Origin of the sequence: Allobosea sp. MMO-172, from assembly GCF_037147855.1 — a bacterium.
Classification (GTDB): Bacteria; Pseudomonadota; Alphaproteobacteria; order Rhizobiales; family Beijerinckiaceae; genus Allobosea.
The window spans coordinates 53,821-109,494 of sequence record NZ_JBBCUM010000008.1; the positions used below are offsets into that span (position 1 = coordinate 53,821).

Here is a 55,674-nt window from a genome sequence, read left to right on the forward strand (position 1 = left end):
AACGGCCCAGAACTCGAGTTCGAGATCGGGCCAGTCACCGGAAAAATGCATGCCGATCGAACTCGCCGTCGAGAATTCCGGCCAGAGCGGCGAGGTGCGGTCGAGATAGAAGTATACATGATCCGTGAGCGCGCGGATCTGGGGCGGCGGCGTCGGCAGGTGGACGAGATTGATGCCCGGCAGATGGGCATGCACGATCTCGTTCATCTTGGTGTTGGGGCCGACCTTGAAGAGCTGGGGGAACTGCGCCTGGATCTCGGTCAATGGCCGGCGCGCCGCCACTTCCAGCACCAGCGTGGCGTTGCGCACGAGGCTGCGGTCGCGGATCGTCGACATGAAGGCGTTCTGCGCCCGCTCGACGATCTCCAGCCGGATCGCCCGGCGGCCGAGATTGGCCGAGAGGAAGTCCTGGATGTCGCGCACGACCGGTGCGAAGCAGTTCTCCAGGTCGTCATGGTCATAGGCCGGATAGTCGCGGGCGCGGCGCTCGGCCGTGGTGAAGGTCGCCAGCTCGCCGGCGAGCGCGACGAAGGTCGAGAACAGCCGCTCGGGATGAACGAAGCGCGACCGGCGCATGTGCTTGAGCACAGGGATGTTGCGGTTGAGGAGCTGGAGCACGAAATAATCGGCGCTCTGCAGGCCGCCGCCCGCCGTCGGATCGGCGGCATAGCGGGCGAGTTCCTCCAGCTTGTTGTCGATCCAGCCGATGACGCGGTCGAGCCAGCCCTCGATCACCGGATAGGCCGAGCAGACCAGCACCGGCGGGGCGAATTTCTCGTCGAAGAGGATGGCGCGGTCGCGCACTTCGAGGATGCGACCGAGAGCGAGCCCGACATAGCCGGCCTTCGAGGTCTTGCGCAGCTCCAGCGTCAGGCGCGGATGGGCGACGTCGATCTCTTCTTCCGTCCGCAGCGAGGCGGTGGAATCGATCAGCATCTCGGTCGCCGGGACATAGCGGCTGGCCGAGCCGTTCAGCGTGTCCTCGACCTCCCGCGTATTGGCGGCGGCGAGCGGCAGCGAGAGCCAGACGATCTGGCCGGCAGCGTTCTCCGGCACCTCGATCGCGGCGGGTAATGGACTGTTATCGGGCAGCGCGAAGGGCGTGCCGTCCGGCATCACGCCGGCGGCGCGGCGCAGGCCGATGCGGCTCTGCTGGGCGAGGTCGCGGTCGATCTCCAGCACCGAGAAGCCCCATGGATAGGGCGTGACGTTCCTGACGCGGCTTTCCAGCAGGTTTTCGAGGTAGCGGTCGCTCTGCTGGAAGTGGTGCGGCCTGAGAAACAGTCCTTCCGACCAGACGACCTTGCTGTACCACGACATTCCGGTCTCGCTCACTCGAAGGCAGGCTCGGCGAGCTTATACGGGTCCTGCCCAAGCGTCACCAAACGAATGCTAGCGCGTCGTTCGGGCACCGCCGTCATTGACTTGAAGGATGCGGGGGCGCGAATTTCGCGGCAGTCCTCGGAAGAACGAATCCGTTCGAGCAGGAGGCCTGCATGCCCAAGGGACCGGCCGCACGCATCATGGATCAGGTGCTGCACCCGCTGCCGGGCATGCTCATGCCCGGACCAGGCAGTATGAACGTGATCATCGGCGGGAAGCCCGCCTGGCGCGGCGTGCCGGCTGCAGCCGCCGCGGCGCTCCAGGCGGCGAAGCAGGTCTCCGACGCGGCCTTGCAGGTGGCGGCAGGGGCTACGCTGGCCGCGGCCGGAACGCCCGGCGCGCCTGCTGCCAAGGCGGCGGAGGAAGCAGCCAAGACGGCGGCGCTCTCGGCCATGAGCTCCGCGATCACCAGCGGAGCGGGGGGCGCCGACATCCATAACTGCCTGACGCTGATGCCGCCGCAGCCGCATGGGCCGGGCGTGGTCATCGACGGCTCGCAGACCGTGCTGATCAACAACCTGCCGGCCTGCCGGGTGGGCGATACGATCCTGGAGGCGCTCGGCCCGCCCAACAAGATCATGATGGGCCTGCCAGCCGTGATCATCGGCGGCTGATGTCAGATTGATTCAAGGCAGCGGTGGAAGCCGTTGAAACGGAATCGTTTTCTCGCTGCGAGGTGCGATGGCGAAGAGCAGGCGGACGGTCCCGGACCGGGCGGAGGCGAAGCTGGAACGCTTCCGCCACAAGACGGTGCAGCGCCTGTCCTCGGACCAGCGCCGGGCGAAGAACCATGGGCTCGCGCGCAACGGGCGCGTCGCCGAGACGCTCTGCTTCATGGCGCTGATCCGCGATCCCGCGCGACGCAAGCGCCCGATCTTGCCGGTGCCGAACGTGAGCTGCACCGCGGCGGTGCGCCAGTTCTTCCGAGCCGACGATGGCGAGCAGGCGGCGCATCTCCTGCCCGGCCAGATCTCGATCGACGGCGCCTTTCCCTGGCTGTTTCTGGCAGGACCGGCGGCGCGGCAGCTGGAAAACCTCTTCGCCTATGTCGAGCCGCTGCGGGCCGACTACAACAAGGCCGATTCCGCTGCCGAGGCGAATGGCCTGACCGATGCCTTTGCCGATGCCTGCCGGCAGGTTCTTACGGCCAAGGGCGACGCTGCCGCCGATATCGTCGCGGCTTATGAGCAGGTCTGGATTCCGGGCGCGCTTGCCGCCTTTGCTGCGGCCGAGGCGCAGAAGCGCAGCAAGCCGACCCCGCCGCCGATCGAGCGCGGTGTCGGCCTGGAATACGGCATGATCCTGAATTTCGAGGAGCGCATGGCCGCCTTCGAGGACGACTCGATCTGGGCGACCTACGAGCAGCTCAGCATCCTCGGCTACTACAAGGCGGCGATGGACGAGCCGCCGCGCCAGCTCAAGCTGCAGGCGATCCGCGAGATCCTGGCGCTGCCGCCGGCTTGACCGGGCGCGGTTGGCGGGCGAAGCGGGCTCGTTCCCTTTTCCCGCGACAGGACGCAAGACCATGACCATCGAACGTATCGGCCTCGCCGCCCGCTACTGCGACGCTGCCATCTTCAACGGCATCATCTTCCTCGCCGGCCATGTCGCCGAGAAGACCGAAGGCGCTTCGCTGACCGAGCAGACCGAGGAAGTGCTCGCGCTGCTTGAGGATACGCTGGCGCAGGCCGGCAGCCGCAAGGAGCGCATCCTCAGCGTCCAGATATTCCTCACCGATATCAGCAAGATCGGAGAGATGAACGCGGTCTGGGACAAGTGGGTGGCGAAAGGTCATTCGCCTGCCCGCGCGACCGTCGAGGCGAAGCTGGCCTCACCCGGCTACGCCATCGAGATCACTGCGGTCGCGGCGAAGGGTTGAGCCCAGCCCGCCCGACGCTGATCCAGCGATGTCATCCCGGGCGAAGCGAAGCGCAGACCCGGGATCCATTCCGGAACGGTTCAGGCACGGATCCCGGATCGGCGCGGCTTTGCCGCTTGTCCGGGATGACATCCGGGGAGGAGAGAGCGGCTACTTCCCGCCGCGGTCGTAGCACTCGGCGAAATAGATCATGAAGGCGTCGACGAGACCGTTCTCGTAAGGCGCGGTCTTGGCGTCCCAGCGGGCGACATAGGCCTCCCACATCTTGGCCTTGCGCGACCCGATCAGGCCGCCGAGGCCGCCATCCTGCGCGGTGGCCTCGTTGATCGCCTGCGGATCGAGGTCCTCGACCAGCATCTTGAGCGCGTGCTGCATGGCCGAATAGGTCTTGATCTGGTGGGCCTTGAGATCGCGGAAGCTCTCGTCGAAGGCGCGCTTGGCGTCGAGATAGCCGCTGCGCGGCTGGCCGAAGATCAGTTGCAGGGCGTCATCGACCGTCGGCGAGAATTTCAGCGGGTTGTTGTCCTGCGCCTGGATCATCGTCTGGCTGGTGCTGCGGGCGATACGCTTCGTCTCGGCGCGGGCGGCGAGCAGCCCTTTCAGCTCCTCGGCGATCAAACGCATCAGGCCGCCAAGCTGTTCGGCGAAGGCACCGGGGTCCTGCGTCGACATCGCTTGCGGGGAGACGCCGGCCCCCTTGGCGAAGCGCTGCATGAACTCGCCCATCGAGATCGGCACGGCTGCGCCCGGCGGCGGCGAGGGCTCGGCCAGGAAAGGCGGTGGTGCAGGAGGCGGCGTGAAGGCCGGTTCGGGAGGCTGCTCAGCCGCCGTCTCGGGCAGAGGCGCGTCTTCGGCCGGCTCGTCCCACGGATTGGCGCCGGCCGGGGCGCTCGCCGGCGGGCGGCGCGGCGTCGGGATCGGCGCGACCGGCTCCTCCGACGGAAGGGGCTGCGGCTGGAGCGGCGCCCAGGCGAATTCGTCGTTGCGTGCGGCCGGCGGCGACCAGTCCCGCGCGGGCGGCGGGGCCGGTTCCGCGCTCGGGGCCGGGATATCGGCGGCCCAATCGATGAAGCCGGCATGGACCGGCCTGGCATGGTTCGGCGGCATCAGGTCGCGGCGGGCGATCGGCGGGGCCGCGTCCTCGCTCGGCGCCCACAGCGATTCCGGCTGGGCCGCGTAGGATGGCGGTGGAGCGGCTGCGCCGGAGGCCTGTCCGGCCTCGTCGTCGATGGCGACGGCGATGATGTAGTGGCCGATCTCCAGCCGGTCGCCGTTCTGGAGCCGGTAGGGCGACTGCACGCGATGCTCGCCGCCATTCACGAAGGTGCCGTTGGTCGAGATGTCGCGCAGCCACCAGCCGCCGTCGCGGAAGCGGATCTCGCAATGGCGGCCGGAGACGGCGCGCGAGGGATCGGGCAAGGCCCAGTCGAGATGCTGGTCGCGGCCGATATCGAGCCCGCGCCCGCCGCTGGTGGTTACGCTGAGCGGGCCGCCATCCGGCAGCGAGGTCTCGTTCTCGATCGTCAGTGTCAGCGCCATCGCGGACGTCCTGTTCCGGCTCGTGCAGAAAGGTCAGCGCTTGCCGGCATCGTCTTCAGCCAAACGAATGCATGCTTCGACGCAGGCGCGCAATGCGCTGTCGCGCTCGCGCGCCGGCAGGCGGTTGATCGCATTGAGCACCGCGATCCGGGCCATCTTGGCGGTGAGGTCCGGCGGCGTCGGGATGGGATGGGTCTCCGACATGCTGCCGCCGGAATAGCCGGCCGCCCAGGCGACGAAGGTGCCAGGCCGCGCGCTGTCGCCGGTCTGCGCCTGACGCAGCGCCTCGAAGCGGGTCTTGTCGCCGGGCTCGCGCACCCAGGCCTCGGCTGCCGTCAGGCCGGGGTCCTGCGATCCGGGCGGCTGCATCGCGCGGACCGCCTGCAGCGCCCACCAGACCGTCTCGCGCCGCGGCAGCAGGAAGGCGCAGAAGCTCGCCGCCTCCGTCGGAGCGGGGCCCCTGACCAGCCGGCCGAGGAAAGCCAGCGGCGGCTCGTTGGTCGGCGCCATCGTGACGGCCTGACGGGCCGCTGGATAGGTCTCGAACACTTCGCGGGCAGTGCTGAAGCGCAGGCGTGACATGGAGGCTCCGGCCGTTCTCGTCTCTGGTTTGTCTCGGCTCAGTTGATGTTGACCATCGGGGCGTTGACGGTGAGGATGCCATCGCTTTTCACCTCCGTCAGCGCCTGGCTATGGATCGTGATCTTCGGCGACCTGATCTCGATGCTGCCGGGCGTCATCTTGATCGTGCTCTCGCCGACCTTGAGGTTGATCTCCCTGAGCGCCTCGACGTCGAGCTTGCCGTCCTGGATGTCGAGCTTGTCGTCGCCCTTCTTCAGCGTGGTCTCGCGCGAATAGCCGCCATCCTGATAGCGTTCGCCGATCTCGCGGGTCTCGATGTTGTTGACCGTGATCTTGTGGTCCTTCTCGGTCCGGATCTCCAGGACCTCCCGATCCTTGCGGTCCTCGAACTTGATCTCGTTATAGGTGTCGGAGAAGCCGGCGCCGTCCGTCGATTCCGACTTGAGGCCGGACTGGGTCTTGTTGGCCGGCAGGTCGTAGGGCGGCTTGTGCTGGTCGTTGACGACGGCGCCGACGACCAGCGGCAGGTCCGGATTGCCCTCGATATATTCGACGATCACCTCCTGGCCGATGCGGGGGATGATCTGGCCGCCCCAGCCCTTGCCGGCCCACATCTGCGCGACGCGGGTGCGGCAGGAGGTCGAGCCGTCCTCGCGGTCCCAGTGGAAGCGCAGCCAGATGCGGCCGTATTCGTCGACGTCGATATCGCCTTCCTCGCCCTGGTTCTTCTCGCCGACGACCTTGGCGGTATGCGGCCCGTAGACCGTCGGGCGCGGCGTCACGATCGGCGCGCGGAAGCGCTTGTCGCTCTTCTGGAGCTCGTAGGAGCCGTGATAGAGCGCCTCGTCCCGGCGTCCCGACGAGCGGTAGCTCTGGATGCCGTAGGCATGGGTCGCGCGGACGACGATGTACTCGCTGTTCTCGGCGCCGGTCGGGTGCTCGATCAGCTTCATCAATGCGCCGGGATAGAGGCTTGCGGCATCGCCGCCGGCATAGCGGCGGTCGTCCTGCGCCTGCTCGGCCTGCGCCATCACGCGGGCGAAATGCTCGCCCTGGTCGCGCTTGGTATAGGCGGCCGGGTAGTCGTAGGCCTCGTAGGACTTGGCCTTGGGGAAGCCTTCCTCGGCGCGGGCGGTGAGGTCGGACTCGGATTTCTCGAAATCATAGTCCTTGAGCTCGAACTTGCCGGTACGCAGGCGGCGGATCGTCGACCAGTGCGTGAGATGCTCGACCATGCTGCGCGGAAAGCGGTTGCCTTGCGGCACGAAGGCATAGGCCGAGGCGTCGCCCTGGAAGCTCGGCTCGGCCGCGGCCGTGACCTGATCATGGGCGGAGCGCGAGTCGCAGAGCACGAGCTTGTGGTCGCCCTCGCTGTGCTTGAAATAATAGTAGATGCCGTACTGCTCCATCAGGCGCAGCACGAAGTCGAGATCGGTCTCGCGATACTGGACGCAATAGTCGATCGGCTGGAGCGTCTCGCTGGTGCGGTCGTCGAAGCTCGCCGAGCCCTCCTTCTTGAAGATCTCCTTGATGATGTCGAGCGCGGTCTTGTTCTTGAAGATCCGGCAATCGGCCCGCTGCGACAGCAGCCAGAGCCAGGGCTTGAGCGTGAACCGGTAGATATAGAGATCGTCCTGCTTCCCGAGCCATTGCGCATCGACCAGCGTGCCGTTGAAAACGCGCTCGCTCTTGTTCTTGAGCGTGAATTTGATCGCGCATTTCTCGCTCATGATGCTTTGCAGATCGGCGTTCTCAGTCTTGCTGATCGTCTCGATATTATAAGTGAATAATTCGCTCAAAGATTCGCTGGCTTCGAACTTGATAAGTGTAAATTCGTCTTTTCCCGCAGGTGTCGAGAAAGACGCAGTGCTGTGTTCTTGTCCAAGAGCGGAGGACATCAACTGAACCTTTCGATTCGCGGATCTATTTTTATCTTGACGTAGGTGATTTCTGGGTTCATCCTTCCATCCCTAAGTCATCAACTGCCAGACGGCGAAACCCAGCGGGAGTGTTCCCATGCGCAAGCAGCCCGGCTTCACTGCCTTTGTCGCTCTGACCGGCGCCTTGGTTCTCTTCACGGCCAACGGTGCGGGGGCGCAGACCTACAAGGCCGACGACATCGTCAAGCATTTCGGGGCGGCGCCGGCGCCGAAACCCGCCGTGACGCGCGGGCTCTGCGTCGGCACCGAGGCCGAATGCGCCAGGGCCGGCCAGGTGGTCGAGCCGGCCAAGCCGGTCAGCGCCTTCGATCTCGTCGTGAAGTTCAAATACAATTCCGACGAGCTGGAGCCCGAGGCCAAGCTCAATCTCGACGAGTTCGCCAAGGCGCTGAAGACCCCGCAGCTCGCGAAGCAGACCTTCATGGTCGAGGGGCACACCGACGCTGCCGGCAACGCCAACTACAACCTCAACCTGTCGCAGCGTCGGGCCCAGGCCGTGGTGCGCTATCTCGGCGGGCATGGCGTCAACGCTTCCAAACTGGTTGCCAAGGGTTATGGGCAGAGCAAGCCGATCGCGGCCGATCCGCTCTCCGGTGACAATCGCCGGGTCGAGACCCGCCTGCGCACCGAGTGAGGCAAGACGAGATGCGGCCGCGGCGAACCCGGCCGTGGCCGGGCCGCCGCTCCTGTGAGCGGGGAGAGCGATGGCGGGCCTGAATTTCGCCGAACTGACGAAGCCGATCTCGGCTGACGAGCCCTGCGGGCCGGATCTCGAAGACGATCTCGATTTCATGAATGCCACGGCGCGGCTCGAGGTCGCGCTGCCGGCCTCGTATTTCCGCCGCGACGACGATGGCCGGCAGGTCGCCTTCGACCGGACCAGCATCGAGTTTCCGGCCGCCTTCGCCGATCTCGGCAAGCTGCTGGAGCGTTCGCGCGATCTCCGGCTCTTCGTGCTCGCGGCGAAGCTGACGATCCTCAACCGCGACGTGCCGGGCTTCGCTGCCAGCCTCTCAGCCATGGCCGATCTCCTCGGCCTGTATTGGGAGGAGGCGCATCCGCGCGCGATGGACGGCGATTTCGTGATGCGCGAGGTCGCGCTGCAGGGGCTCGACGAACTGGCGACGGTGGTGCTGCCGCTGCAGCACGCGCCGCTTTTCGTCAGCCGCCGGATCGGGCCGTTCATGTTCCGCAGCCAGCTCGTGGCGAGCGGCGAGACCAAGCTGGTCGATGGCGAGCAGCATCCCGATGCCGGGGCGATCCAGGCGGCGCTGGGAGAGGTCGATGCCGACGATCTGGTCGCGGTCCTCGGCCATGTCGGCGCGGCGCGCGACGCGCTCGCGCGCCTGCGCTCGACCTGGCTGGAGAAGGCCGGTGTCGATCATCCCCTCGGCTTTCCGCGCCTGGCGGCGCTGCTGGACCAGATCGCCGCCTTCCTCGATGCGGCGGTCGCGCGGCGCGTCCCGGGCCATCAGGCGGCGGGGCCGGAGCCGGCGGCGACCGGTCCGCAGGGGTCGGCAGCAAACGCGGCAACCTTCAGTCCCGGCAGCCTTTCGAGCATCCTCCATGTGAAGGATACGCTCTCTGCCTGCCTCGGCTACTTTCGCAAAACCGAGCCTTCGAGCCCGGCCGTCCTGCTGATCGGGCAGGCGCAGCAGCTGATCGGAAAGTCGTTGATCGAGGTCATCCAGATCATGTTCCCCGACCAGGTGGACAAGGCGGTCTTCGAGATCGGCGACCAGCGCCGGTTCCGTCTGCCGCTCGAACGACTGCCCGCGCCCGACGGTTACGAAGCCGAGAGCGATGCGGACGAGAGCTACGGCGACAGTTCGGACGAGGCCGAGGATGGCTACGACGGGGATGCCGAAGCTTCCGAAGAGGGGAGCGAGGAGGAGGTTGCCGTCGAGGCGGCCGAGGCCGCTCCGGCCCCCGATACCGCGTCGTCCGCGATTGTGATCGGCAGCCGCGCGGATGCTGTCAGCGCGATGAGGGCGGTCGCCGCCTTCTATCGCCAGGTCGAGCCCTCGCACCCGACGCCGCTCCTCATGGACAAGGCCTGTGCGCTGGCGCAGCATGATTTCATGTCGCTTCTCGGCAACATCCTGCCAGATGTCGTGCCGTTGCCGGAGGCCGACAGCTAGGGAAGTTTTTCGTCATCGCCATGAACCTTCCGTCACGGTCGCGAGACTATATCGATGACGGGTGAAACCGGATAGGATGTCACGTTACGTCGGCGTGGCACGAATGCAGAGGGGCACGTCACATGGCCGGAGATTCTGGACAGAAGTTCATCCGCCGCAACAGGCCGCCTCGGGTCCACATCACCTATGAGGATCCGTACAATGCCGAGCAGAAGATCGAGCTGCCCTTTGTCATGGGCGTGATGGCCGATCTCTCGGGCAATGCCTCGGCGATCGACAAGCCCGACATCTCGCAGCGCAAGTTCCTCGACTTCGACATGGACAATTTCGATCAGCGCATGGCCGCGATCGAGCCGGCCGTGTCCTTCAACGTGCCCAACAAGCTGGGTGACGACAGCAACGAGAAGCTCTCGGTGGCGCTGAAGTTCTCCAAGTTCGAGGATTTCAATCCGGCCGCCATCGCCCGCCAGATCCCGGCGACGGCGAAGCTGCTGGAGGCGCGCGAGCAGCTCGCCAACCTGCTGCGCTACATGGACGGCAAGATGGCTGCCAGCGACCAGATCAAGGCGCTCCTGGCTGATCCGCAGCTGATGGCGGCGCTGAAGGACAGGCTCGGCAAGGGCGAGCCTTCCGAAGACAAGACGGCGAACTGAGGCAGGGCGCGGGCCCGGCCCCGGAGCGCCCCGCGCGAAACCGGTCACCGGCTTTCGCGGGAGCAGTGCTCCGGACGATCCGAAGCGATCCCGCCCGACGAGGCGGGGCAGGGCCTGCAGGCGGTTAAGCGAGCGAGGCGGCAATGGCAGCGGAAGCACAGACCCAACAGCCCGGCGGGGCAGCAGTCGAGACGCGCGAGATCGACGATTTCTCGGCGATCCTGAAGCAGAGTTTCAAGCCCAAGACGGAACGCGCGGCGACAGAGGTCGAGAACGCGGTCGCGACCCTGGTCAACCAGGCGCTGGCGGACCAGACCCTGATCAAGGGCGACGTCATCGACACGATCGAGGAGATGATCGCAAGGCTCGATGCGAAGCTGACCGAGCAGATGAACGAGGTGCTGCACGCACCCGAATACCAGAAGATCGAAAGCGCCTGGCGCGGTCTCAACTACCTCGTCTTCAATTCGGAGACGGATGCGCAGTTGAAGATCAAGGTGATGAACGTTTCGAAGAACGAGCTCTACCGCAATCTCAAGACGTTCCCCGGCGCGCGCTGGGACCAGAGCCCGCTGTTCAAGCAGGTCTACGAGCAGGAATTCGGCCAGCTCGGCGGCCAGCCCTTCGGCTGCCTCGTCGGCGACTATCATTTCAGCCATGTCCCGACCGACGTCCAGCTCCTGCGGGACCTGTCGAAGGTTGCGGCGGCGGCGCATGCCCCCTTCTTCGCTGGCGCCGACCCGACCCTGATGGGCATGGATGCCTGGACGGAACTGTCGAACCCGCGCGATCTCGGCAAGGTCTTCGACACGCCGGACTATGCGGCCTGGAAGGGCCTGCGCGACGCGGCCGATTCCCGCTATGTCGGCCTGTGCCTGCCGCGGGTGCTGTCGCGGGTGCCCTATGGCGCCAAGTCCGAGCCGGTCGAGGAATTCGCCTTCGAGGAGGATACCGACGGGCACAAGGGCGAGAAATACGCCTGGATGAACGCGGCCTATGCGATGGCGGTCAATATCAACCGCGCCTTCAAGGAATATGGCTGGTGCACGCGCATCCGCGGCGTCCAGTCGGGCGGTGAGGTGCTCAATCTGCCGACGCATACATTCCCGACGGATGATGGCGGCGTCGACCTGAAATGCCCGACCGAGATCGCGATCAGCGACCGGCGCGAGGCGGAACTGGCGAAATCCGGCCTGATCCCGCTGATCCATCGCAAGAACACCGACAAGGCCGCCTTCATCGGCGCCCAGTCGCTCTACAAGCCCAAGGCCTTCTCGGGGCCGGACGGCGTGGCGGCCACCGCATCGGACAATCTGTCGTCGCGGCTGCCCTACATGTTCGCGGTCTCGCGCTTCGCGCACTACCTGAAGTGCATGGTTCGCGACAAGATCGGCTCCTACAAGGAAAAGGAGCCTCTGCGCCGCTGGCTGCAGGAGTGGATCACCGACTATGTCGACGGCGATCCGGTCAATTCCAGCGAAGAGACGAAGGCGCGACGCCCGCTCTCCGATGCGCGCATCGACGTCTTCGAGGACGAGGAGAACCCTGGCTACTACTCAGCCAAGTTCTATCTGCGGCCGCACTTCCAGCTCGAAGGCATGGATATCGGCCTGAGCCTGGTCTCGCGACTGCCAGCTCCCAAGCAGTGACCGTCACCTGAACGGGTGACGGCGACAACGAGGATCTTCGGCGTGCCGGCCGGTCGAGGCCGGCGCGACAGGAGAAGTGCGTCCACAGCGGGCCCGCATCCGCGCGCCCAAGGCAATTCCTACCCTGGAGGTAACAATGGCTAGCGACTTCCTGCTCGAGATCGAAGGCATCAAGGGCGAAAGCAAGGACAAGGTCCACAAGGATACGATCGAGGTCGATTCCTTCTCCTGGGGCATCAGCAATGCGGGCTCGCATGCGTCCAATACGGGCGGCGGCGCCGGCAAGGCGAGCTTCCAGGACATCCATTTCACGGCCTCGGTCGGCAAGGCCTCGGCCAACCTGGCCCTGTCCTGCGCCAGCGGCAAGCACATCAAGAAGGCGGTGCTCTTCGTGCGCAAGCAGGGCGAGACGCAGCAGGACTACTATGTGGTCACGCTGGAGGACCTGCTGGTGTCGAGCTACCAGTCCGGCGACGCCGCCGGCGGGTCGAGCATCCCGACCGATCAGTTCTCGCTGAACTACGCCAAGATCAAATACGAGTACAAGCCGCAGAAGCAGGATGGCTCGCTCGATGCGCCGATCACCATGACCTGGGACATCAAGGCCAAGGCCAAGTGATCTGAAGCGCGCCGGCCCCGGCATCCTGCCGGGGCCGGCGCCTTGCCTTGCTGCCGGTGTCTCAGCCCATGGTCGATCCCGTCTCGAAGAAGCGGCTGCGGCCGCCCCTGATGTTCGCTTTCCGGGAGGCGCATCTGGAAAAGGATGCGAGGACCGCGCTCGACCTGCGGGACGAGGGCGGTGAGCGTGTGATCGCGCCGCGCCGCGCCGCGCCCAGGGCGGCCATTACGGAGCAGAAGCTGCGCCGCGAGATCGCCGTCGATCTCGACGCCCTCGTCAACACCATCAATCTCGGCTCCTGCGTCGATCTCTCCGGGCTGGAGCATGTGCGCCGCTCGGTCCTCAACCACGGCTTTCCCGACATGACGCGGCTGTCGATCGACGAGCATCGCGTCGATGCGATCCGAGAGGACCTCGCCAATGTGCTGGTCGGCTACGAGCCGCGCCTGATCCGCAAATCGGTCGCCGTCGAGCGCGACGACGGCCTCGATCCGGCCGAGCTGAAGATCCGCTTCCTCGTTCGCGCCGATCTGAATTGCGAACCGCTCAATATTCCCGTCCAATTCGTCGCCGATCTCGAACTCGATACCGGCAAGATCGCGATCAAGGGGCGGTGACGCGATGAACCAGGAGTTTCTCGACCTCTACAACCAGGAACTCCGGCTCTTCATGGAGCACAGCAAGGAGTTCGCGGAGGAGTATCCGGGCATTGCCGAGAGGCTCGGCGGGCTCGCGGGCGAGCGCATGGACCCGATGGTCGGCGGCCTGCTGGAGGGCGCGGCCTTTCTCGCCGCCCGCGTCCAGCTCAAGCTCCGGCACGAATTCCCCGAGTTCACCAACAACCTGATCGAGCAGTTGCTGCCGAACTACCTGGCGCCGACGCCCTCGGCGCTGCTGGCCGGGGTGATGCCGACCTATTCCGATCCGGCCCTGCGCGAGGGCATGCGGATTCCGCGCGGTTCCTATATCGACGCGACCTATCTGGAGCGCGAGCGCCGGGTGGCCTGCCGCTATCGCCTCGGCGGCGATGTCACGCTCTGGCCCTTCGAGATCACCGCTGCCGAATATATCCCGGCGCCGGGCCCGTTGCAGGCGCTGGGCCTGCGCACCGGTGCGCGGGCGCTGTCGGGCCTGCGCATTTCGCTGACGCATCGGATGATGGCCGATCGCGAGCAGGAGCCCTCGGCCGCGCAGGCGCTGAAGAACCCGGCGAGCTGGTTCGCGGGCTGCCGGACCCGCGAACTGCCGTTCCATCTGCTCGGCAGCGAGGGCGACGCGGTCGCGCTCTACGAGCAGCTCTTCTCGAACTGCATCGGCATCCATTTCCGCCATCTCGACGAGTTCGGCGATCCCGTGGTGACGCCGGGCGACGGCTGCCGGATCGAGCAGATCGGCTTCGACGAGGACGAGGCGCTGCTGCCGGCCGATACGCGCGTCTTCCGCGGCTTCGATCTGTTGCGGGAGCTGTTCTGGTTCCCGCGCAAGTTCCTCGGCTTCCGGCTGGAAGGGCTTGCCGGCATCATGCCGACGCTCAAGGCCAAGGCGGTCGACATCATCTTCGTGTTCGACGAGGTCAACACGCGCTTGCCCGGCGCTGTGCGCAAGGAGATGTTCGCGCTTTACGCGTCGCCGGCGATCAATCTGTTCGAGAAGACGGCGGACCGCATCCCGGTCAGGACGAACCAGCACGAATTCCATGTCGTGCCGGACCGCAGCCGCGCGCTCGACTACGAGCCGCACAGCATCCTCTCGGTCCACGCGCATTATGTCGGCGGACGCGAGAAGCAGCCGGTCCATCCGCTCTATTCCTCGCCGGAGGGAGCCTCGCCGACGCAGGGGCTGCATTATACCCAGCGTCGCCTGCCGCGCCGCCGTTCTTCGGCCGAGCGCCGACAGGGCCGGGTTTCCGACTACACGGGCACGGAGATGTTCATCTCGCTGGTCGAGCCGGCCGGCGTTTCCGACACGGCCTCCGTCGCCGAACTCAGTGTCCGCGCGCTCTGCTCCAACCGGCATCTGACCGAGCATCTGCCGACGGGGCAGGGCGGCGCCGATTTCCGCCTGATCGACAATGTCTCGCTCGACATCGCCTGCCTGGCCGGGCCGACGCCGCCGCGCGAGCCGGTGGTGTCCCAGCTCAAGCTGCGCTCGGAGACCGCGAGCACCGGCGTCGTGACCTGGCGGCTGGTCAACCTGATCAGCCTCAACCATCTCGGCCTCGTCCAGCGCGGTGCGGGCGAGAATGGCGAGGCGCTGCGCGAACTGCTCTCGCTCTTCGCCGATCTCGCCGACAGCGCCACCGAGCGGCGCATCCGCGGCATCAAGAGCGTCGACAGCCGCGCCGTCGTGCGCCGCTTCCCGCAGCGGGCGGGGACCGGCGCGGCGCGCGGGCTCGAAATCACCGTCCTGCTCGACGAGAAGGCTTTCGAGGGCTCCGGCGTCTTCCTGCTCGGCGCGGTGCTCGATCGCTTCTTTGCCGAATATGCCGCGATGAACCATTTCACCCAGACGGTGATCCGGACCGTCGAGCGCGGCGAAGTCATGCGCTTTCCGCCGCGTGCCGGTGCGAGGCGCATCCTGTGAGCGAGGACGCCGCCACCCCGCTGGAAAAGGCGCCGAACTATCAGGCGCAGCTCGAGGCCGAGCCCTGGCGCTTCGATTTCTACGCGGTGATGCGCCGGCTGGAGCGCAGCTTCCCGGATCGCCCAAGGGTGGGCGATGTCGTCTCGCGGCGCGATGAATATGTCGCGCTGGGCGAGCAGCCCTATCTCGACTTCCCGGCATCGAGCCTCGCGGAAGCGGATCGCGACGGGCAGGGGCGGCTGCGGCTCTTCGTCAAGTTCCTCGGCCTGCTCGGGCCGCAAGGGCCGCTGCCGCTGGCGACGACCGAGGAGAGCTATCACTGGACGCTGGCGCGCGACGACGCCTTCCCGCGCTTCCTCGACATCTTCAACCACCGCTTCCTGCAACTGTTCTACCGGGCCTGGGCGGATTCGCGGCCGGTCGCGCAGCGTGACCGGCCTGATCTAGACCGCTTCGCCGCCTATATCGGCAGCATGATCGGGGTGGGCTCCAAGCCCTATCTCAACCGCGACTCCGTTCCCGATGCCGAGAAGCTCGCCCATGCCGGCTTGATCGGCGCGCAGGCGAAATCGGCCTCGCGCCTGCGGCGCTTCCTTGCCGGGCTGTTCAAGGCCGATATCGAGATCGAGCAGTTCACCGGCATGTGGCTGGTCTTCGACCCAGCCGACCGGACGCGGCTCGGCGGCGCGCATTGCACGCTCGGCGGCGACGCGCTGCTGGGCGGCAGCGTCTACAGCGTCGAGGACAAGTTTCGCGTGAAGATCGTCGCCCGCGATCTCGAACAGTTCGAGCGCTTCCTGCCGAATGGCGACCGCTGCGAGCCGCTGGCGGATGCGGTGTTCTTCCACCTCGGCGAGCAGTTCGAATGGGATGTCGAGCTCGCCTTGCCGGTCGGCGAGGTCAAGCCGGTCCGGCTCGGCCAGTCCGGCCATCTCGGCTGGACGAGCTGGATGGCGCCGAACTGGAACGTCGAGGAGGGCGCCTTGCGCCGCGACGCCCGCTTCCATCCCGCCGAAAGCCTGCGCCTGAAACGAAGCCGCACTGCCGCCACCGGACACTGAAGGGGACGACCATGGCCGATATCAGCCTCGAAGCCGTCACAGGCAAGCTCAACCGGGTCGGCTACGACACCTTCCTGCAGGCGCTCAGGCAGGCGAAAGGGGCGGGCAACCGCAATGTCGAGCTGGCGCATTGGCTGCTGCAGGTCCTGCAGGGCACCTCGAACGACCTGACCCTGACCGCGGATCATTACAAGCTCGACCGCGCCAAGATGCTGATGGAGCTCGGCGGCGTTGTCGAAGGCTTCCGCCGCAACGAGACGGAGATGCCCGGCATCGCCAACCATATCGTCGATATCCTCGACCGTGGCTGGCACTACGCGACCCTGTTCTTCGGGGAGATGCAGATCAGGACCGGCCATCTCTTGGTCGCGGCGATGAAGTCGACGGAACTCCGCCGCGTGTTGACGGGGCTCTCCAAGGAATTTTCCAAGATCCCGGTCGAGGAACTGGCCGCAGGCTACGGCAAGATCTGGGAAAGTTCGGAAGAGGAAAACCTCCGCCCGATGGACGGCTCGGGCCTGCGCGCGGCGGGCACGCCGGGTGCTGAAGCTGCCGAGGGCGCGAAGGGCACGACGGCGCTCGACCGCTTCTCGCAGGACCTCACCGTCAAGGCCCGTTCCGGCACGATGGACCCGATCCTCGGCCGCGACGACGAGATTCGGCAGGTCATCGACGTGCTGATGCGCCGGCGCCAGAACAACCCGATCCTCACCGGCGAGGCCGGCGTCGGCAAGACAGCTATCGCCGAGGGCTTCGCCCAGCGCATCGCTTCCGGCGACGTGCCGCCGCCGCTCAGGGGCGTGCGCGTCTGCGCGCTCGATATCGGCCTGATGCAGGCCGGCGCCTCGATGAAGGGCGAATTCGAGCAGCGCCTGCGCTCGGTGATCGACGAGGTACAGTCCTCGCCGACGCCGGTGATCCTGTTCATCGACGAGGCGCATACGCTGATCGGCGCCGGCGGGCAGGCCGGCACGGGCGACGCCGCCAACCTCCTGAAGCCCGCTCTGGCGCGCGGCACTTTGCGCACCATCGCGGCGACGACATGGTCGGAATACCGCCAGTATTTCGAGAAGGACCCGGCGCTGACCCGGCGCTTCCAGCCGGTGCAGGTCGACGAACCGGATGTGGCGCGCTGCTGCACCATGCTGCGCGGGCTGATCGGGCCGATGGAGAAGCACCACAAGGTGCGTATCTCGGATGCTGCCATCGTCGCGGCGGTCTCGCTGTCGCATCGCTATATCCCGGCCCGCCAGCTTCCCGACAAGGCGGTGAGCCTGCTCGACACCGCCTGCGCCCGCGTCGCCATCAGCCAGAGCGCGACGCCGGCCGCGATCGAGGATGCGCGTGTCGCCATTTCGTCGCTGGAGCAGGAAAAGGCAGCGCTGACGGCGGATGCCGATCTCGGCACCGATGCCACAAAGCGGCTCAGTGAGATCGAGGCCGAGATCGCCGAGCGGCAGGAGAAACTCTCTGGCCTCGAAGGCGCCTGGGCGGGCGAGCTCGCCATCGTCGAGGAGATCAAGGCGCTGCGCACCAAGCTCGGTGAGAAGGCGCCCGGCGGGGAGGCGAAGGCCGAGAATGCCAAGCCGGAAGTGGGCGCAGAGGCTGCGCCGGCCGAAGCGGAGGCTCCTGTGCTTGAGGCCGCCGCCGATCCCGAGGAATCGCGCATCGCGCTCAACGCCAAGTTCGCGGCACTCAGCGAAATCGATCCGGCCAACCGGATGATCTACGCCCATGTCGACGAGCAATCGGTCGCCTCTGTCGTCTCGGACTGGACCGGCATCCCGGTTGGCCGGATGGTCAAGGACGAGATCGAGACGGTGCTCAACCTCGCGGAGACGCTGAACAAACGCGTCGTCGGGCAAGGCCACGGCATCGGGATGATCGCCAAGCGCATCGAGACCAATCGCGCTAGGCTCGACAATCCCAACAAGCCGATCGGCGTCTTCATGCTCTGCGGCCCCTCCGGCGTCGGCAAGACCGAGACGGCATTGGCGCTGGCGGAATCGCTCTATGGCGGCGAGCAGAACGTCATCACCATCAATATGAGCGAGTTCCAGGAGGCGCATACCGTCTCGACGCTGAAGGGCGCGCCTCCCGGATATGTCGGCTATGGCGAGGGCGGGCGCCTCACGGAAGCGGTCCGGCGCAAGCCCTATTCGGTGGTGCTGCTCGACGAGGTCGAGAAGGCGCATCCCGACGTCCATGAGCTGTTCTTCCAGGTCTTCGACAAGGGCCAGATGGAGGACGGCACCGGCCGGCGCATCGACTTCAAGAACACGCTGATCATCCTGACCTCGAATGTCGGCACCGACGAGATCATGAGCATGGCGGCGAACGGCGCGGCCAAGCCCGATCCCGAGGCGATGGCGGTAAGCCTGCGGCCGGCGCTGCTGAAAGTCTTCCCGCCGGCGCTGATCGGGCGGCTCGTGACCATTCCCTATTATCCGCTGTCCTCGGACATGCTGGCGGGAATCGTGCGGCTCCAGCTCGGGCGCATCGGCAAGCGGCTCAGCGAGAACCACAAGGCGGCCTTCGTCTATGACGATGCGGTGGTCGAGCACATCGTCGGCCAGTGCAACGACCCGGATTCGGGCGGGCGCATGATCGACAACATCATCACCAACTCGATGCTGCCGGCTCTCTCGCGCGCCATCCTCAACCTGCAACTGGACAAGAAGCCGCTGACCGAGGCGAAGGTCTCGGTCGCGGAGGGCCAGTTCGCCTATCAGGTGGCGTGAGCTTGACCAGAACCACGCCGTCATGCTCGCCCTTGTGGCGAGCACCCACGTCTCGAACGGCACCCGCCGGGGCGAAGGCGTGGATGGTCGGGACAAGCCCGACCATGACGGAAATGCCGGTTTTCGCCAGCTCCTGGCTCGTTGCTCGGTTACGCTCCGAGCATGACAGTCAGGCTGCCTGCCGCATGAAATCGTCGAGCGCTTCGCTCTCGGCCTTCGACAATCGCAGCCCCAGCTTGCTGCGGCGCCAGAGCACGTCCTGTGCCCGGCGCGCCCACTCCGCCTTCATGAGGTAGCGGATTTCGCGCTCATAGAGATCCGCGCCGAAATGCCGGCCGAGATCGGCGAGGCTCTTCGCGTCGCCGAGGATATCGCGGGCGCGGGTGCCATAGGCGCGGGCAAGCCGCGTCGCGCTGCGGCGTTCGAGCCAAGGATAGGCTGCGGCGACCTCGCCAACCAGCTTGTCGAAACCGCCGACCGGGAAATCGCCGCCGGGCAGGGCGCCGGCAACCGTCCATTCGGCGCGGGCGGCCCAGGGCGCAAGCGGCGCCAGTTTCGCGATCGCGGCCTCGGCGAGGCGGCGATAGGTCGTGATCTTGCCGCCGAAGACGGAGAGCAGCGGCGCTTCGCCTTCGGGCGCATCGAGCGTCAGCACATAGTCGCGCGTCGCTTCCTGCGCCTTCGAGGCGCCGTCGTCATAGAGCGGGCGCACGCCGGAATAGGTCCAGACCACCGATTCCGGCGTCACGGGCTGGCGGAAATATTCGCTCGAGGCGGCGCAGAGATAGGCGATCTCGTCCGGCGTCGCGACGACCTCGGCGGGGTCGCCGTGATAGTCGCGGTCGGTCGTGCCGATCAGCGTGAAATCCTGCTCGTAGGGGATGGCGAAGATGATGCGCCCGTCGGCATTCTGGAAGATGTAGCAGCGGTCGTGCTCGTAGAGCCGGGGCACGACGATATGGCTGCCCTGGACCATGCGGACGCCGGCCTTGGCATTGGTGTGGATGACGCCGTTCAGGACATCGCCGACCCAGGGGCCGGCGGCATTGACGAGCGTGCGCGCCCAGATCGTCTGCCGGCCTTCCGGGCCGTCCGTGTCCAGCTGCCAGAGGCCGTTCTCGCGATGGGCGGCGGTGACGCGGGTGCGGGTGTGGATCGCGGCGCCGCGCACGGCGGCATCCATCGCGTTCAGTACGACGAGGCGGGCATCCTCGACCCAGCAATCGGAATACTCGAAGGCCTTGGCCCGGTCGTCCTTGAGCGGCTTGCCGACTGCGTCATGGGCGAGGTCGAGCGTGCGCGTCGCCGGCAGCAGCTTGCGGCCGCCGATATGGTCGTAGAGGAACAGGCCGAGCCGAAGCAGCCAGGCCGGGCGCAGACCCTTGTGATGCGGCAGCACGAAGCGCAGCGGGCGGATGATATGCGGCGCGATGGCCCAGAGCCGCTCGCGCTCCATCAGGGCCTCGCGCACCAGCCGGAACTTGTAATGCTCGAGATAGCGCAGGCCGCCATGGATCAGCTTGGTCGAGCGCGAGGAGGTGGCGCTGGCGAGATCGTCCTTCTCGAACAGCACGACGGAGGCTCCGCGCCCGGCGGCATCGCGGGCGATGCCCGCGCCGTTGATGCCGCCGCCGATGACGGCGAGGTCGTAGGGGGTGGCGGGGGCGGTGCCGAAGCCGGCTAAAGGCGAGGTCGTTTCGGAGGCCATGCGCATCTTCTGGAAGGCTGGAAAAAGGCTGGGCGACGGCGCCATCCAATCCCGGCCGGGACGACGCGGCAAGCCTGCTCCTGTGGTCAATTCGGCGAGGATGTCAATTCGGGCGGCTTGACGCGCGCCGCGCGAGGCCGGAACAGGGCACCCGGGCAAGGGCATGACGGCAGGATGAGCCAGTCGGTGGATCGAGAGCGCGCGAAGCGGTTCCCGGAGCGGGCGGAGGCCGTTCTTCGCACTGTGCTGGAATATGCCGGTGCGGCGATCCTGGCGGTGCTGTTCCTCGTCGTGATGGCGGCCGTCCTGCAGCGCGATCTGTTCGGCGGCGGCTTCGTCTGGTCGGACGAGCTCGCGATCTGGCTGCATCTGGCGCTGATCGCCGTCGGTGCGCCGCTTGCCGTCACCGGCACGCTGGCGATGCGGCTCGATGTTCTGGTCCGCTTGCTGCCGGCCATGCCACGACGGATTGCCGCCGTCCTTGCGGACGCGATCGCCTTTCATGGCGCACTGGTGCTGGCGGCTGGTGGAGCGAATGTCGCCGCGTTCGTCGGCGGGCAGTCCACCGTGCTCGGCCTGCCGGAAGCTCTGCGCTTCGCCGTCTTCGCCTGTGGTGGCGGGCTGACGATTCTGATGCTGTTCCTGCGGGGTGGGATCGAGCGCGGCTGGGCCCGCGCGGTCGCAGCGCTCGTGCTCGGCTGCGGCTTTTATGGGCTCGCGCAGCTTTCCTTCGATCTGTTTCCGACGCCGAGCCTGGTCGCCGCGCTCGTCGCCGGGGCGGGGCTTCTGCTCGGCGCGCCCTTGCCCTTCGCTCTGCTCGCAGGTGTCTCGCTGACGGGGCCGTTCGGCGGGCTGATGCCGGAGCCGGCTATCGTGCAGACCCTGGTCGGCGGCATCGGCAAGTTCCTGTTGCTGGCCATTCCCTTCTTCCTGCTGGCGGGCGAATTGCTGACGGCGGGCGGGTTGGCCGAGCGCCTGATCCGCTTCGCCGCGACGCTGGTCGGGCATTGGCGGGCAGGGCTCGCGCAGACGGCGCTGGTCGCGAGCGTGCTGTTCTCGGGCGCCTCCGGCTCCTCCGTGGCCAATGCCGCCTTCGGGGCCAAGGTGATGGCGCCGACCTTGGTGGCGCGGGGGTATCCGCCGGCGAATGCGGCGGCGATCGTCGCGGGCGTCTCGATGCTCGACAACATCATCCCGCCCTCGATCGCCTTCCTCATCCTGGCGAGCGCGACCAATCTCTCGGTCGGCTCGCTGCTGGTCGGCGGCTTCGTTGCCGGCGGGGTGCTGGCGCTGGCCTTGGCGATCGGCATCCATCTCAGCGCGCGCGGCGTTGTCGATGCCGCGCCGAAGGCGAGCATGGCCGAGCGGGGCAGGGCGCTGATCGGCGCCATTCCGGCGATCGGGCTCGGCATCGTTGTGGTCGTCGGCATCCGCTTCGGCGTCGTGACGGTGACGGAGGCTTCCGCGCTTGCCGTCGCCTATGCCGTCATCGCCTGCCTCGCGCTGCGCAGCCTGAACGGGCGCGGCGTGCTGGCAGCCTTACGCAAATCGGCCACGGAGGCTGCGGCGATCGGCTTGCTGATCGGCGCTTCCGCGCCTTTCGCTTTCCTGCTCGCGGTCGATCGTGTCTCCGAGCAGATGGCCGGGCTCGTCACCGCCTTCGGCGCCGGGCCCTATGCGGTGATGCTGCTCGCCAATCTCGTGCTGCTGGTGGCCGGGCTCTTCCTCGATATCGGCGCGGCGATCCTGCTGCTCGCGCCGCTGCTGTTGCCGGTCGCGGTCGCTGCCGGGCTCGATCCGATCCAGTTCGGCGTGGTCCTCGTCGTCAACCTGATGATCCATGGGCTGACGCCGCCGCTCGGCATCCTCGTCTATGTCGTCAGCGGCATCATGCGGGTGCCTGCCGGAGCGGTTTTCCGGGCGGTGCTGCCGCTGCTCGGCGTGCTGCTGGCGGCTCTCATGGTGCTGTCGCTGGGCATGGCTGCGTGGCCTGCGCTTGCGCCCGCGCTCAAGGCGCTGTTCTGATGGACCTTCCTTCGCCCGGCGCCCGCGCCGTTCCACCGCCTAAGCCGTGAGCCGGCCCGGACTTCGATATGATCTTCACCGACATCGCGACGCGGACCTACAACCACGGTTGGCGGCTCGACCCGATCATCCGCAGCCTGCTCGACACGGATTTCTACAAGCTCCTGATGCTGCAGATGATCCGGGCCTTCCATCCGGACGTGCAGGTCACCTTCTCGCTGATCAACCGCTCGAAGCATATCCGGCTCGCCGATATCGTCGACGAGGGCGAGCTCAGGGCGCAGCTCGACCATGCCCGCTCATTGCGCTTCACCAAGAACGAACTGATCTGGCTCGCCGGCAACAGCTTCTACGGCAAGACGCAGATGTTCTCGCCGGAGTTCATGGCCTGGCTCGCCGATTTCCAGTTGCCGGATTACGATCTGCGCAAGGTCGACGGGCAGTATGAACTGCATTTCGAGGGGCCCTGGACCCACAGCACGATGTGGGAGGTGCCGGCTCTGGCGATCGTCAACGAGCTCAGGGCGCGCCGGGTCATGCTCGGCCAGAAGCGCTTCTCGCTCGACGTGCTCTATGCCCGCGCCAAGGCCAAGATGTGGGACAAGGTCGAGCGTCTGCAGAAGCTGCCGAACCTCAAGCTCTCCGATTTCGGCACGCGCCGGCGCCATGGCCATCTCTGGCAGCGCTGGTGCGTCGAGGCGCTCAAGGAAGGGCTGGGCTCGGCCTTCACCGGCACCTCGAACGTGCTGCTGGCGATGGATGCCGATCTGGAAGCTATCGGTACCAATGCCCATGAGCTGCCGATGGTGCTGGCGGCGCTCGCCGATTCGGACGAGGAGCTGCTGCGCGCGCCCTATCGCGTGCTCGACGAATGGCGCCAGGTCTATGGCGGCAACCTGCTGATCGCGCTGCCCGACGCCTTCGGCTCGCAGAGCTTCCTGCGCCATGCGCCGGACTGGGTAGCCGACTGGACCGGTTTCCGCCCCGACAGCGCGCCGCCGATCCCGGCCGGCGAGACGATCATGGCGTGGTGGCGCGAGCATGGGCGCGATCCGCGCGACAAGATGCTGGTCTTCTCGGACGGGCTCGATGTCGACGCGATCGAGCGCGTCTACCACCATTTCGACGGCAAGGTCCGCATGGCCTTCGGCTGGGGCACGGACCTCACCAACGATCTCGTCGGCTGCTCGCCGGACGGCTCGCGCGCGCTCGATCCGATCTCGCTGGTCTGCAAGGTCACCAAGGCCAACGGCCGCCCGGCGGTGAAGCTCTCCGACAATCCCGAGAAGGTCTCGGGCGATCCGGAGACGGTGAAGCGCTATCGGCGGGTGTTCCAGTAAGGCGTCGCGCCGTCGGCCTTATGGCTTGAGGCCGAGGAAGGCGAAGGGCTTCGCCGCCACGAACTTCTCCGTGGCGTCGCCGGCATAGACATGGTCCTGGTCGCGGCCGAGGTCGAGCTTGCGCGTGCCGGCCGCCGTCGCGAAGTCGATCTTCTTGAGATCGACCCAGAAGGTGTTCGGCGTCAGCGCCGATTCGAAGAAATAGAGCTTGCGGGCGTGGTCGACGACGGTGCGCCAGCGCGTCGAGGAGATGTTGGGCTCCTCGGGCGTGTTCAGCCCGAACGGCACCGAGACATTGCGGATCACGCTGAAGACGCTGGCGACGGCCCGGTTCGGATCGTCGAATTTCGGGATCGCGTTGGCGTAGAAGGAGGCGCGGGCGAAGCGGTCCGCGGCCCGGTTGGTGCCAGGCAGCACCACCGTGCCGCCGATCTGCTTCCAGTATGCGTCGAGGGCGAGCTGCTGGTCGAAGACCGGCGAGTTGGTCATCACCTGATACTGGCGACCGTGATGGATGACCTGTTTGCCGCCGATATACTCGACGATCGCGCTGTCGCCGGTGGCGTCCGATAGCGAGAGATGCAGCGTCGCCAGGCGGGTCTCTCCGGGGACGGCGTCGGTGACGATCGTGAACGGCTCCTGGCGCAGGGCTTCCACCGCCTCGGCCACCGTGCCGAAATTGTCGAGCGCGTATTGCGCCCAGGCGGCAATGGTCAGGCCCGGCTTCGAGCCCGCCTCGAATGTCGGGTACTGCGATTCCACGAGCCAGAGCACATTGGCCGATAGCCCGGCCTCGTTGACGCCGTCCGTGGTCGAGATGTCATAGCCCGAGGCGATGACGCTGCCGTATTTCGCCGTCCAGCGGATCGAATTCGGCCCAGCTTCGCCTGATCGCTCGACGCCGCGCGGCATGATCCAGAGATTGGTCGCGACGTCGCTTTTCCAGTCCATCGAGCGCGCGGTGATGACGCGCCCCTCGGCTCCGAAATAGACGAAACGCGTGCAGGCCTGCGCCGCCTCGCCGGCCAGCAGCGCTCCCGCCATGGCGAGCGCCGCCAATTGATGCCGTGTCGGGCGGGTGTTTCTGGACATCGCTCTTCTTCCGATCTGCAGCGTTCTCGAAGCTCGGGAGACCACGCCTTAACGGCCTTCCATGACCAATCTTGCATCGCCGCGCAAAAACCCCTAATGCGACCGCGTTTCTGGGCCCGAAGGGCCGCCTTCGAGGACAAGGGTGTCATGGCCAAAGAGAAGTTTTCGCGGAACAAGCCGCACTGCAACATTGGAACGATTGGTCACGTTGACCATGGCAAGACGTCTTTGACGGCTGCGATCACGAAGGTTCTGGCCGAGACGGGCGGCGCTTCGTTCACGGCGTATGACCAGATCGACAAGGCCCCGGAAGAGAAGGCGCGCGGCATCACGATCTCGACCGCTCACGTCGAGTACGAGACGGCGAACCGCCACTATGCCCACGTCGACTGCCCCGGCCACGCCGACTACGTGAAGAACATGATCACGGGCGCGGCGCAGATGGACGGCGCGATCCTGGTTGTGTCGGCTGCCGACGGCCCGATGCCGCAGACCCGCGAGCACATCCTGCTGGCGCGCCAGGTCGGCGTTCCCGCGCTGGTGGTGTTCATGAACAAGGTCGACCTGGTCGACGACGCCGAGCTGCTCGAGCTCGTCGAGATGGAGATCCGCGAGCTCCTCTCGAAGTACGACTTCCCCGGCGACGACATCCCGATCACCAAGGGCTCGGCCAAGGTCGCGCTGGACAACGGCGACAAGGCGATCGGCCATGACGCGGTCGTCGCGCTGATGAAGACGGTGGACGAGTACATCCCGCAGCCGGAGCGTCCGATCGACCAGCCGTTCCTGATGCCGGTCGAAGACGTGTTCTCGATCTCGGGCCGTGGCACGGTTGTGACCGGCCGCGTCGAGCGCGGCATCGTCAAGGTCGGCGAGGAAATCGAGATCGTCGGCCTGAAGGACACGGTGAAGACGACCGTCACGGGCGTCGAGATGTTCCGCAAGCTGCTGGACCAGGGCCAGGCCGGCGACAACATCGGCGCGCTGCTGCGCGGCACGAAGCGTGAGGACGTCGAGCGCGGCCAGGTGCTGTGCAAGCCGGGCTCGGTGAAGCCGCACACGAAGTTCAAGGCCGAGGCCTACATTCTGACGAAGGAAGAGGGTGGCCGTCACACGCCGTTCTTCACCAACTACCGCCCGCAGTTCTACTTCCGCACGACGGACGTGACCGGCGTGGTCTCGCTGCCGGAAGGCACGGAGATGGTGATGCCGGGCGACAACATCTCGATGGAGGTGACGCTGATCGCCCCGATCGCGATGGAAGAGAAGCTGCGCTTCGCCATCCGCGAAGGCGGTCGCACGGTTGGAGCAGGTGTTGTTGCTTCGATCATTGCCTGATCGACTGCACGCAGACTGATTTGGGAAAGGGCGGTGGCGACACCGCCCTTTTTCTTTGCCCGCAGCGTTCGCGGCTGGTTGACGAGCGCGTCGGAGCGGCTTGTTCAATAATCTGTGCACAGCTGTGCATGTTCGTGCCATGGTGCACCGACGAGCAGCCGGCTATCAGTTCGGCAATGTCGCCGTTTCGAGAGCGACCGCCGGGAGACGCCGATGACGACGGGAAAGCCAAGGCTGAGGATCGGCCTGATCGGCACGGGCTTCATGGGCAAGGCCCATGTCTTCGGCTTCGCCGCGGCGCAGCGGGTCTTCGACCTGCCTTTCGAGCTTGAATTGCATACGGTCGCCGACCGGGACGAGGCGCTCGCGGCGGCGGCTGCGCGGACGCTCGGCTTCGCCCGCTCCAGCGGAGACTGGCGCAGCCTCGTCGCCGATCCCGAGATCGATCTGATCGATATCACCGCGCCGAACGCCTTCCATCGCGAGATGGCGCTCGCGGCCATCGCTACCGGCAAGCATGTCTATTGCGAGAAGCCATTGGCGCCGACGGCCGCGGAGGCGCGCGAGATGGCCGATGCGGCGGCGGCTGCGACGATCAAGACGCAGGTCGGCTTCAACTATCTCTGCAATCCGATGCTCTCGCTGGCGCGGGAGATGATCCGGGCCGGCGAGATCGGCGAGATCAGAAGCTATCGCGGCATCCATGCCGAGGATTACATGGCCGATGCCGCGACGCCCTTCGGCTTCCGGCACGAGCCGGCCGGCGGTGGGGCGCTCGCCGATATCGGCAGCCATGCCCTGGCGACGGCCGAGTTCCTGCTTGGCCCGATCGTAAAGGTCATGGGCGATTGCGTCACCGCCATCGCCAGCCGGCCGGACGGTCGGGGCGGGCAGCGCGCGGTCATGGTCGATGACGCCAGCCGCGCCTTCCTGCGCTTCGCCAATGGCGCGAGCGGCAGCATCGAGGCGAGCTGGATCGCGACCGGCCGCAAGATGCAGCATGATTTCGAAGTCTACGGCACCAAGGGTGCGCTGCTCTTCACGCAGGAGCGTCTCAACGAACTGCATGTCTACAGCACGGCCGATGCAGCCGGGCGGCGTGGCTTCCGCCGGATCGAGGCCGCGCCGGAGCACGAGCCCTATGGGCTGTTCTGCGTGGCGCCGGGCCATCAGCTCGGCTTCAACGACCTGAAGGCGATCGAGGTGGCGCGCTTCATGGACGCGATCGCGGGCCTGGCGCCCGAGCCGTTCGATTTCCGGGCGGGAGAGCGCATCCAGATGCTGGTCGAGACGATCCAAGCCTCGGCGCGGGAAGGGCGCTGGCTGGACATTCCCTGATCCTGCAGATGGCGCAGAGCGCCCGCCAGCCGGGCGCTCTGGTCGGCGGGATTGCGTCTCTCTAGAAACGGGAGAGGGGCCGTCACCCGATCCGCGCCATGCGCGGACGACCCGCAGCGCGGCCCAAGGGAGGTTCGTCTCATGGGTTTCGCGCCGCCGTTTCCGGGCATCCATTCGATCGTCTTCGCGCTGTTCGACGCGCATGAGCGGCTCGATCGCGCCGCGATGCGCAAGCAGACGCAGATCAGCCTCGATCTCGACGTGCAGGGCATGGCGGCGCTGGGGCTCGCGACCGAGGTCTCGAAGCTGAGCTTCACCGAACGCTGCACCGTGATGGAATGGATGGCGGAGGATGTGGCGGGCAAGAAGCCGCTCGCCTTCACGATCTTCGGCTCTTCCGTGGCGGAGCAGGCCGCGCTGGTGAAGGTCGCCGAGAAGAACGGCGCCGACTGGGTGATTCTCCAGCCGCCGATGGTTGGCAGCTTCGGGGCGGCCGAATATATCAGCTTCTTCGGGCGCATCGCCGAGACGACGACGCTTCCGGTCGCGATCCAGAACGCGCCGGCCTATATGGGCCGCGGCCTTTCGGCGGAGGATATCCGCGAGCTGACGCGGCGCTATCCGAATATCAGCCTGATCAAGGGCGAGGGCTCGGTCGTCGAGATCGAGCGCCTGATCGCGGTCACCGAAGGCCACCTGCCGATTCTCAACGGGCGTGGTGGGCTCGAACTGATCGACAATTTCCGCGCCGGCTGCGCCGGCATGATCCTGGCACCGGACACGATCGACTACGCGCTGCGTGCCTATGCCCGCTACAAGGCCGGTGACGAAGCGGGGGCGGATGCCGCCTATCGCGAGGTTCTGCCGGCCATCACCTTCATCATGCAGTCGATCGAGACGCTGCTTTGCTACGGAAAACGCATCTTCGGGGCGCGTGCGGGCATCCCGATCCATGATCGCGGCCCGGCATTGAGGCCGACCGAATTCGGGCTCAAGCTGGTCGAGCGTTATGCCCGGGAGCTCGGCCCCTACAGCAAATGAGGATGACCAGCGATTTCGACTTGAAATGCATCGCGCCTTGGGGCACATGACGCCCACCTGCAGGGGTATAGCTCAGTTGGTAGAGCGGCGGTCTCCAAAACCGCAGGTCGCGGGTTCGAGCCCTGCTGCCCCTGCCAGTCGTCCCGCTGGCGACTTCAAGCCCGGATGCCCAAGCAGGTTGGCGAGGCATCCATGACCCAGAACATCTACGACGACGAGACCTTCTTCGCGGGCTACAGCCGGCTGCCGCGTTCGGTCCATGGTCTGGACGGCGCTCCGGAATGGCCGGTGCTGCGTGGCATGCTGCCGGAGCTTGCCGGCAAGCACGTGCTCGATCTCGGTTGCGGCTTCGGCTGGTTCTGCCGTTTCGCGGTGGGCGAGGGGGCCACGAGCGTGCTCGGCGTCGATGTCTCCGAGAAGATGCTGGAGCGGGCGCGGCGAGAGACGGCCGATTCCCGCGTCGCCTACGAGCGCGCCGATCTCGAAACCTATGCAGCGCCGGCGGGAGCGTTCGATGTCGCCTACAGCTCGCTCGCCTTCCATTACATCGAGGATCTCGCCGGGCTGTTCGGGCGGGTGCATGCGGCGCTGAAGCCGGACGGCAGCCTCGTTTGTTCGGTCGAGCATCCGATCATGACCGCGCCGGTTCGGCAGGAATGGCTCGCCGATGCCGATGGCCGCGCGACCTGGCCGGTCAACGGCTACCACGACGAGGGCAGGCGGGTGAGCAACTGGCTGGCAGAGGGCGTGGTCAAGCGCCATCGCACCATCGGAACCTATCTCGACCTGCTGCTGGGCGCCGGCTTCCGGCTCGACAGGCTGGTGGAATGGGCGCCGAGCCCGGAGCAGGTCACGGCCGAGCCGGGCTGGGCGAAAGAGCGCGAGCGACCGTTCTTCCTGCTGATAGCGGCGAGTCGGACCTGAGAGGAGGCTTGGCCCGAAAGGGTCTTGGCTAAAGGCTCCAAGCGATGTAAGAGGCTTGCAATGACGGCGCGCAACCCTTCCCGGGTTCCGCGCCGCGAATGTTTCAGGACGGCCGAATCGGCACCGCACGGGATCGCGGAACGGTTCGGAACCCGAGGTGGTTCATGGCGAAATCCAATCCCTTCCAGTTCCTGCAGGACGTGCGCTCCGAGGCGACCAAGGTCACCTGGCCGTCCCGCCGCGAGACGCTGATCACCACGGGCCTCGTGCTCGCGATGGTGGTCCTGTCCAGCCTGTTCTTCCTCTTCACCGATACCGTCATCCGCTGGGTGCTCGGCCTCGTCCTCGGCGCCCGTTGAACGGAATTACGAACGTGAGCACCCGCTGGTATATCGTCCACGCTTATTCGAACTTCGAGAACAAGGTCGCCCAGTCGATCCGCGACCAGGCCGCGCAGCGTAACCTCGCCGACAAGTTCGACGAAGTTCTGGTGCCGACCGAGAAGGTCGTCGAGGTTCGCCGCGGCCGCAAGGTCGACACCGAGCGCAAGTTCTTCCCGGGCTACGTCCTGGTGAAGTGCGAGATGACCGACGAGGTCTATCACCTCATCAAGAACACGCCGAAGGTCACCGGCTTCCTGGGCGCCGACAAGGCCAAGCCCATGCCGATCCCCGAGCACGAGGCGATGCGCATCAAGGGCCAGGTGGCCGAGGGCATCGAGCGGCCGAAGCCGACGATCGTTTTCGAGGTCGGCGAGCAGGTCAAGGTCGCGGACGGCCCCTTCGCCTCGTTCAACGGCGTCGTCGAGGATGTCGACCATGCTCGCGCCCGCCTCAAGGTCGCGGTCTCGATCTTCGGCCGCGCCACGCCGGTCGAGCTCGAATATAGCCAGGTCGAGAAGCTCTGACCACGCGCGCTGCGGACTGACGATTGCGCCGGGCCTTGCGTCCCGGCATGCTGATGGCATCACGGGGGGGTGCCATGGCCCGTTGGTCGGATTGCTATCTGCTTTCGGAAGTGAGGCTGCGGCGCCCCGAACTGCAGTCGTCGGGCGTCTATGAACTCGGCTTCATCCGGCGCCGGGCGGGGAGCCTCGAGAGCGAATTCACGCCGTTCTATGTCGGCAAGGCGAAGGTGCTCTACAATCGCCTGTCGAGCTACGTGTCGGCGCGCTGCCATAACGAACTGATCCGGATTCAACATGAAACCGGCCATCTCCGGATTTGGTATCATACGTTCCGGACGCTTTCTTACGCGGACAGCGAGGCGCGGTTGCAGAACCGTCTCGGCATCGGCGATGCCGGCTATTATCGCTGGAACAAACGCCTGGAGTTCCTCGGCCGCAACGACGCTCTGCTCTGAAGGCATCGATTTCGGCTTCCCTTCGGCGCTCCCTTATGTCATAGGGCGCGCCTCAACCGCGTGGGAGGCGTGCCGGTCGCCAGCCGGACTCAAGGCGCCGCACCACGCACTGCAACCACCCCGGCCCCGATGAAGAGCATCGGCAGGCGGGGTCGTCGTCGTTCCGAATAGGCATCGGGGCGGACGGCAGGAGCAGCCATCATGGCGAAGAAGATCACGGGCTACGTGAAGCTTCAGGTTCCGGCGGGCGCGGCCAATCCGTCGCCGCCGATCGGTCCGGCGCTGGGTCAGCGCGGCCTCAACATCATGGAATTCTGCAAGGCCTTCAACGCGAAGACCCAGCAGATGGAAAAGGGCATGCCGATCCCGGTGATCATCACCGCGTATGCCGATCGTTCCTTTACCTTCGAGATGAAGCAGCCGCCGGTCTCGTACTGGCTGAAGAAGGCCGCCGGCCTGACCTCGGGCTCGAAGACCCCGGGCAAGGGCGGCAATGTCGGCAAGGTCACCACTGCGCAGATCGCCGAGATCGCCGAGAAGAAGATGGCCGATCTGAACTGTGACACCGTCGAATCGGCTTCGGCCATGATCCGTGGCTCGGCCCGCTCGATGGGCCTGGAAGTCGTGGGCTGAGGGAGGCTGACCAATGGCACATGTCGGAAAGCGCGTCGTCAAGGGCCGTGAAGGCATTGACCGCACCAAGCTGTACTCGCTCGACCAGGCTGTCACGTTCATCAAGGAACGCGCCAACGCCAAGTTCGACGAGACTGTCGAGATCGCGATGAATCTCGGCGTCGATCCCCGTCACGCCGACCAGATGGTCCGCGGCGTCTGCAACCTGCCGAACGGCTCGGGCCGCACGCTGCGCGTCGCCGTCTTCGCCCGCGGCGCCAAGGCCGACGAGGCCAAGGCTGCGGGTGCCGACATCGTCGGCGCTGAGGAGCTGGTCGAGACCGTTCAGAAGGGCGAGATCAACTTCGATCGCTGCATCGCGACCCCGGACATGATGGGTCTCGTCGGCCGTCTCGGTAAGGTGCTCGGCCCGCGCGGCCTGATGCCGAACCCGCGCGTCGGCACCGTCACCATGGACGTGACCGCCGCCGTCGCCGCCTCGAAGGGCGGTTCGGTCGAGTTCCGCGTCGAGAAGGCCGGTATCGTCCACGCCGCCGTCGGCAAGGCCTCGTTCTCGGCCGAGAAGCTCTCGGAGAACATCAAGGCGTTCGTCGACTCCGTCGCCAAGGCGAAGCCCGCCGGCGCCAAGGGCACCTATATCCAGCGCGTCGCCCTGTCGTCGACGATGGGCCCGGGCGTCAAGATCGAGCCGAACACCGTCATCGGCGGCTGATCAGGCTCAGGGAAGGGCGGCTGGCTGACTGGCCGCCCACCCGCTCTTGATTTTGTGAAGTCAAGAGCCTACTTGGCAGGAACAGGCGAAGGCGCTATACGCACGCCTGTTTCCATAAGTGAAGGGGCTCCAGCGTGCCTGGCACGAAGGGGTCTGTTTCGCGTTTTTCGGCGGTTTTCCGCTGAAGAATGGGTGATTTGAGCCAGGGAAAGCGATTTCCAAGGCATGGAATCATCCAGTCCTGTCTGAGACTGCAGGTGCCTTCCCGGTTCGTCCGGGAGCATAATTTCGCCAAGAGGCCTGCATAGACGGTGCAAGAGCTTAGTCCCGGATCGCAAGATCCGGAAAAGACGGTTCGAACCATCTCGCCCGGTCGTGGCCCTCAAGGGTCGGGAGCGGGGACAGGGCACCAAGCGTCGCTTTGCGGGACGCCGGTGTCAACCGGGGTTTCGGGAAGCGGCATTTGCAACCGGCGGCCAGCCCTCAAGGCTTGTCGCCTACCGGAGAGAGCCCAGTGGATAAAGCGGCAAAGAAAGATGCCGTCGCGTCGCTGAACGATGTGTTTTCGAGCACGTCGGTCGTCGTCGTGGCCCACTATGCGGGTTTGACCGTGGCCCAGTTCCAGAAGCTTCGTCGCGAGATGAAGGCGAATGGCGCCACTGTTAAGGTCGCAAAGAACCGCTTGGCCAAGATCGCTCTTGAAGGCACCGACGTCGCGTCCATCAGCAAGCTGCTGACGGGTCCCACCCTGATCGCTTATTCAAACGATCCGGTCGCGGCGCCGAAGGTCGCCACCGCTTTCGCCAAGGAAAACGACAAGCTCGTCATCCTGGGCGGCGCGATGGGCACGACCGCCCTGAACCCCGATGGTGTCAAGGCTCTGGCCACGATGCCCTCGCTCGACGAAATGCGCGCCAAACTCATCGGCCTCATCCAGGCCCCGGCTACGAAGCTCGCGCAGCTCACGAACGCGCCCGCCGGCAAGCTGGCTCGCGTGGTTCAGGCTTACGCCGACAAGAATGCGGCTTGATAGCCAGCAACCTTTATCGTTCGAACCTCTTAAGACAGGAAGTTAAACATGGCCGATCTCGCCAAGCTCGTCGACGAACTGTCGTCGCTCACCGTTCTCGAGGCTGCTGACCTCGCCAAGATGCTCGAAGAGAAGTGGGGCGTTTCCGCCGCCGCCGCCGTCGCCGTTGCGGCTGGTCCGGCTGCTGGTGGTGGCGCTGCCGCCGCTGCTGAAGAGCAGACCGAGTTCACCGTCGTTCTTGCCGCCGCCGGCGACAAGAAGATCGAGGTGATCAAGGAAGTCCGCGCCATCACCGGCCTGGGCCTGAAGGAAGCCAAGGACCTCGTCGAAGGCGCTCCGAAGCCGCTCAAGGAAGGCGTTGCCAAGGACGAGGCCGAGAAGCTCAAGAAGCAGCTCGAGGCCGTCGGCGCCAAGGTCGAGCTCAAGTGAGCTTGGGCCGGCTGATGCCGGTCCGACCGTAGTCACTATCGACAGTCCCGGGGCATTCAAGCCTCCGGGGCTGTTGCGTCGTTTCCGAAAGGCGCGGCGAATCGATGAGGCAGATCGTGCGATTTGCCTCGAACGGCTGACCCGGCGGCCTTGCCGCCGGCTCTGCAGGACCTCCGGGTCAGCCGTCTGCAACAGCGGTTCATCGACAGATGAATCTGCGCGGATGTGTCAAGGTTGGGCATGGCGTTCTCCGCCGGGCCCGAAGAACGCGAGGAACAACATGGTCAATTCGCTCCAGGGTCGCAGGCGCGTCCGCAAGTTCTTCGGCAAGCTCAAGGAAGTGGCGGAGATGCCGAACCTCATCGAGGTTCAGAAGGCGTCCTACGACCAGTTCCTGATGGTCGACGAGCCCAAGGGCGGCCGCGCCGACGAGGGTCTGCAGTCCGTCTTCAAGTCCGTCTTCCCGATCGGCGATTTCTCCGGCGCCTCGCTGCTGGAGTTCGTGAAGTACACCTTCGAGCCGCCGAAATACGACGTCGACGAGTGCCGCCAGCGCGGCATGACCTTCTCCGCGCCGCTCAAGGTGACGCTGCGCCTGATCGTGTTCGATATCGATCCGGACACCCAGGCCAAGTCGGTCAAGGACATCAAGGAGCAGGATGTCTACATGGGCGACATGCCGCTCATGACCGACAACGGCACCTTCATCGTCAACGGCACCGAGCGCGTCATCGTCTCGCAGATGCACCGTTCGCCGGGCGTGTTCTTCGACCACGACAAGGGCAAGACCCATTCCTCGGGCAAGCTGCTCTTCGCCGCGCGCATCATCCCCTATCGCGGTTCCTGGCTCGACATCGAGTTCGACGCCAAGGACATCGTCTATGCCCGTATCGACCGGAAGCGTAAGATCCCGGTCACCTCGCTGCTGTTCGCGCTCGGCATGGACGGCGAGGAGATCCTCAACCGCTTCTACAACCACATCACCTACGCCAAGGACGCCAAGGGCTGGCGCGTTCCCTACGACGCGGAGCGCATGAAGGGCTTCAAGGCCTCCGAGGACCTGATCGACGCCGATACCGGCGAGGTCGTGGTCGAGGCCGGCAAGAAGCTCGTCGCCCGCACCGCCCGCCAGCTGGCCGAGAAGGGCCTGAAGTTCCTGCGCGCGCAGGACGAGGACCTGTACACCCAGTACATCGCCGAGGACCTGGTCAACCCGGCGACGGGCGAGGTCTATGCCGAGGCCGGCGAGGAGATCACCGAGAAGCTGCTGAAGCAGCTCGTCGACGAAGGCTTCGACGAGATCCCGGTGCTCGACATCGACCACATCACGGTCGGCCCCTACATCCGCAACACGCTGAACGTCGACAAGAACTCGCGCCGCGAGGAAGCCCTGTTCGACATCTACCGCGTGATGCGTCCGGGCGAGCCGCCGACCCTCGAGACGGCTGAGAACATGTTCCAGTCGCTGTTCTTCGATGCCGAGCGCTACGACCTCTCGGCCGTGGGCCGCGTCAAGATGAACATGCGCCTCGACCTCGATGCCGAGGACACCGTGCGCATCCTGCGCAAGGAAGACATCTTCGCGGTCGTCAAGGCGCTGGTCGACCTGCGCGACGGCAAGGGCGAGATCGACGACATCGACCATCTCGGCAACCGCCGCGTGCGCTCGGTCGGCGAGCTCATGGAGAACCAGTACCGCCTGGGCCTGCTCCGCATGGAGCGCGCCATCAAGGAGCGCATGTCCTCGGTCGATATCGACACGGTCATGCCGCAGGACCTGATCAACGCGAAGCCGGCGGCTGCCGCCGTGCGCGAGTTCTTCGGCTCGTCGCAGCTCTCGCAGTTCATGGACCAGACCAACCCGCTCTCGGAAGTCACCCACAAGCGCCGTCTCTCGGCGCTTGGCCCGGGCGGCCTGACCCGCGAGCGCGCCGGCTTCGAGGTGCGCGACGTGCACCCGACCCACTACGGCCGCATCTGCCCGATCGAGACGCCGGAAGGTCCGAATATCGGTCTGATCAACTCGCTCGCCACCTTCGCGCGGGTGAACAAGTATGGCTTCATCGAGAGCCCGTATCGCCGCATCCGTGACGGCAAGGTCACGAACGAGGTGATCTATCTCTCGGCGATGGAAGAGGCGAAGTACAATGTCGCCCAGGCGAATGCCGCCGTCGACGCCGAAGGCCGCCTGACGGACGACCTGATCGTCTGCCGCCGCGCCGGCGAAGTCATCGTCACCCCGGTCGACAAGGTCGACTTCCAGGACGTGTCGCCGAAGCAGCTCGTCTCGGTCGCCGCGGCGCTGATCCCGTTCCTTGAGAACGACGACGCGAACCGCGCGCTGATGGGCTCGAACATGCAGCGCCAGGCGGTGCCGCTGGTTCGCGCCGACGCGCCCTTCGTCGGCACCGGCATGGAAGCCGTCGTCGCCCGTGACTCGGGCGCTGCGATCGCGGCCCGCCGCGGCGGTATCGTCGACCAGGTCGACGCGACCCGTATCGTTATCCGCGCTTCGGACGAGATGGACCCGACCAAGCCCGGCGTCGACATCTACCGCCTGCAGAAGTTCCAGCGCTCCAACCAGTCGACCTGCATCACGCAGCGTCCGCTGGTCCGCGTCGGTGACATCGTCAAGAAGGGCGACATCGTCGCCGACGGCCCGTCGACGGAGTTCGGCGAGCTCGCGCTCGGCCGCAACGTGCTCGTCGCGTTCATGCCGTGGAACGGTTACAACTTCGAGGACTCGATCCTTCTCTCCGAGAACATCGTGGCCCAGGACGTCTTCACCTCGATCCATATCGAGGAGTTCGAGGTCATGGCCCGCGACACCAAGCTCGGCCCGGAGGAAATCACGCGCGACATTCCGAACGTTTCGGAAGAGGCGCTGAAGAACCTAGACGAAGCCGGCATCGTCTATATCGGCGCTGAAGTGGCGGCGGGCGACATCCTCGTCGGCAAGATCACGCCGAAGGGCGAGAGCCCGATGACCCCGGAAGAGAAGCTGCTGCGCGCCATCTTCGGCGAAAAGGCTTCGGACGTGCGCGACACCTCGCTGCGCGTTCCCCCGGGCGTGCAGGGCACGATCGTCGAGGTCCGCGTGTTCAACCGCCATGGCGTCGACAAGGACGAGCGCGCCCAGGCGATCGAGCGCGAGGAGATCGAGCGTCTCGCCAAGGACCGTGACGACGAGCAGGCGATCCTGGACCGTAACACCTTCGCGCGTCTGGCCGAGATCCTGACCGGCAAGACCGGCCTTGCCGGCCCGAAGGGCTTCAAGAAGGACACGCTCATCACCCGCGAGGTGATGAGCGAGTTCCCGCGCTCGCAGTGGTGGCTGTTCGCGACCGCCGAAGACGCGCTGATGACCGAGATCGAGGCGATGCGGAAGCAGTACGACGAGTCGAAGAAGCGCCTTGAGCAGCGCTTCCTCGACAAGGTCGAGAAGCTGCAGCGTGGCGACGAGCTGCCTCCGGGCGTGATGAAGATGGTCAAGGTCTTCGTCGCGGTGAAGCGCAAGATCCAGCCGGGCGACAAGATGGCCGGCCGTCACGGCAACAAGGGCGTGGTCTCGCGCATCGTGCCGGTGGAGGACATGCCGTTCCTCGAGGACGGCACCCACGCCGACATCGTGCTGAACCCGCTCGGCGTGCCCTCGCGCATGAATGTCGGTCAGATCCTGGAGACCCATCTGGGTTGGGCTGCGGCCGGTCTCGGCAAGCAGATCTCGAAGGCTCTCGACGCCTACAAGAAGTCCAACGACTTCAAGGCGCTGAAGGCCGAGTTCGATGCCGTCTACGAGGATAACGAGATCATCGCCTCGATGGACGAGAACGAGCTCGTCGAGATGGGCCAGAACCTGCGCCGCGGCGTTCCCGTCGCGACCCCGGTGTTCAACGGCGCCAAGGAGGCCGATATCGAGCGGCTCCTGGAGCAGGCCGGCCTGCATTCGTCTGGTCAGTCGACCCTCTATGACGGCCGCACGGGTGAGCCTTTCGACCGCAAGGTGACGATGGGCTACATCTACATGCTCAAGCTGCACCACCTGGTCGACGACAAGATCCACGCCCGTTCGATCGGTCCGTACTCGCTCGTCACCCAGCAGCCGCTGGGCGGCAAGGCGCAGTTCGGCGGCCAGCGCTTCGGCGAAATGGAGGTCTGGGCGCTCGAAGCCTATGGCGCCGCCTACACCCTGCAGGAAATGCTGACGGTGAAGTCGGACGACGTCGCGGGCCGCACCAAGGTCTACGAGTCGATCGTGCGCGGCGAGGACAACTTCGAGGCGGGCATCCCCGAGAGCTTCAACGTTCTCGTCAAGGAAATGCGCTCGCTCGGCCTCAACGTCGAGCTGATCAACAACAAGGTGAAGCCGGGCGAGTTGCCGCCGGCCGAAGCGGCCGAGTGAGTCGTTAACCAAACCTTGGGTACATGCCGGCGGCGCTGATGCCGCCGGCCACGGATTTCAGAAGCCGGGCAGGGTGGCCTTCGTCCCCGCCGGCTAGAGGAGACAGGCGATGAAGCAAGAGGTCATGAACCTTTTCGGCCAGCAGCCGGTCCAGCAGGCCTTCGACGCGATCAAGATTTCGATCGCGAGCCCGGAGAAGATCCTGTCCTGGTCCTATGGCGAGATCAAAAAGCCGGAGACCATCAACTACCGCACGTTCAAGCCGGAGCGTGACGGCCTGTTCTGCGCGCGCATCTTCGGGCCGATCAAGGACTACGAGTGCCTGTGCGGCAAGTACAAGCGCATGAAGTTCAAGGGCGTCATCTGCGAGAAGTGCGGCGTGGAAGTCACGCTCGCCCGCGTCCGGCGCGAGCGCATGGGCCATATCGAGCTGGCCGCCCCGGTTGCGCATATCTGGTTCCTGAAGTCGCTGCCCTCGCGCATCGGCCTCCTGATGGATATGCCGCTCAAGGACCTGGAGCGCATCCTCTATTTCGAAAGCTATGTCGTCATCGAGCCGGGCCTCACCCCGCTCAAGGACCGTCAGCTGCTGTCGGAAGAAGAGTATGTCCGGGCTCAGGAAGAGTACGGCGCGGACACCTTCACCGCCATGATCGGCGCGGAAGCCATCCGCGAGATGCTGCGCGCGCTCGACCTCGACCAGATCAACGCCGATCTCAAGCATGAGATCGCGACGACGACGTCGGAGCTGAAGCCCAAGAAGCTGATGAAGCGCCTCAAGATCATCGAGGCCTTCCAGGAGTCGGGCAACAAGCCGGAATGGATGGTGATGACCCAGATCCCGGTCATCCCGCCGGATCTGCGCCCGCTCGTTCCGCTCGATGGCGGCCGCTTCGCGACCTCGGACCTGAACGACCTCTATCGCCGCGTCATCAACCGCAACAACCGCCTGAAGCGCCTCATCGAGCTGCGCGCGCCGGACATCATCATCCGCAACGAGAAGCGGATGCTGCAGGAGTCCGTCGACGCCCTGTTCGACAACGGCCGCCGCGGCCGCGTCATCACGGGTGCCAACAAGCGCCCGCTGAAGTCGCTCGCCGACATGCTGAAGGGCAAGCAGGGCCGCTTCCGCCAGAACCTGCTCGGCAAGCGCGTCGACTACTCGGGCCGTTCGGTCATCGTCGTCGGCCCGGAGATGAAGCTGCATCAGTGCGGCCTGCCGAAGAAGATGGCGCTGGAGCTGTTCAAGCCGTTCATCTATGCGCGCCTCGACGCCAAGGGCTACTCGACCACGGTCAAGCAGGCCAAGAAGCTCGTCGAGAAGGAGAAGCCGGAGGTCTGGGATATCCTGGACGAGGTCATCCGCGAGCATCCGGTGATGCTGAACCGCGCCCCGACGCTGCACCGCCTCGGCATCCAGGCCTTCGAGCCCGTGCTGATCGAGGGCAAGGCGATCCAGCTGCACCCGCTGGTCTGCGCCGCCTTCAACGCGGACTTCGACGGCGACCAGATGGCCGTGCACGTCCCGCTGTCGCTCGAGGCGCAGCTGGAAGCGCGCGTGCTGATGATGTCGACCAACAACATCCTGCACCCGGCGAACGGCATGCCGATCATCGTGCCGTCGCAGGACATCGTGCTCGGCCTCTACTACCTCTCGATCATCTCGGATGGCGAGCCGGGCCAGGGCAAGATCTTCGGTGATTTCGGCGAGCTCGAATACGCGCTGCACGAGAAGGTCGTGACGCTGCATTCGAAGATCAAATACCGCTGGACCGGCATCGGCCATGACGGCAAGCCGTACACCAAGATCTACGACACCACGCCGGGTCGCGTGATCCTCTCGACCGCGCTGCCGGAGCACCCGGCTGTGTCCTTCGACGTCGTCAACAAGCTGATGACCAAGAAGGAGATCTCCGGAATGATCGACGCCGTATATCGCGGCTGCGGTCAGAAGGAATCGGTGATCTTCTGCGACCGCGTCATGGCGCTCGGCTTCCGCCACGCGTTCAAGGCCGGCATCTCCTTCGGCAAGGACGACATGGTCGTGCCGGAGAACAAGTGGCAGATCGTCGACACGACCCGCGCGCTCGCCAAGGATTACGAGCAGCAGTACCAGGACGGCCTGATCACCCAGGGCGAGAAGTACAACAAGGTCGTCGACGCTTGGGCGAAGTGCTCCGACAAGCTCGCCCAGGAGATGATGGCCCGCATCTCGACCGTCCAGAAGGACGAGACCGGCCGCGACAAGCAGATCAACTCGATCTACATGATGTCGCACTCGGGCGCCCGTGGTTCGCCGGCGCAGATGCGCCAGCTCGCCGCCATGCGCGGCCTGATGGCCAAGCCGTCGGGCGAGATCATCGAGAGCCCGATCATCTCGAACTTCAAGGAAGGCCTAGACGTTCTCGAGTACTTCAACTCGACCCACGGCGCCCGCAAGGGTCTCGCCGACACGGCACTCAAGACGGCCAACTCCGGCTATCTCACCCGCCGTCTCGTCGACGTGGCGCAGGACGCGATCATCTCCGAGGTGGATTGCGGCTCGGATAACGGCATCAAGATGCGCGCCATCGTCGATGCCGGCCAGGTCGTCGCTTCGCTCGGCATGCGCATCCTGGGTCGCGCTGCGGCCGAGGACGTCGTCGATGTCGATGGCAATGTGCTCGTCGCCAAGGGCGTCGTGATCGAAGAGAGCGACATCGCCAGGATCAACGCCGCCGGCGTCCAGGAGGTGAAGATCCGTTCGGTTCTCACCTGTGAGACCAAGAACGGCGTCTGCGCCACCTGCTATGGTCGCGACCTCGCTCGCGGCACGCCCGTCAACATGGGCGAGGCCGTCGGCGTCATCGCGGCGCAGTCGATCGGCGAGCCGGGCACGCAGCTCACCATGCGTACCTTCCACATCGGCGGCGCGGCCACCATCGCCGACCAGTCCTTCGTCGAGTCGAACTTCGAAGGCACGGTCAAGATGCGCAACCGCAACGTCGCGCGGAACTCGGACGGCGACCTCATCGCCATGGCGCGCAACATCGCCATCGTGATCGTCGGTCCGGACGGCGCCGAGCGCGCGGTCCATCGCGTCCAGTTCGGCTCCAAGCTGCGCGTAGACGAGGGCGACAAGGTCAAGCGCGGCCAGCGTCTGATCGAGTGGGACCCCTATTCCCGCCCGATCCTCGCGGAAGTGGACGGCAAGGTCGGCTACGAGGACCTCGTGGACGGCATGTCGATCACCGAGACGACCGACGAGGCGACCGGCATCTCGAAGCGCGTCGTCATCGACTGGCGCGGTTCGGCCCGCACGGCCGATCTCAAGCCGGCGATGGTGATCCAGGGCCCCGACGGGAAGGTCGCGAAGCTCGCCCGCGGTGGCGAAGCCCGCTACATCCTGCCGGTCGACGGCATCATCTCGGTGGAGCCGGGCCATGCGATCAAGGCCGGCGACGTGCTCGCCCGTGTCTCGACCGACTCGGCCAAGACCCGCGACATCACCGGCGGTCTGCCGCGCGTCGCGGAGCTGTTCGAGGCGCGTCGTCCGAAGGATGCGGCGATCATTGCCGAGAAGTCGGGCGTCATCGGCTTCGGCAAGGATTACAAGAACAAGCGTCGCGTCACGCTGACGCCGCATGACGGTTCCGACGGGGTCGAGTACCTGATCCCGAAGGGCAAGCACATCCATCTCCAGGAAGGCGATGTCGTGGAGGTCGGCGACTATATCCTCGACGGCAACCCGGCCCCGCACGACATCCTTGCGATCAAGGGCGTCGAGGAGCTGGCAGCTTATCTGGTCAACGAAATCCAGGAGGTCTATCGCCTCCAGGGCGTGACCATCAACGATAAGCACATCGAGGTCATCGTCCGGCAGATGCTGCAGAAGGTCGAGATCACCGAGTCCGGCGACAGCGACATCCTGACCGGCGATCAGGTCGATCGGATCGAGCTGGAAGAGGTCAACGCGAAGCTGCGCGAAGAGGGCAAGAAGCCGGCATCCGGCGTTCCGGTCCTGCTCGGCATCACCAAGGCCTCGCTGCAGACCCGCTCCTTCATCTCGGCGGCGTCCTTCCAGGAGACCACTCGCGTCCTCACCGAGGCGGCGGTCAACGGCAAGTCGGACATGCTCGAAGGCCTCAAGGAGAACGTCATCGTCGGCTCGCTCATCCCGGCCGGCACCGGCGCCCAGGTTGCCCGCATCAAGCAGGTGGCCACGCGTCGCGACGATCTCATCGTCGGCCAGAAGGCGGATGCGGCGGCCAAGGCCGCCAAGGCAGCCGCCGCGGTCCTCCCGGCTGCCGAGTAAGCAGCCCGACGAAAGCCAGATGTTACGGAACGGCCGCCTTCGGGCGGCCGTTTTGCTTTCTTGGGCGGCATTCCTTGCCGTCCGTATGAGCTTGCAGCCTGGCGCCGCGCGGCCCGGCAGAGCGAGCTCTCGGCCCTGCTCGCCCGCATGGCGGCCCGATAGGGCGGGGTGGCAAGCTCGCCGGACGACCCCACGACCGGATGATTCTGTTCTGGGGATGGTGTGACGCTCGGGATCGAAGGGAGCTGTACGCCCCGGTTCGGCTCGCTATGCTGTCGACCGGCGCACGGCCTTCGGTCGCGCAGGGCTCGAAGACGTCATTCGCCCAGCGATTGGCGGAAATGCGGGCCGAAACGCGCCTCAAACCTGAATCCGGGGTTGACGCGAATCTCCGCGTGAGTCATAAGCGCGCCACTGTCGACGGCTGTCGGACACGTTTGTCGCTTGTGCATGGTTCGCAAGCGAGTCTCGCGACCGAAACTCCGTCGGAATTCCAGCGTCGATTGACGACATGGCAGGATGCATGAACGCGGGTTTTCCGTGTTCCTCTGCTGGCGAACGCGCCTGAGGCCCCTGAAAGGGCGCCGATGGCGCGGCTTCGTTTATGTCATGGCTTTGCTCGGCCTGGGAGATTGACCAGGAATTTCCAAACGCTCAGTGGGGCGAGAGGCCAGAATGCCGACAATCAGCCAGCTCATCCGCAAGTCGCGGTCGCCCGTGAAGGCGCGTAACACCGCCCCGGCGCTTGAGAATTGCCCGCAGAAGCGCGGCGTTTGCACGCGCGTCTATACGACGACCCCGAAGAAGCCGAACTCGGCGCTCCGCAAGGTTGCGAAGGTTCGCCTGACCAACGGCTTCGAGGTGATCGGCTACATCCCCGGCGAGGGTCACAACCTCCAGGAGCACTCTGTCGTCATGATCCGTGGCGGCCGCGTGAAGGACCTTCCCGGCGTGCGCTATCACATCCTGCGCGGTGTGCTCGACACGCAGGGCGTCAAGAACCGCAAGCAGCGCCGTTCGAAGTACGGCGCGAAGCGTCCCAAGTAATTTCGGCCCGACCGGCCGGGCGACCTGCCTGAGCCGGTTCGCCGCGTTGAAGATTTACGGAGACTAGACGATGTCCCGCCGCCATAGTGCCGAAAAGCGCGAAGTTATCCCGGACCCGAAGTTCGGCGATATCGTCGTGACCAAGTTCATGAACTCGGTCATGTACGAAGGTAAGAAGTCGACCGCCGAGCGGATCGTCTACGGTGCCTTCGACATCATCGAGGCGAAGACCAAGAGCGAGCCGCTCGGCGTCTTCAAGTCGGCGCTCGAGAACGTCGCTCCGGCGATCGAGGTCCGTTCGCGTCGCGTCGGCGGCGCGACCTATCAGGTTCCGGTCGAGGTTCGCACCGAGCGTCGTCAGGCGCTGGCGATCCGCTGGCTGATCGCTGCCGCTCGCGGCCGCAACGACAAGACCATGGTGGAGCGCCTGTCGGCTGAGCTGATGGATGCCGCCAACAACCGCGGCAACGCCGTCAAGAAGCGCGAAGACACGCACCGGATGGCGGAAGCCAACCGCGCCTTCTCGCACTACCGCTGGTAAGCGGCGCGCTGACCCGAGACATAGAGCACGATCATGGCCCGTTCCCATCCCATCGACCGTTATCGCAACTTCGGCATCATGGCCCACATTGATGCCGGCAAGACGACGACGACCGAGCGCATCCTCTACTACACCGGCAAGTCCCATAAGATCGGCGAAGTCCATGACGGCGCCGCCACCATGGACTGGATGACGCAGGAGCAGGAGCGTGGCATCACGATCACCTCGGCTGCGACGACCTGCTTCTGGCGCGACAACCGCCTGAACATCATCGACACCCCCGGCCACGTCGACTTCACCATCGAAGTCGAGCGTTCGCTGCGCGTGCTCGACGGCGCCGTCTGCGTTCTCGACGGCAACCAGGGCGTCGAGCCCCAGACCGAGACCGTCTGGCGCCAGGCCGACAAGTACGACGTTCCGCGCGTCGTGTTCGTCAACAAGATGGACAAGATCGGCGCCGATTTCTATCGCTGCGTCCAGGACATCATCGACCGCGTCGCCGGCAAGCCCGTCTGCCTGCAGATCCCGATCGGTTCGGAGTCCAACTTCGCGGGCGTCGTCGACCTCGTGAAGATGAAGGCGATCGTCTGGAATGGCGAGGCGCTCGGCGCTTCGTTCGAAGAGCAGGACATCCCGGCCGATCTCGCCGACAAGGCTGCTGAGTATCGCTCGAAGCTCGTCGAGGCCGCCGTCGAGATGGACGACGCCGCGATGGAGGCTTACCTCGAAGGTAACGAGCCGGACGCCGACACCCTGCGTCGCCTGGTGCGCACCGCCGTGCAGCGCCGCGCGTTCCATCCGGTCCTCTGCGGTTCGTCCTTCAAGAACAAGGGCGTGCAGCCGCTGCTCGACGCCGTCGTCGACTATCTGCCGTCGCCGGTGGATCGCGGCGCGGTCGAAGGCATCGACTTCAAGACCGAAGAGCCGACCACTCGCAACCCGACCGACTCCGATCCGTTCGCGATGCTCGCGTTCAAGATCATGGACGACCCCTTCGTCGGCACCATCACCTTCTGCCGCATCTATTCGGGCAAGGTCGAAGCTGGCCAGGGCGTCATCAACTCGACCCGCGACAAGAAGGAGCGCGTCGGTCGCATGCTCCTGATGCATGCGAACAACCGCGAGGACATCAAGGAGGCTTATGCCGGCGACATCGTCGCCCTGGCCGGCCTCAAGGACGTCCGCACCGGCGACACGCTCTGCGACCCGACCAACGCGGTCATCCTTGAGCGCATGGAGTTCCCCGAGCCGGTCATCACGATCGCGATCGAGCCGAAGTCCAAGGCCGACCAGGAGAAGCTGGGCCTCGCCCTGTCGAAGCTCGCGAACGAGGATCCGTCCTTCCGCGTGTCGACCGACCAGGAGAGCGGCCAGACCATCCTGAAGGGCATGGGCGAGCTGCATCTCGACATCAAGGTCGACATCCTGAAGCGCACCTACAAGGTCGACGCCAATATCGGCGCGCCGCAGGTTGCGTATCGCGAGACGCTGACCAAGAAGGCCGAGGTCGACTACACCCACAAGAAGCAGACCGGCGGTACGGGCCAGTTCGCTCGCGTCAAGCTCGTCATCGAGCCGAACGAGACCGGCAAGGGCTTCGAGTTTGAGTCGAAGATCGTCGGCGGCGCGGTGCCGAAGGAGTACATCCCGGGCGTCGAAAAGGGCCTGAACTCGGTCATCGGCTCCGGCGTGCTCGCCGGCTTCCCGGTGGTCGACGTCAAGGTCTCGCTGATCGACGGCGCCTTCCACGAAGTCGACTCGTCGGCCCTGGCCTTCGAAATCGCCTCCCGTGCGGCGCTCCGCGAGGGTCTGCAGAAGGGCGGCTCCGTCCTGCTCGAGCCGATCATGAAGGTCGAGGTCGTGACCCCGGAAGACTACACCGGCTCGGTCATCGGCGACCTGAACTCGCGTCGTGGCCAGATCCAGGGCCAGGACATGCGCGGCAACGCCGTCGTGATCAACGCGATGGTTCCGCTGGCGAACATGTTCGGCTACGTGAACCAGCTTCGCTCGTTCTCGCAGGGCCGTGCCAACTACACGATGCAGTTCGACCACTATGAGCAGGTGCCGTCGGCGGTGGCCGCCGAGGTCCAGGCCAAGTACGCCTGAACCCCGCACCGAACCGACTGACCATTTGAACAAGATCTGACGGAGGCTACGATGGCCAAAGAGAAGTTTTCGCGGAACAAGCCGCACTGCAACATTGGAACGATTGGTCACGTTGACCATGGCAAGACGTCTTTGACGGCTGCGATCACGAAGGTTCTGGCCGAGACGGGCGGCGCTTCGTTCACGGCGTATGACCAGATCGACAAGGCCCCGGAAGAGAAGGCGCGCGGCATCACGATCTCGACCGCTCACGTCGAGTACGAGACGGCGAACCGCCACTATGCCCACGTCGACTGCCCCGGCCACGCCGACTACGTGAAGAACATGATCACGGGCGCGGCGCAGATGGACGGCGCGATCCTGGTTGTGTCGGCTGCCGACGGCCCGATGCCGCAGACCCGCGAGCACATCCTGCTGGCGCGCCAGGTCGGCGTTCCCGCGCTGGTGGTGTTCATGAACAAGGTCGACCTGGTCGACGACGCCGAGCTGCTCGAGCTCGTCGAGATGGAGATCCGCGAGCTCCTCTCGAAGTACGACTTCCCCGGCGACGACATCCCGATCACCAAGGGCTCGGCCAAGGTCGCGCTGGACAACGGCGACAAGGCGATCGGCCATGACGCGGTCGTCGCGCTGATGAAGACGGTGGACGAGTACATCCCGCAGCCGGAGCGTCCGATCGACCAGCCGTTCCTGATGCCGGTCGAAGACGTGTTCTCGATCTCGGGCCGTGGCACGGTTGTGACCGGCCGCGTCGAGCGCGGCATCGTCAAGGTCGGCGAGGAAATCGAGATCGTCGGCCTGAAGGACACGGTGAAGACGACCGTCACGGGCGTCGAGATGTTCCGCAAGCTGCTGGACCAGGGCCAGGCCGGCGACAACATCGGCGCGCTGCTGCGCGGCACGAAGCGTGAGGACGTCGAGCGCGGCCAGGTGCTGTGCAAGCCGGGCTCGGTGAAGCCGCACACGAAGTTCAAGGCCGAGGCCTACATTCTGACGAAGGAAGAGGGTGGCCGTCACACGCCGTTCTTCACCAACTACCGCCCGCAGTTCTACTTCCGCACGACGGACGTGACCGGCGTGGTCTCGCTGCCGGAAGGCACGGAGATGGTGATGCCGGGCGACAACATCTCGATGGAGGTGACGCTGATCGCCCCGATCGCGATGGAAGAGAAGCTGCGCTTCGCCATCCGCGAAGGCGGTCGCACCGTCGGCGCCGGCGTCGTCGCCAGCATCATCGCGTAACGCGTTTGCGTGAGGGGCAAGGGCCCTTCGGGGCCTTTGCCTTTTCTCACGTCACGGAGAACTAAGACCATGAACGGTCAGAACATTCGGATCCGCCTCAAGGCGTTCGACCACCGCATCCTCGACGCTTCGACGCGCGAGATCGTGTCGACCGCGAAGCGGACGGGCGCCCAGGTCCGCGGACCGATTCCGCTGCCCACGCTCATCGAGAAGTTCACCGTCAACCGCTCGCCCCACATCGACAAGAAGTCGCGCGAGCAGTTCGAGATGCGGACCCACAAGCGGGTTCTCGACATCGTCGACCCGACCCCCCAGACGGTCGACGCCCTCATGAAGCTCGATCTCGCCGCCGGCGTCGACGTCGAAATCAAGCTCTGATCCGATTAAACGGGTCCTCTGTTTCCGGCGAACCCGGATGGACATGACCCCAAAGGAAGGTATGCACCGATGCGTTCCGGTGTGATTGCACAGAAAGTCGGGATGACCCGCATCTTCACGGATGCCGGCGAGCACATCCCGGTCACCGTGCTGAAGCTCGACAACTGCCAGGTCGTCGCGCATCGCACGATCGAGAAGAACGGCTATGTGGCCGTGCAGCTGGGCTCCGGCCAGGCGAAGGTGAAGAATGTCTCGAAGGCTGAGCGCGGTCATTTCGCGGTCGCCAAGGTCGAGCCGAAGCGCAAGGTGGTCGAGTTCCGCGTCAGCAATGACGCGCTGATCCCCGTCGGCGCCGAGCTGACCGCGGACCACTTCGTCGTCGGCCAGTTCGTCGATGTCTCCGGCACCACCACCGGTAAGGGTTTCGCCGGCGGTATGAAGCGCTGGAACTTCGGCGGTCTGCGCGCCACGCACGGCGTGTCGGTCTCGCATCGCTCGATCGGTTCGACCGGTGGCCGTCAGGACCCGGGCAAGACCTTCAAGAACAAGAAGATGCCGGGCCATCTCGGCGCCGAGCGCGTCACCACGCAGAACCTGCGCGTCGTCCAGACGGACGCCGAGCGCGGCCTGATCCTCGTCGAGGGCGCCGTTCCTGGCGTCGCCGGCGGCTGGATCCACGTTCGTGACGCCGTCAAGCGCGCCCTGCCGAAGGATGCGCCGCTGCCGGGCAAGTTCAAGGTTTCCGGCGAGGGCAAGGCGGAAGAGGCTCCTGCGGCCCAGGCTGAGGAGAACGCGTGATGAAATTCGATATCACCACTCTTGAAGGCAAGTCGGCCGGTTCGGTCGAGCTGTCGGATGAGGTGTTCGGCCTTGAGCCGCGCGCCGATCTGCTTGCCCGCATGGTCCGCTATCAGCTCGCCAAGCGCCGCGCCGGGACCCACAAGTCCAAGGGCCGCTCGGAAGTCGATCGCACCCGCAAGAAGATCTACAAGCAGAAGGGCACCGGCGGCGCTCGCCACGGCGCGGCTTCGGCTCCGCAGTTCCGCGGCGGCGGCAAGGCCTTCGGCCCGGTCCTGCGCGACCACGGCCACGACCTTCCCAAGAAGGTCCGTGCACTGGCTCTGCGTCACGCTCTCTCGGCCAAGGCCAAGGATGCCGGCATCATCGTGATCGACGATGCCAAGCTCTCCGAGCCGAAGACCAAGGTGCTGCTCGGCCATTTCGGCAAGCTCGACCTGTCGAGCGCGCTGATCATCGGCGGCGCCGAGATCGATACCAATTTCGGCCTGGCCGCTCGCTCGATCCCGAATGTCGACGTGCTGCCGGTTCAGGGCATCAACGTTTACGACATCCTGCGTCGCGACAAGCTTGTCCTGACGCGCGCGGCCGTCGATGCGCTGGAGGCGCGCTTCAAATGAGCCAGTCCGCCAAGAACCTCGACCCGCGCCACTACGATGTGATCGTGGCGCCGGTCATCACCGAGAAGGCGACGATGCTCTCGGAGCATAACAAGGTCGTCTTCAAGGTTGCCAAGACCGCAACGAAGCCGCAGATCAAGGCGGCGATCGAGAAGCTCTTCGACGTCAAGGTCAAGAGCGTCAACACGATCGTCACCGAGGGCAAGGTCAAGATGTTCCGTGGCCGTCCCGGCCAGCGTTCGGACGTCAAGAAGGCGGTCGTGACCCTCGAAGAGGGCCACTCCATCGACGTGACCACGGGCCTGTGAGGAAATCATCATGGCTTTGAAGAACTTCAAGCCGATCACGCCGAGCCTTCGCCAGCTCGTGATCGTCGACCGCAGCGAGCTCTACAAGGGCAAGCCGGTCAAGGTGCTGACCGAGGGCAAGAGCTCCTCGGGCGGCCGTAACAACCTCGGCCGCATCACCGTCCGCTTCCGCGGCGGTGGCCACAAGCGCACGCTGCGTCTCATCGACTTCAAGCGTCGCGGCAAGGCCGGTATTCCGGCGACCGTCGAGCGGATCGAGTACGATCCGAACCGCACGGCCTTCATCGCCCTGATCAAGTATCAGGACGGCGAGCTCTCCTACATCCTGGCGCCGCAGCGCCTGGCTGTCGGCGACACGGTCCTCGCGGGTGACTCGGTCGACGTAAAGCCCGGCAACGCGGCTCCGATGGGCGCGCTGCCGATCGGCACGATCGTGCACAATGTCGAGCTGAAGATCGGCAAGGGCGGCGCCCTGGCCCGTTCGGCCGGCAACTACGCCCAGATCGTCGGTCGCGACCAGGGCTACGTCATCGTCCGCCTGAACTCGGGCGAGCAGCGCCTGATCTCGGGCCTGTGCTATGCTACGGTCGGCGCCGTCTCGAACCCGGATCACATGAACCGGAACGACGGTAAGGCTGGTCGCTCGCGCTGGCTCGGCCGCCGTCCGCATAACCGCGGCGTCTCGATGAACCCGGTTGACCATCCGCACGGCGGTGGTGAAGGCCGGACCTCGGGTGGCCGTCATCCGGTCACGCCCTGGGGTCTGCCGACCAAGGGTAAGAAGACCCGCTCGAACAAGCGGACCGATACGTTCATCGTGTCGAGCCGTCACGCCCGCAAGAAGAAGAACTGAGGTCCGTCATGGCGCGTTCGCTTTGGAAAGGTCCGTTCGTCGACGGATACCTCCTGAAGAAGGCCGAGGTCGCCAGGACCTCGGCTCGTAATGAAGTTATCAAGATCTGGAGCCGTCGCTCCACGATCCTGCCGCAGTTCGTCGGTCTGACGTTCGGCGTCTACAACGGCCATAAGCATGTGCCGGTGTCCGTGTCCGAGGAGATGGTGGGGCACAAGTTCGGCGAGTTCTCGCCGACCCGCACCTTCCACGGCCACGCCGCCGACAAGAAGGCGAAGAGGAAGTAAGCCATGGGTAAAGCATCCGCCCCCCGTGCGCTGCCCGAGAACGAAGCCACTGCGATCGCTCGCAACCTTCGCGTCTCGCCGCAGAAGCTGAACCTCGTCGCTCAGCTGATCCGTGGCAAGAAGGTCGCGACTGCGCTCGCCGATCTCGAGTTCTCGCGCAAGCGGATCTCGCTCGACGTGCGCAAGTGCCTCCAGAGCGCGATCGCCAACGCCGAGAACAACCATGATCTCGATGTCGACGATCTCGTCGTGGCACAGGCCTTCGTCGGCAAGGCGCTCGTCATGAAGCGCTTCCATGCCCGCGCCCGCGGCCGTGGCGCCCGTATCCTGAAGCCGTTCTCGAACATCACGATCGTGGTGCGCGAAGTGCAGGCTGCGAAGGCCTGAGGAGAGAACGATGGGTCAGAAAATCAATCCGATCGGCCTTCGCCTCGGCATCAACCGCACCTGGGACTCGCGTTGGTTCGCCAACAAGGGCGAGTACGGCAAGCTGCTGCATGAAGACATGGCCATCCGCGCCGCGCTCATGAAGCTGCTGAAACAGGCCGCTGTCTCGAAGATCATCATCGAGCGCCCGCACCGGAAGTGCCGCGTCACCATCCACTCGGCTCGTCCGGGCGTGGTGATCGGCAAGAAGGGTGCCGACATCGAGAAGCTCCGCAAGGAAGTCTCGAAGCTCACCAAGGCCGACGTGACGATCAACATCGTCGAGGTGCGCAAGCCCGAGATCGACGCGACGCTCGTCGCCGACTCGATCGCCCAGCAGCTCGAGCGCCGCGTCGCTTTCCGTCGCGCCATGAAGCGCGCCGTTCAGTCGGCGATGCGTCTGGGCGCCGAGGGCATCCGCATCAACTGCTCGGGCCGTCTCGGCGGCGCCGAGATCGCCCGCCTCGAATGGTACCGTGAGGGCCGCGTGCCGCTGCATACGCTGCGCGCCGACGTCGATTACGGCGTCGCCACCGCTTTCACGACCTACGGGACGTGCGGCATCAAGGTCTGGATCTTCAAGGGCGAGATCCTGGAACACGACCCGATGGCCCAGGACAAGCGCCTCTCCGACGAGGGCGGCCGCTCTGGCGGTCGTGACCGTGATCACCGCGATCGCGATCGTCGCGAGCAGGCTGCGTAAGGCTGATCGAGAAGAGCCATGCTGCAACCAAAACGCACCAAGTTCCGCAAGCAGTTCAAGGGACGCATCTCCGGCGTCGCCAAGGGCGGCACGGACCTCAACTTCGGCCAGTTCGGCCTGAAGGCCCAGGAGCCCGAGCGCGTCACCGCCCGGCAGATCGAGGCGGCCCGCCGCGCGATCACCCGCGCCATGAAGCGCGTTGGCCGTGTCTGGATCCGCGTGTTCCCCGACGTGCCGGTTTCCAAGAAGCCGACCGAAGTCCGCATGGGTAAGGGCAAGGGTTCGCCCGAGTTCTGGGCGGCCAAGGTCAAGCCTGGCCGGATCATGTTCGAGCTCGACGGCGTGTCCGAGGAGATCGCCCGCGAGGCGCTCCGTCTCGGTGCCGCCAAGCTGCCGATCAAGACGCGCTTCATCCAGCGCATTGCCGAGTGAGGGAGGGCAAGATGAAAATTACACAGCGTCAGTCCGACCTGAAGGCCATGAGCACGGACCAGCTCCAGGACGAGCTCCTGAAGCTCAAGAAGGAGCAGTTCAACCTGCGCTTCCAGAAGGCCACCGGGCAGCTCGAGAACACCGCGCGCGTCACTGAAGTGCGCAAGGACATCGCCCGCATCAAGACGCTGCAGCGGTCGAAGACCGTCGCGGCGAGCGCGTGAGGAGAGAATAATGCCTAAGCGCGTACTGCAGGGCGTCGTCGTCAGCGACAAGCAGAACAAAACTGTTGTGGTCAAGGTCGAGCGGCGTTATACGCACCCGCTGCTCAAGAAGACGGTGCGCCGCACGAAGAACTATCACGCCCATGACGAGGCGGGTTCGTTCAAGGTCGGCGACACGGTTTGGATCGAGGAGTCCAAGCCGATTTCCAAGCTGAAAAGCTGGGTTGTGCTCGAGGACGCCCCCAAGGCGTGATTCGAGACGGCTTCGCCCGGCCCCGAATCAGGGGCAGGGCGGGGCAGGAAAGAAGCCGGACATGTTTCTCCGCAAAGGTGGAAACCACTTTTGCGGATCGTGTTTTGTTTGAGGCCAGGGGGCGATCGACCCCCGTCAGTCGTAGTCCCGGTCGGCGCTGATGCGGTCCGGGAAACCGCGCTGATACACAGATTGGAAGGATCAAGGCCATGATCCAGGTGCAGACGAATCTCGACGTCGCCGACAATTCCGGCGCGCGTCGCGTGATGTGCATCAAGGTTCTCGGCGGGTCGAAGCGGCGCTATGCCCGTATTGGCGACATCATCGTCGTTTCGATCAAGGAAGCCATTCCGCGCGGTCGCGTGAAGAAGGGCGACGTCATGAAGGCGGTCGTCGTTCGCACCGCCAAGGACGTCAAGCGCCAGGATGGTTCGGTGATTCGCTTCGACCGCAATGCGGCCGTGCTGATCAACAACCAGAAGGAGCCGGTCGGCACGCGTATCTTCGGACCGGTTCCGCGCGAGCTGCGCGCCAAGAACCACATGAAGATCATCTCGCTGGCGCCGGAGGTGCTGTGATGGCTGCTAAGATCAAGAAGGGCGACAAGGTCGTCGTGCTCGCTGGTCGCGACAAGGGCAAGTCGGGCGAAGTTCTGCAGGTCCTGCCGAAGGATGCCCGCGCCGTCGTGCGTGGTGTCAACCTGGTCAAGCGGCACACCAAGCAGTCGCAGACGTCCGAGGGTGGCATCATCTCGAAAGAGGCCACCATCGACCTGTCGAACATCGCCATCGCCGATCCGAAGGATGGCAAGGCCACCCGCGTCGGTTTCAAGGTGCTCGAAGACGGCCGCAAGGTTCGTTTCGCCAAGCGTTCGGGGGATCTGATCGATGGCTGAGGCTCAGCAGGCGGCTCTCTCGCCGCGCATGAAGAAGCATTACGAGGACGTCGTTCGTCCCGCGATGATCGCCGAATTCGGCTACAAGAACGTCATGGAAGTGCCGACGATCGAGAAGATCGTCATCAACATGGGCGTTGGTGAAGCGACTGCCGACCGCAAGAAGGTCGACAACGCCGCCGGCGACCTCGCCATGATCGCTGGCCAGAAGCCGGTCATCACCAAGTCCCGCCTCGCCATCGCCGGCTTCAAGCTGCGCGAGAACATGGCTGTTGGCTGCAAGGTCACGCTGCGCAAGACCAAGATGTTCGAGTTCGTCGACCGGCTCGTCACCATCGCCTTGCCGCGCGTGCGCGACTTCCGGGGCCTCAACCCCAAGTCGTTCGACGGGCGCGGTAACTTCGCGCTCGGGATCAAGGAGCACATCGTGTTCCCCGAGATCAACTACGACAAGGTCGACCAGGTCTGGGGCATGGACGTGATCGTCTGCACGACTGCTAAGTCGGACGACGAAGCGCGCGCTCTGCTCAAGCACTTCAACTTCCCGTTCCGGCAGTGAACCTAAGCGTTCATACGCGGAAACCAGGAGAGATCGATGGCTAAGAAAAGCTCCGTCGAGAACAACGAGCGCCGCAGGAAGCTGGTGAAGAAATTCGCCGGCCGCCGGGCTCGCCTTCTCGCGATCGCCAATGACGACAACCAGCCCATGGACGAGCGTTTCCTCGCCCGCCTGAAGCTGGCCGAACTGCCGCGCAACTCGGCCAAGATCCGCATTCGCAACCGCTGCGAAGTGACGGGTCGTCCGCGCGCGTTCTATCGCAAGCTCAAGATGTCGCGTGTCGCGCTGCGTGAGCTCGGTAACAAGGGGCTGGTTCCCGGCCTCGTGAAATCGAGCTGGTAAGGAGGACTGGAACAATGGCAATCATTGATCCGCTCGGCGATATGCTGACCCGCATCCGCAATGCGCAGATGCGTCGCAAGTCCCGCGTTTCCACCCCGGGCTCGAAGCTGCGCGCCCGCGTGCTCGACGTGCTGCAGTCCGAGGGCTACATCCGCGGCTACAGCCAGACCGAGTTCGGCAACGGCCGGACCGAGTTCGACATCGAGCTGAAGTATCACGAGGGTCAGCCGGTCATCCGGTCGATCTCGCGTGTTTCGAAGCCCGGCCGCCGCGTTTACTCGTCGGTCGAGACCATGCCGCGCGTGGCCGATGGCCTTGGCGTGACGATCGTCTCGACCCCGCGTGGCGTGATGGCCGATCATGTGGCCCGCGAGCAGAACGTGGGCGGCGAAGTGCTCTGCAAGGTCTTCTGACCTTACAGGCGCCCCGCTCATTTTCAGGAGAAATCCAAATGTCTCGTATCGGTAAGAAGCCGGTTTCGGTTCCCGCGGGCGTCACTGCCTCGGTCACCGGTCAGCTCGTCAAGATCAAGGGCTCCAAGGGCGAGCTCTCCTTCGAGGTTCCCGAGGACGTCTCGGTCGCCATGGAGAACGGCGCGATCGCGGTTCAGCCGCGTTCGCAGTCCAAGCGCGCCCGTGCGCTCTGGGGCACCTCGCGTGCCCGCATCAACAACCTCGTGATCGGCACTACCGCCGGCTTCGAGAAGCGCCTCGAGATCAACGGCGTCGGCTACAAGGCCGCCGTCGCTGGCAAGGTGCTGAAGCTGTCGCTCGGCTACAGCCACGACATCGACTACGAAATCCCGGCCGGCGTCGCGATCGTGACGCCGAAGCCGACGGAAATCGTCGTCACCGGCATCGACAAGCAGGTCGTCGGCCAGACTGCCGCGGAGATCCGCGACTATCGTGGCCCCGAGCCCTACAAGGGCAAGGGCGTCAAGTACGCCGGCGAGTTCATCTTCCGCAAGGAAGGCAAGAAGAAGTAAGGACGCCAGCCATGAGCAAGCAGAACGATGTGACTGCGCGCCGCAAGGCCCGCGTCCGCCGCGCGATCAAGGCGGTTGCCAATGGTCGCCCGCGCCTGTCCGTGCACCGCACCGGCAAGCAGATCTACGCCCAGGTCATCGACGATGTGAACGGGGTTACCCTCGCTTCCGCCTCGTCGCGCGACAAGGACGTGCGCGACCAGATCAAGTCCGGCGCGAATGTCGAGGCCGCCA

At 65.5% G+C, this 55,674-nt stretch carries 55 protein-coding genes and 1 tRNA gene (2 of these 56 cut by a window edge); 50 read left to right on the forward strand and 6 right to left on the reverse strand.

The annotated features are described in order from the left end of the window. Positions 1 to 1,320: the 5' portion of a type VI secretion system baseplate subunit TssK gene (tssK, locus tag WFK61_RS13585; RefSeq protein ID WP_336812470.1), read on the reverse strand. It extends 18 nt beyond the left edge of the window; the window shows 1,320 of its 1,338 coding nt (coding positions 1–1,320); the start codon lies at positions 1,318 to 1,320; its stop codon lies off the left edge, out of view. 176 nt (positions 1,321 to 1,496) lie between these two features. Here tssK and WFK61_RS13590 point away from each other — a divergent pair, with 176 nt between their 5' ends. The 3 genes from WFK61_RS13590 (at position 1,497) to WFK61_RS13600 (ending at position 3,262) form a co-directional block, all read left to right on the forward strand. Next, positions 1,497 to 1,997 (forward strand): PAAR domain-containing protein, encoded by a 501-nt coding sequence (locus WFK61_RS13590; RefSeq protein ID WP_336812471.1) that lies wholly within the window; start codon positions 1,497 to 1,499, stop codon positions 1,995 to 1,997. A gap of 67 nt (positions 1,998 to 2,064) precedes the next feature. After that, a complete protein-coding gene (locus WFK61_RS13595; RefSeq protein ID WP_336812473.1) occupies positions 2,065 to 2,847 on the forward strand; it encodes a hypothetical protein in 783 nt (260 codons plus the stop codon). Between the two features lie 61 nt (positions 2,848 to 2,908). Continuing rightward, positions 2,909 to 3,262: a RidA family protein gene (locus WFK61_RS13600; protein WP_336812475.1), complete on the forward strand. Its 354-nt coding sequence runs from the start codon at positions 2,909 to 2,911 to the stop codon at positions 3,260 to 3,262. Between the two features lie 150 nt (positions 3,263 to 3,412). Here the strand turns inward: WFK61_RS13600 and tagH are convergent, their stop codons facing one another. The 3 genes from tagH to WFK61_RS13615 are packed head-to-tail and all read right to left on the reverse strand — an operon-like array spanning position 3,413 to position 7,281. Then, entirely contained in the window at positions 3,413 to 4,801 is a 1,389-nt protein-coding gene (gene tagH, locus WFK61_RS13605; protein ID WP_336812477.1) for a type VI secretion system-associated FHA domain protein TagH, read from the reverse strand. 33 nt (positions 4,802 to 4,834) lie between these two features. Next, a complete protein-coding gene (locus tag WFK61_RS13610; protein ID WP_336812478.1) occupies positions 4,835 to 5,383 on the reverse strand; it encodes a DUF6931 family protein in 549 nt (182 codons plus the stop codon). 38 nt (positions 5,384 to 5,421) lie between these two features. Next, complete coding sequence (locus WFK61_RS13615) at positions 5,422 to 7,281, reverse strand: type VI secretion system Vgr family protein (RefSeq protein WP_336812479.1); 1,860 nt, start codon at positions 7,279 to 7,281, stop codon at positions 5,422 to 5,424. 118 nt (positions 7,282 to 7,399) lie between these two features. Between WFK61_RS13615 and WFK61_RS13620 the strand changes: the two genes are divergently transcribed. From WFK61_RS13620 to tssH, 9 genes are all read left to right on the forward strand, one after another. After that, on the forward strand, positions 7,400 to 7,957 hold the full coding sequence (locus WFK61_RS13620) for an OmpA family protein (protein ID WP_336812481.1): 558 nt from the start codon (positions 7,400 to 7,402) through the stop codon (positions 7,955 to 7,957). Positions 7,958 to 8,027: 70 nt separating this feature from the next. Beyond that, positions 8,028 to 9,464 (forward strand): type VI secretion system protein TssA, encoded by a 1,437-nt coding sequence (locus tag WFK61_RS13625; RefSeq protein WP_336812483.1) that lies wholly within the window; start codon positions 8,028 to 8,030, stop codon positions 9,462 to 9,464. A 122-nt stretch (positions 9,465 to 9,586) separates the two neighbouring features. Then, positions 9,587 to 10,117, forward strand: coding sequence for a type VI secretion system contractile sheath small subunit (gene tssB / locus WFK61_RS13630; RefSeq protein WP_265059869.1), 531 nt, complete (start codon positions 9,587 to 9,589; stop codon positions 10,115 to 10,117). A gap of 143 nt (positions 10,118 to 10,260) precedes the next feature. After that, positions 10,261 to 11,766, forward strand: coding sequence for a type VI secretion system contractile sheath large subunit (gene tssC, locus WFK61_RS13635; protein ID WP_336812486.1), 1,506 nt, complete (start codon positions 10,261 to 10,263; stop codon positions 11,764 to 11,766). Positions 11,767 to 11,902: 136 nt separating this feature from the next. Beyond that, positions 11,903 to 12,385, forward strand: a complete 483-nt coding sequence (locus tag WFK61_RS13640) for an Hcp family type VI secretion system effector (RefSeq protein ID WP_336812488.1) — start codon at positions 11,903 to 11,905, stop codon at positions 12,383 to 12,385. Positions 12,386 to 12,453: 68 nt separating this feature from the next. Continuing rightward, on the forward strand, positions 12,454 to 13,002 hold the full coding sequence (locus tag WFK61_RS13645; protein WP_336812490.1) for a type VI secretion system baseplate subunit TssE: 549 nt from the start codon (positions 12,454 to 12,456) through the stop codon (positions 13,000 to 13,002). A 4-nt stretch (positions 13,003 to 13,006) separates the two neighbouring features. Further along, entirely contained in the window at positions 13,007 to 14,968 is a 1,962-nt protein-coding gene (gene tssF, locus WFK61_RS13650) for a type VI secretion system baseplate subunit TssF (RefSeq protein ID WP_336812492.1), read from the forward strand. Beyond that, positions 14,965 to 16,029, forward strand: a complete 1,065-nt coding sequence (tssG, locus tag WFK61_RS13655; protein ID WP_442896300.1) for a type VI secretion system baseplate subunit TssG — start codon at positions 14,965 to 14,967, stop codon at positions 16,027 to 16,029. The genes tssF and tssG overlap by 4 nt, the downstream gene beginning before the upstream one ends. 11 nt (positions 16,030 to 16,040) lie before the next feature. Next, positions 16,041 to 18,770 carry a type VI secretion system ATPase TssH gene (gene tssH, locus WFK61_RS13660; RefSeq protein WP_336812494.1) on the forward strand — a complete coding sequence of 910 codons (2,730 nt, stop codon included), beginning with the start codon at positions 16,041 to 16,043 and terminating at the stop codon, positions 18,768 to 18,770. 169 nt (positions 18,771 to 18,939) lie between these two features. On the opposite strand, the gene glpD is transcribed toward tssH, so the two are convergent. After that, the gene (gene glpD / locus WFK61_RS13665) at positions 18,940 to 20,478 is read right to left on the reverse strand and encodes a glycerol-3-phosphate dehydrogenase (RefSeq protein WP_336812496.1); all 1,539 of its coding nucleotides are present in this window, start codon (positions 20,476 to 20,478) and stop codon (positions 18,940 to 18,942) included. A gap of 174 nt (positions 20,479 to 20,652) precedes the next feature. Between glpD and WFK61_RS13670 the strand changes: the two genes are divergently transcribed. Together WFK61_RS13670 and pncB are read left to right on the forward strand one after the other, a co-directional pair. Beyond that, positions 20,653 to 22,503: a TRAP transporter large permease gene (locus WFK61_RS13670; protein WP_336812498.1), complete on the forward strand. Its 1,851-nt coding sequence runs from the start codon at positions 20,653 to 20,655 to the stop codon at positions 22,501 to 22,503. A gap of 68 nt (positions 22,504 to 22,571) precedes the next feature. Beyond that, a complete protein-coding gene (pncB, locus tag WFK61_RS13675; protein WP_336812500.1) occupies positions 22,572 to 23,843 on the forward strand; it encodes a nicotinate phosphoribosyltransferase in 1,272 nt (423 codons plus the stop codon). 18 nt (positions 23,844 to 23,861) lie between these two features. Here pncB and WFK61_RS13680 read toward each other — a convergent pair whose 3' ends face one another. Beyond that, complete coding sequence (locus WFK61_RS13680; protein WP_336812775.1) at positions 23,862 to 24,887, reverse strand: linear amide C-N hydrolase; 1,026 nt, start codon at positions 24,885 to 24,887, stop codon at positions 23,862 to 23,864. A gap of 195 nt (positions 24,888 to 25,082) precedes the next feature. On the opposite strand from WFK61_RS13680, the gene tuf (WFK61_RS13685) reads away from it, so the two are divergent. The 36 genes from tuf (WFK61_RS13685) to rplR all read left to right on the forward strand — a co-directional run. Further along, on the forward strand, positions 25,083 to 26,273 hold the full coding sequence (gene tuf, locus WFK61_RS13685) for an elongation factor Tu (protein ID WP_336812524.1): 1,191 nt from the start codon (positions 25,083 to 25,085) through the stop codon (positions 26,271 to 26,273). A 213-nt stretch (positions 26,274 to 26,486) separates the two neighbouring features. Beyond that, complete coding sequence (locus tag WFK61_RS13690) at positions 26,487 to 27,611, forward strand: Gfo/Idh/MocA family protein (protein ID WP_336812502.1); 1,125 nt, start codon at positions 26,487 to 26,489, stop codon at positions 27,609 to 27,611. A 141-nt stretch (positions 27,612 to 27,752) separates the two neighbouring features. Then, on the forward strand, positions 27,753 to 28,652 hold the full coding sequence (locus tag WFK61_RS13695; protein WP_336812504.1) for a dihydrodipicolinate synthase family protein: 900 nt from the start codon (positions 27,753 to 27,755) through the stop codon (positions 28,650 to 28,652). A gap of 61 nt (positions 28,653 to 28,713) precedes the next feature. Further along, a tRNA-Trp gene (locus WFK61_RS13700) sits at positions 28,714 to 28,789 on the forward strand. A 55-nt stretch (positions 28,790 to 28,844) separates the two neighbouring features. Further along, on the forward strand, positions 28,845 to 29,576 hold the full coding sequence (locus WFK61_RS13705; protein WP_336812505.1) for a class I SAM-dependent methyltransferase: 732 nt from the start codon (positions 28,845 to 28,847) through the stop codon (positions 29,574 to 29,576). A 164-nt stretch (positions 29,577 to 29,740) separates the two neighbouring features. Continuing rightward, the gene (secE, locus tag WFK61_RS13710; RefSeq protein WP_061966725.1) at positions 29,741 to 29,935 is read left to right on the forward strand and encodes a preprotein translocase subunit SecE; all 195 of its coding nucleotides are present in this window, start codon (positions 29,741 to 29,743) and stop codon (positions 29,933 to 29,935) included. Positions 29,936 to 29,949: 14 nt separating this feature from the next. Continuing rightward, positions 29,950 to 30,483, forward strand: a complete 534-nt coding sequence (gene nusG / locus WFK61_RS13715; protein WP_047577926.1) for a transcription termination/antitermination protein NusG — start codon at positions 29,950 to 29,952, stop codon at positions 30,481 to 30,483. Between the two features lie 74 nt (positions 30,484 to 30,557). Further along, the gene (locus WFK61_RS13720) at positions 30,558 to 30,938 is read left to right on the forward strand and encodes a hypothetical protein (protein WP_336812507.1); all 381 of its coding nucleotides are present in this window, start codon (positions 30,558 to 30,560) and stop codon (positions 30,936 to 30,938) included. 201 nt (positions 30,939 to 31,139) lie between these two features. Continuing rightward, positions 31,140 to 31,571: a 50S ribosomal protein L11 gene (gene rplK, locus WFK61_RS13725; RefSeq protein ID WP_038358273.1), complete on the forward strand. Its 432-nt coding sequence runs from the start codon at positions 31,140 to 31,142 to the stop codon at positions 31,569 to 31,571. 13 nt (positions 31,572 to 31,584) lie between these two features. Next, positions 31,585 to 32,283 carry a 50S ribosomal protein L1 gene (gene rplA / locus WFK61_RS13730; protein WP_047577919.1) on the forward strand — a complete coding sequence of 233 codons (699 nt, stop codon included), beginning with the start codon at positions 31,585 to 31,587 and terminating at the stop codon, positions 32,281 to 32,283. 514 nt (positions 32,284 to 32,797) lie between these two features. Next, complete coding sequence (gene rplJ, locus WFK61_RS13735; protein ID WP_336812511.1) at positions 32,798 to 33,313, forward strand: 50S ribosomal protein L10; 516 nt, start codon at positions 32,798 to 32,800, stop codon at positions 33,311 to 33,313. A 48-nt stretch (positions 33,314 to 33,361) separates the two neighbouring features. Further along, a complete protein-coding gene (gene rplL, locus WFK61_RS13740) occupies positions 33,362 to 33,742 on the forward strand; it encodes a 50S ribosomal protein L7/L12 (protein ID WP_336812513.1) in 381 nt (126 codons plus the stop codon). Positions 33,743 to 34,022: 280 nt separating this feature from the next. Continuing rightward, positions 34,023 to 38,144 carry a DNA-directed RNA polymerase subunit beta gene (gene rpoB / locus WFK61_RS13745; RefSeq protein WP_336812515.1) on the forward strand — a complete coding sequence of 1,374 codons (4,122 nt, stop codon included), beginning with the start codon at positions 34,023 to 34,025 and terminating at the stop codon, positions 38,142 to 38,144. Between the two features lie 109 nt (positions 38,145 to 38,253). Continuing rightward, entirely contained in the window at positions 38,254 to 42,438 is a 4,185-nt protein-coding gene (rpoC, locus tag WFK61_RS13750) for a DNA-directed RNA polymerase subunit beta' (protein ID WP_336812517.1), read from the forward strand. Positions 42,439 to 43,113: 675 nt separating this feature from the next. Continuing rightward, on the forward strand, positions 43,114 to 43,485 hold the full coding sequence (gene rpsL / locus WFK61_RS13755) for a 30S ribosomal protein S12 (protein ID WP_199085547.1): 372 nt from the start codon (positions 43,114 to 43,116) through the stop codon (positions 43,483 to 43,485). A gap of 70 nt (positions 43,486 to 43,555) precedes the next feature. Beyond that, complete coding sequence (gene rpsG / locus WFK61_RS13760; protein ID WP_089175040.1) at positions 43,556 to 44,026, forward strand: 30S ribosomal protein S7; 471 nt, start codon at positions 43,556 to 43,558, stop codon at positions 44,024 to 44,026. Positions 44,027 to 44,059: 33 nt separating this feature from the next. Next, a complete protein-coding gene (gene fusA, locus WFK61_RS13765; protein WP_336812522.1) occupies positions 44,060 to 46,135 on the forward strand; it encodes an elongation factor G in 2,076 nt (691 codons plus the stop codon). 51 nt (positions 46,136 to 46,186) lie between these two features. Further along, on the forward strand, positions 46,187 to 47,377 hold the full coding sequence (gene tuf / locus WFK61_RS13770) for an elongation factor Tu (RefSeq protein WP_336812524.1): 1,191 nt from the start codon (positions 46,187 to 46,189) through the stop codon (positions 47,375 to 47,377). A 69-nt stretch (positions 47,378 to 47,446) separates the two neighbouring features. Next, positions 47,447 to 47,755 (forward strand): 30S ribosomal protein S10, encoded by a 309-nt coding sequence (rpsJ, locus tag WFK61_RS13775; RefSeq protein ID WP_043237115.1) that lies wholly within the window; start codon positions 47,447 to 47,449, stop codon positions 47,753 to 47,755. 69 nt (positions 47,756 to 47,824) lie between these two features. Continuing rightward, entirely contained in the window at positions 47,825 to 48,553 is a 729-nt protein-coding gene (rplC, locus tag WFK61_RS13780) for a 50S ribosomal protein L3 (RefSeq protein WP_306224000.1), read from the forward strand. After that, positions 48,553 to 49,173 (forward strand): 50S ribosomal protein L4, encoded by a 621-nt coding sequence (gene rplD, locus WFK61_RS13785; protein WP_257732006.1) that lies wholly within the window; start codon positions 48,553 to 48,555, stop codon positions 49,171 to 49,173. Before rplC ends, rplD begins: the two co-directional genes overlap by 1 nt. Further along, positions 49,170 to 49,481, forward strand: coding sequence for a 50S ribosomal protein L23 (locus WFK61_RS13790; protein ID WP_047582026.1), 312 nt, complete (start codon positions 49,170 to 49,172; stop codon positions 49,479 to 49,481). The genes rplD and WFK61_RS13790 overlap by 4 nt, the downstream gene beginning before the upstream one ends. Positions 49,482 to 49,491: 10 nt before the next feature. Further along, positions 49,492 to 50,334, forward strand: a complete 843-nt coding sequence (gene rplB, locus WFK61_RS13795) for a 50S ribosomal protein L2 (protein ID WP_336812531.1) — start codon at positions 49,492 to 49,494, stop codon at positions 50,332 to 50,334. Positions 50,335 to 50,342: 8 nt separating this feature from the next. Beyond that, entirely contained in the window at positions 50,343 to 50,621 is a 279-nt protein-coding gene (gene rpsS, locus WFK61_RS13800; RefSeq protein ID WP_047582029.1) for a 30S ribosomal protein S19, read from the forward strand. A gap of 3 nt (positions 50,622 to 50,624) precedes the next feature. Continuing rightward, a complete protein-coding gene (gene rplV / locus WFK61_RS13805) occupies positions 50,625 to 51,008 on the forward strand; it encodes a 50S ribosomal protein L22 (protein WP_047582031.1) in 384 nt (127 codons plus the stop codon). A gap of 10 nt (positions 51,009 to 51,018) precedes the next feature. Beyond that, positions 51,019 to 51,750: a 30S ribosomal protein S3 gene (gene rpsC / locus WFK61_RS13810; protein WP_199085552.1), complete on the forward strand. Its 732-nt coding sequence runs from the start codon at positions 51,019 to 51,021 to the stop codon at positions 51,748 to 51,750. Positions 51,751 to 51,768: 18 nt separating this feature from the next. Continuing rightward, positions 51,769 to 52,182 (forward strand): 50S ribosomal protein L16, encoded by a 414-nt coding sequence (gene rplP, locus WFK61_RS13815; protein ID WP_112581124.1) that lies wholly within the window; start codon positions 51,769 to 51,771, stop codon positions 52,180 to 52,182. A gap of 11 nt (positions 52,183 to 52,193) precedes the next feature. Then, on the forward strand, positions 52,194 to 52,406 hold the full coding sequence (rpmC, locus tag WFK61_RS13820) for a 50S ribosomal protein L29 (protein WP_047582036.1): 213 nt from the start codon (positions 52,194 to 52,196) through the stop codon (positions 52,404 to 52,406). A 10-nt stretch (positions 52,407 to 52,416) separates the two neighbouring features. Beyond that, positions 52,417 to 52,659, forward strand: coding sequence for a 30S ribosomal protein S17 (gene rpsQ, locus WFK61_RS13825; RefSeq protein WP_199085553.1), 243 nt, complete (start codon positions 52,417 to 52,419; stop codon positions 52,657 to 52,659). Positions 52,660 to 52,868: 209 nt separating this feature from the next. Further along, positions 52,869 to 53,237, forward strand: coding sequence for a 50S ribosomal protein L14 (gene rplN, locus WFK61_RS13830; RefSeq protein WP_038365406.1), 369 nt, complete (start codon positions 52,869 to 52,871; stop codon positions 53,235 to 53,237). Then, positions 53,237 to 53,554, forward strand: coding sequence for a 50S ribosomal protein L24 (rplX, locus tag WFK61_RS13835; protein WP_336812536.1), 318 nt, complete (start codon positions 53,237 to 53,239; stop codon positions 53,552 to 53,554). The genes rplN and rplX overlap by 1 nt, the downstream gene beginning before the upstream one ends. Continuing rightward, positions 53,547 to 54,113 (forward strand): 50S ribosomal protein L5, encoded by a 567-nt coding sequence (gene rplE / locus WFK61_RS13840; protein WP_199085555.1) that lies wholly within the window; start codon positions 53,547 to 53,549, stop codon positions 54,111 to 54,113. Before rplX ends, rplE begins: the two co-directional genes overlap by 8 nt. A 36-nt stretch (positions 54,114 to 54,149) precedes the next feature. Then, on the forward strand, positions 54,150 to 54,455 hold the full coding sequence (gene rpsN, locus WFK61_RS13845; RefSeq protein WP_199085556.1) for a 30S ribosomal protein S14: 306 nt from the start codon (positions 54,150 to 54,152) through the stop codon (positions 54,453 to 54,455). Positions 54,456 to 54,469: 14 nt separating this feature from the next. Then, positions 54,470 to 54,868 (forward strand): 30S ribosomal protein S8, encoded by a 399-nt coding sequence (gene rpsH / locus WFK61_RS13850; RefSeq protein WP_047582049.1) that lies wholly within the window; start codon positions 54,470 to 54,472, stop codon positions 54,866 to 54,868. Between the two features lie 38 nt (positions 54,869 to 54,906). After that, positions 54,907 to 55,440, forward strand: coding sequence for a 50S ribosomal protein L6 (gene rplF / locus WFK61_RS13855; RefSeq protein WP_336812538.1), 534 nt, complete (start codon positions 54,907 to 54,909; stop codon positions 55,438 to 55,440). An 11-nt stretch (positions 55,441 to 55,451) separates the two neighbouring features. After that, positions 55,452 to 55,674 carry the 5' portion of a 50S ribosomal protein L18 gene (gene rplR, locus WFK61_RS13860; protein ID WP_336812540.1) on the forward strand. The gene runs 140 nt beyond the window's last position, so only the first 223 of its 363 coding nucleotides appear in the window; its start codon is at positions 55,452 to 55,454; its stop codon lies beyond the right edge, outside the window.

What these genes read in the sequence shown, in the direction of transcription:
- WFK61_RS13590 (WP_336812471.1), top strand. Translation starts at nt 1,497, where the DNA reads ATGCCCAAGGGACCGGCCGCACGCATCATGGATCAGGTGCTGCACCCG.
- WFK61_RS13595 (WP_336812473.1), top strand. Translation starts at nt 2,065, where the DNA reads ATGGCGAAGAGCAGGCGGACGGTCCCGGACCGGGCGGAGGCGAAGCTG.
- WFK61_RS13600 (WP_336812475.1), top strand. Translation starts at nt 2,909, where the DNA reads ATGACCATCGAACGTATCGGCCTCGCCGCCCGCTACTGCGACGCTGCC.
- tagH (WP_336812477.1), bottom strand. Translation starts at nt 4,801, where the DNA reads ATGGCGCTGACACTGACGATCGAGAACGAGACCTCGCTGCCGGATGGC.
- WFK61_RS13610 (WP_336812478.1), bottom strand. Translation starts at nt 5,383, where the DNA reads ATGTCACGCCTGCGCTTCAGCACTGCCCGCGAAGTGTTCGAGACCTAT.
- WFK61_RS13615 (WP_336812479.1), bottom strand. Translation starts at nt 7,281, where the DNA reads ATGTCCTCCGCTCTTGGACAAGAACACAGCACTGCGTCTTTCTCGACA.
- WFK61_RS13620 (WP_336812481.1), top strand. Translation starts at nt 7,400, where the DNA reads ATGCGCAAGCAGCCCGGCTTCACTGCCTTTGTCGCTCTGACCGGCGCC.
- WFK61_RS13625 (WP_336812483.1), top strand. Translation starts at nt 8,028, where the DNA reads ATGGCGGGCCTGAATTTCGCCGAACTGACGAAGCCGATCTCGGCTGAC.
- tssB (WP_265059869.1), top strand. Translation starts at nt 9,587, where the DNA reads ATGGCCGGAGATTCTGGACAGAAGTTCATCCGCCGCAACAGGCCGCCT.
- tssC (WP_336812486.1), top strand. Translation starts at nt 10,261, where the DNA reads ATGGCAGCGGAAGCACAGACCCAACAGCCCGGCGGGGCAGCAGTCGAG.
- WFK61_RS13640 (WP_336812488.1), top strand. Translation starts at nt 11,903, where the DNA reads ATGGCTAGCGACTTCCTGCTCGAGATCGAAGGCATCAAGGGCGAAAGC.
- WFK61_RS13645 (WP_336812490.1), top strand. Translation starts at nt 12,454, where the DNA reads ATGGTCGATCCCGTCTCGAAGAAGCGGCTGCGGCCGCCCCTGATGTTC.
- tssF (WP_336812492.1), top strand. Translation starts at nt 13,007, where the DNA reads ATGAACCAGGAGTTTCTCGACCTCTACAACCAGGAACTCCGGCTCTTC.
- tssH (WP_336812494.1), top strand. Translation starts at nt 16,041, where the DNA reads ATGGCCGATATCAGCCTCGAAGCCGTCACAGGCAAGCTCAACCGGGTC.
- glpD (WP_336812496.1), bottom strand. Translation starts at nt 20,478, where the DNA reads ATGGCCTCCGAAACGACCTCGCCTTTAGCCGGCTTCGGCACCGCCCCC.
- WFK61_RS13670 (WP_336812498.1), top strand. Translation starts at nt 20,653, where the DNA reads ATGAGCCAGTCGGTGGATCGAGAGCGCGCGAAGCGGTTCCCGGAGCGG.
- pncB (WP_336812500.1), top strand. Translation starts at nt 22,572, where the DNA reads ATGATCTTCACCGACATCGCGACGCGGACCTACAACCACGGTTGGCGG.
- WFK61_RS13680 (WP_336812775.1), bottom strand. Translation starts at nt 24,887, where the DNA reads ATGGCGGGAGCGCTGCTGGCCGGCGAGGCGGCGCAGGCCTGCACGCGT.
- tuf (WP_336812524.1), top strand. Translation starts at nt 25,083, where the DNA reads ATGGCCAAAGAGAAGTTTTCGCGGAACAAGCCGCACTGCAACATTGGA.
- WFK61_RS13690 (WP_336812502.1), top strand. Translation starts at nt 26,487, where the DNA reads ATGACGACGGGAAAGCCAAGGCTGAGGATCGGCCTGATCGGCACGGGC.
- WFK61_RS13695 (WP_336812504.1), top strand. Translation starts at nt 27,753, where the DNA reads ATGGGTTTCGCGCCGCCGTTTCCGGGCATCCATTCGATCGTCTTCGCG.
- WFK61_RS13705 (WP_336812505.1), top strand. Translation starts at nt 28,845, where the DNA reads ATGACCCAGAACATCTACGACGACGAGACCTTCTTCGCGGGCTACAGC.
- secE (WP_061966725.1), top strand. Translation starts at nt 29,741, where the DNA reads ATGGCGAAATCCAATCCCTTCCAGTTCCTGCAGGACGTGCGCTCCGAG.
- WFK61_RS13720 (WP_336812507.1), top strand. Translation starts at nt 30,558, where the DNA reads ATGGCCCGTTGGTCGGATTGCTATCTGCTTTCGGAAGTGAGGCTGCGG.
- rplK (WP_038358273.1), top strand. Translation starts at nt 31,140, where the DNA reads ATGGCGAAGAAGATCACGGGCTACGTGAAGCTTCAGGTTCCGGCGGGC.
- rplA (WP_047577919.1), top strand. Translation starts at nt 31,585, where the DNA reads ATGGCACATGTCGGAAAGCGCGTCGTCAAGGGCCGTGAAGGCATTGAC.
- rplL (WP_336812513.1), top strand. Translation starts at nt 33,362, where the DNA reads ATGGCCGATCTCGCCAAGCTCGTCGACGAACTGTCGTCGCTCACCGTT.
- rpoB (WP_336812515.1), top strand. Translation starts at nt 34,023, where the DNA reads ATGGTCAATTCGCTCCAGGGTCGCAGGCGCGTCCGCAAGTTCTTCGGC.
- rpoC (WP_336812517.1), top strand. Translation starts at nt 38,254, where the DNA reads ATGAAGCAAGAGGTCATGAACCTTTTCGGCCAGCAGCCGGTCCAGCAG.
- rpsL (WP_199085547.1), top strand. Translation starts at nt 43,114, where the DNA reads ATGCCGACAATCAGCCAGCTCATCCGCAAGTCGCGGTCGCCCGTGAAG.
- rpsG (WP_089175040.1), top strand. Translation starts at nt 43,556, where the DNA reads ATGTCCCGCCGCCATAGTGCCGAAAAGCGCGAAGTTATCCCGGACCCG.
- fusA (WP_336812522.1), top strand. Translation starts at nt 44,060, where the DNA reads ATGGCCCGTTCCCATCCCATCGACCGTTATCGCAACTTCGGCATCATG.
- tuf (WP_336812524.1), top strand. Translation starts at nt 46,187, where the DNA reads ATGGCCAAAGAGAAGTTTTCGCGGAACAAGCCGCACTGCAACATTGGA.
- rpsJ (WP_043237115.1), top strand. Translation starts at nt 47,447, where the DNA reads ATGAACGGTCAGAACATTCGGATCCGCCTCAAGGCGTTCGACCACCGC.
- rplC (WP_306224000.1), top strand. Translation starts at nt 47,825, where the DNA reads ATGCGTTCCGGTGTGATTGCACAGAAAGTCGGGATGACCCGCATCTTC.
- rplD (WP_257732006.1), top strand. Translation starts at nt 48,553, where the DNA reads ATGAAATTCGATATCACCACTCTTGAAGGCAAGTCGGCCGGTTCGGTC.
- WFK61_RS13790 (WP_047582026.1), top strand. Translation starts at nt 49,170, where the DNA reads ATGAGCCAGTCCGCCAAGAACCTCGACCCGCGCCACTACGATGTGATC.
- rplB (WP_336812531.1), top strand. Translation starts at nt 49,492, where the DNA reads ATGGCTTTGAAGAACTTCAAGCCGATCACGCCGAGCCTTCGCCAGCTC.
- rpsS (WP_047582029.1), top strand. Translation starts at nt 50,343, where the DNA reads ATGGCGCGTTCGCTTTGGAAAGGTCCGTTCGTCGACGGATACCTCCTG.
- rplV (WP_047582031.1), top strand. Translation starts at nt 50,625, where the DNA reads ATGGGTAAAGCATCCGCCCCCCGTGCGCTGCCCGAGAACGAAGCCACT.
- rpsC (WP_199085552.1), top strand. Translation starts at nt 51,019, where the DNA reads ATGGGTCAGAAAATCAATCCGATCGGCCTTCGCCTCGGCATCAACCGC.
- rplP (WP_112581124.1), top strand. Translation starts at nt 51,769, where the DNA reads ATGCTGCAACCAAAACGCACCAAGTTCCGCAAGCAGTTCAAGGGACGC.
- rpmC (WP_047582036.1), top strand. Translation starts at nt 52,194, where the DNA reads ATGAAAATTACACAGCGTCAGTCCGACCTGAAGGCCATGAGCACGGAC.
- rpsQ (WP_199085553.1), top strand. Translation starts at nt 52,417, where the DNA reads ATGCCTAAGCGCGTACTGCAGGGCGTCGTCGTCAGCGACAAGCAGAAC.
- rplN (WP_038365406.1), top strand. Translation starts at nt 52,869, where the DNA reads ATGATCCAGGTGCAGACGAATCTCGACGTCGCCGACAATTCCGGCGCG.
- rplX (WP_336812536.1), top strand. Translation starts at nt 53,237, where the DNA reads ATGGCTGCTAAGATCAAGAAGGGCGACAAGGTCGTCGTGCTCGCTGGT.
- rplE (WP_199085555.1), top strand. Translation starts at nt 53,547, where the DNA reads ATGGCTGAGGCTCAGCAGGCGGCTCTCTCGCCGCGCATGAAGAAGCAT.
- rpsN (WP_199085556.1), top strand. Translation starts at nt 54,150, where the DNA reads ATGGCTAAGAAAAGCTCCGTCGAGAACAACGAGCGCCGCAGGAAGCTG.
- rpsH (WP_047582049.1), top strand. Translation starts at nt 54,470, where the DNA reads ATGGCAATCATTGATCCGCTCGGCGATATGCTGACCCGCATCCGCAAT.
- rplF (WP_336812538.1), top strand. Translation starts at nt 54,907, where the DNA reads ATGTCTCGTATCGGTAAGAAGCCGGTTTCGGTTCCCGCGGGCGTCACT.